Annotated in this window: 42 protein-coding genes; 32 read left to right on the forward strand and 10 right to left on the reverse strand. The window is 71.4% G+C overall.

Annotated elements, in window-relative coordinates; translation table 11 throughout:
* The 3 genes from IPZ69_RS31875 to IPZ69_RS31885 all read left to right on the forward strand — a co-directional run.
* A partial coding sequence (locus IPZ69_RS31875) for a site-2 protease family protein (RefSeq protein WP_235458122.1) occupies window positions 1–1,210 on the forward strand: 1,210 nt, incomplete at its 5' end.
* 66 nt (window positions 1,211–1,276) lie between these two features.
* Window positions 1,277–2,179 carry a tRNA (adenine-N1)-methyltransferase gene (locus IPZ69_RS31880; protein ID WP_235458123.1) on the forward strand — a complete coding sequence of 301 codons (903 nt, stop codon included), beginning with the start codon at window positions 1,277–1,279 and terminating at the stop codon, window positions 2,177–2,179.
* Between the two features lie 213 nt (window positions 2,180–2,392).
* Entirely contained in the window at window positions 2,393–2,974 is a 582-nt protein-coding gene (locus IPZ69_RS31885) for a hypothetical protein (protein WP_235458124.1), read from the forward strand.
* Window positions 2,975–3,039: 65 nt separating this feature from the next.
* Here the strand turns inward: IPZ69_RS31885 and IPZ69_RS31890 are convergent, their stop codons facing one another.
* On the reverse strand, window positions 3,040–3,345 hold the full coding sequence (locus tag IPZ69_RS31890) for a ferredoxin (protein WP_235458125.1): 306 nt from the start codon (window positions 3,343–3,345) through the stop codon (window positions 3,040–3,042).
* A 244-nt stretch (window positions 3,346–3,589) separates the two neighbouring features.
* On the opposite strand from IPZ69_RS31890, the gene arc reads away from it, so the two are divergent.
* The 6 genes from arc to prcA all read left to right on the forward strand — a co-directional run bounded on the left by arc (window position 3,590) and on the right by prcA (window position 9,763).
* Window positions 3,590–5,356 carry a proteasome ATPase gene (gene arc / locus IPZ69_RS31895; protein WP_235458126.1) on the forward strand — a complete coding sequence of 589 codons (1,767 nt, stop codon included), beginning with the start codon at window positions 3,590–3,592 and terminating at the stop codon, window positions 5,354–5,356.
* A 232-nt stretch (window positions 5,357–5,588) separates the two neighbouring features.
* Window positions 5,589–7,100, forward strand: coding sequence for a depupylase/deamidase Dop (dop, locus tag IPZ69_RS31900; protein ID WP_374294531.1), 1,512 nt, complete (start codon window positions 5,589–5,591; stop codon window positions 7,098–7,100).
* A gap of 189 nt (window positions 7,101–7,289) precedes the next feature.
* Window positions 7,290–7,508 (forward strand): ubiquitin-like protein Pup, encoded by a 219-nt coding sequence (locus IPZ69_RS31905; protein WP_235458127.1) that lies wholly within the window; start codon window positions 7,290–7,292, stop codon window positions 7,506–7,508.
* Window positions 7,509–7,552: 44 nt separating this feature from the next.
* Window positions 7,553–8,164 carry an endonuclease domain-containing protein gene (locus tag IPZ69_RS31910; RefSeq protein WP_235458128.1) on the forward strand — a complete coding sequence of 204 codons (612 nt, stop codon included), beginning with the start codon at window positions 7,553–7,555 and terminating at the stop codon, window positions 8,162–8,164.
* A complete protein-coding gene (gene prcB, locus IPZ69_RS31915; RefSeq protein WP_235458129.1) occupies window positions 8,116–8,961 on the forward strand; it encodes a proteasome subunit beta in 846 nt (281 codons plus the stop codon). Before IPZ69_RS31910 ends, prcB begins: the two co-directional genes overlap by 49 nt.
* A gap of 61 nt (window positions 8,962–9,022) precedes the next feature.
* Window positions 9,023–9,763, forward strand: coding sequence for a proteasome subunit alpha (gene prcA / locus IPZ69_RS31920; RefSeq protein WP_235458130.1), 741 nt, complete (start codon window positions 9,023–9,025; stop codon window positions 9,761–9,763).
* A 66-nt stretch (window positions 9,764–9,829) separates the two neighbouring features.
* Here the strand turns inward: prcA and IPZ69_RS31925 are convergent, their stop codons facing one another.
* Window positions 9,830–10,846 carry a LacI family DNA-binding transcriptional regulator gene (locus IPZ69_RS31925; RefSeq protein WP_235458131.1) on the reverse strand — a complete coding sequence of 339 codons (1,017 nt, stop codon included), beginning with the start codon at window positions 10,844–10,846 and terminating at the stop codon, window positions 9,830–9,832.
* A 120-nt stretch (window positions 10,847–10,966) separates the two neighbouring features.
* Here IPZ69_RS31925 and IPZ69_RS31930 point away from each other — a divergent pair, with 120 nt between their 5' ends.
* From IPZ69_RS31930 to IPZ69_RS32005, 16 genes are all read left to right on the forward strand, one after another.
* On the forward strand, window positions 10,967–12,226 hold the full coding sequence (locus IPZ69_RS31930; protein ID WP_235458132.1) for an MFS transporter: 1,260 nt from the start codon (window positions 10,967–10,969) through the stop codon (window positions 12,224–12,226).
* A 9-nt stretch (window positions 12,227–12,235) separates the two neighbouring features.
* Window positions 12,236–13,597 (forward strand): Pup--protein ligase, encoded by a 1,362-nt coding sequence (pafA, locus tag IPZ69_RS31935; protein ID WP_059125684.1) that lies wholly within the window; start codon window positions 12,236–12,238, stop codon window positions 13,595–13,597.
* Window positions 13,598–13,718: 121 nt separating this feature from the next.
* Window positions 13,719–14,717, forward strand: a complete 999-nt coding sequence (locus IPZ69_RS31940; RefSeq protein WP_235458133.1) for an FKBP-type peptidyl-prolyl cis-trans isomerase — start codon at window positions 13,719–13,721, stop codon at window positions 14,715–14,717.
* Between the two features lie 93 nt (window positions 14,718–14,810).
* Window positions 14,811–15,182 carry an FKBP-type peptidyl-prolyl cis-trans isomerase gene (locus IPZ69_RS31945; protein ID WP_235458134.1) on the forward strand — a complete coding sequence of 124 codons (372 nt, stop codon included), beginning with the start codon at window positions 14,811–14,813 and terminating at the stop codon, window positions 15,180–15,182.
* Between the two features lie 145 nt (window positions 15,183–15,327).
* Window positions 15,328–16,305, forward strand: coding sequence for a helix-turn-helix transcriptional regulator (locus IPZ69_RS31950; protein ID WP_235458135.1), 978 nt, complete (start codon window positions 15,328–15,330; stop codon window positions 16,303–16,305).
* A 19-nt stretch (window positions 16,306–16,324) separates the two neighbouring features.
* Window positions 16,325–17,368 carry a helix-turn-helix transcriptional regulator gene (locus IPZ69_RS31955; protein ID WP_235458136.1) on the forward strand — a complete coding sequence of 348 codons (1,044 nt, stop codon included), beginning with the start codon at window positions 16,325–16,327 and terminating at the stop codon, window positions 17,366–17,368.
* Between the two features lie 29 nt (window positions 17,369–17,397).
* A complete protein-coding gene (locus IPZ69_RS31960; RefSeq protein ID WP_365717519.1) occupies window positions 17,398–17,658 on the forward strand; it encodes a hypothetical protein in 261 nt (86 codons plus the stop codon).
* A 10-nt stretch (window positions 17,659–17,668) separates the two neighbouring features.
* Window positions 17,669–17,863: a hypothetical protein gene (locus IPZ69_RS31965; protein ID WP_235458138.1), complete on the forward strand. Its 195-nt coding sequence runs from the start codon at window positions 17,669–17,671 to the stop codon at window positions 17,861–17,863.
* 260 nt (window positions 17,864–18,123) lie between these two features.
* Window positions 18,124–18,402, forward strand: coding sequence for a Sec-independent protein translocase subunit TatA (gene tatA, locus IPZ69_RS31970; RefSeq protein WP_235458139.1), 279 nt, complete (start codon window positions 18,124–18,126; stop codon window positions 18,400–18,402).
* A gap of 49 nt (window positions 18,403–18,451) precedes the next feature.
* Complete coding sequence (gene tatC / locus IPZ69_RS31975) at window positions 18,452–19,402, forward strand: twin-arginine translocase subunit TatC (protein WP_235458140.1); 951 nt, start codon at window positions 18,452–18,454, stop codon at window positions 19,400–19,402.
* 87 nt (window positions 19,403–19,489) lie between these two features.
* Window positions 19,490–22,342: a DEAD/DEAH box helicase gene (locus IPZ69_RS31980; RefSeq protein ID WP_235458141.1), complete on the forward strand. Its 2,853-nt coding sequence runs from the start codon at window positions 19,490–19,492 to the stop codon at window positions 22,340–22,342.
* A 410-nt stretch (window positions 22,343–22,752) separates the two neighbouring features.
* Entirely contained in the window at window positions 22,753–24,396 is a 1,644-nt protein-coding gene (locus IPZ69_RS31985) for a sensor histidine kinase (protein WP_235458142.1), read from the forward strand.
* The gene (locus IPZ69_RS31990) at window positions 24,393–24,800 is read left to right on the forward strand and encodes a roadblock/LC7 domain-containing protein (protein WP_235458143.1); all 408 of its coding nucleotides are present in this window, start codon (window positions 24,393–24,395) and stop codon (window positions 24,798–24,800) included. The genes IPZ69_RS31985 and IPZ69_RS31990 overlap by 4 nt, the downstream gene beginning before the upstream one ends.
* On the forward strand, window positions 24,797–25,219 hold the full coding sequence (locus tag IPZ69_RS31995) for a DUF742 domain-containing protein (RefSeq protein WP_235458144.1): 423 nt from the start codon (window positions 24,797–24,799) through the stop codon (window positions 25,217–25,219). Before IPZ69_RS31990 ends, IPZ69_RS31995 begins: the two co-directional genes overlap by 4 nt.
* Complete coding sequence (locus IPZ69_RS32000; RefSeq protein ID WP_235458145.1) at window positions 25,200–25,820, forward strand: GTP-binding protein; 621 nt, start codon at window positions 25,200–25,202, stop codon at window positions 25,818–25,820. Before IPZ69_RS31995 ends, IPZ69_RS32000 begins: the two co-directional genes overlap by 20 nt.
* A gap of 57 nt (window positions 25,821–25,877) precedes the next feature.
* Window positions 25,878–27,413 carry a cytochrome P450 gene (locus IPZ69_RS32005; protein ID WP_235458146.1) on the forward strand — a complete coding sequence of 512 codons (1,536 nt, stop codon included), beginning with the start codon at window positions 25,878–25,880 and terminating at the stop codon, window positions 27,411–27,413.
* On the opposite strand, the gene IPZ69_RS32010 is transcribed toward IPZ69_RS32005, so the two are convergent.
* The 3 genes from IPZ69_RS32010 to IPZ69_RS32020 form a co-directional block, all read right to left on the reverse strand.
* Window positions 27,407–28,363: an RluA family pseudouridine synthase gene (locus IPZ69_RS32010; protein WP_235458147.1), complete on the reverse strand. Its 957-nt coding sequence runs from the start codon at window positions 28,361–28,363 to the stop codon at window positions 27,407–27,409. The two genes, IPZ69_RS32005 and IPZ69_RS32010, sit on opposite strands and share 7 nt — an antisense overlap.
* Before the next feature lie 100 nt (window positions 28,364–28,463).
* Window positions 28,464–29,312 carry a siderophore-interacting protein gene (locus IPZ69_RS32015; protein ID WP_235458148.1) on the reverse strand — a complete coding sequence of 283 codons (849 nt, stop codon included), beginning with the start codon at window positions 29,310–29,312 and terminating at the stop codon, window positions 28,464–28,466.
* Between the two features lie 73 nt (window positions 29,313–29,385).
* A complete protein-coding gene (locus IPZ69_RS32020) occupies window positions 29,386–30,306 on the reverse strand; it encodes a 5'-3' exonuclease (RefSeq protein WP_374294546.1) in 921 nt (306 codons plus the stop codon).
* Between the two features lie 453 nt (window positions 30,307–30,759).
* On the opposite strand from IPZ69_RS32020, the gene IPZ69_RS32025 reads away from it, so the two are divergent.
* Window positions 30,760–31,329 carry a helix-turn-helix domain-containing protein gene (locus IPZ69_RS32025; RefSeq protein ID WP_235458149.1) on the forward strand — a complete coding sequence of 190 codons (570 nt, stop codon included), beginning with the start codon at window positions 30,760–30,762 and terminating at the stop codon, window positions 31,327–31,329.
* Entirely contained in the window at window positions 31,329–32,048 is a 720-nt protein-coding gene (locus IPZ69_RS32030) for a helical backbone metal receptor (protein ID WP_235458150.1), read from the forward strand. Before IPZ69_RS32025 ends, IPZ69_RS32030 begins: the two co-directional genes overlap by 1 nt.
* Here the strand turns inward: IPZ69_RS32030 and IPZ69_RS32035 are convergent.
* Window positions 31,960–33,132, reverse strand: coding sequence for a TDT family transporter (locus tag IPZ69_RS32035; protein ID WP_235458151.1), 1,173 nt, complete (start codon window positions 33,130–33,132; stop codon window positions 31,960–31,962). The two genes, IPZ69_RS32030 and IPZ69_RS32035, sit on opposite strands and share 89 nt — an antisense overlap.
* A gap of 70 nt (window positions 33,133–33,202) precedes the next feature.
* Here IPZ69_RS32035 and IPZ69_RS32040 point away from each other — a divergent pair, with 70 nt between their 5' ends.
* Window positions 33,203–34,123, forward strand: a complete 921-nt coding sequence (locus IPZ69_RS32040; protein WP_235458152.1) for a LysR family transcriptional regulator — start codon at window positions 33,203–33,205, stop codon at window positions 34,121–34,123.
* Between the two features lie 597 nt (window positions 34,124–34,720).
* On the opposite strand, the gene IPZ69_RS32045 is transcribed toward IPZ69_RS32040, so the two are convergent.
* Together IPZ69_RS32045 and IPZ69_RS32050 are read right to left on the reverse strand one after the other, a co-directional pair.
* Window positions 34,721–35,404, reverse strand: coding sequence for a gamma-glutamyl-gamma-aminobutyrate hydrolase family protein (locus tag IPZ69_RS32045; protein ID WP_235458153.1), 684 nt, complete (start codon window positions 35,402–35,404; stop codon window positions 34,721–34,723).
* Window positions 35,405–35,456: 52 nt separating this feature from the next.
* Window positions 35,457–36,194 carry a FadR/GntR family transcriptional regulator gene (locus IPZ69_RS32050; RefSeq protein ID WP_235458154.1) on the reverse strand — a complete coding sequence of 246 codons (738 nt, stop codon included), beginning with the start codon at window positions 36,192–36,194 and terminating at the stop codon, window positions 35,457–35,459.
* A gap of 85 nt (window positions 36,195–36,279) precedes the next feature.
* On the opposite strand from IPZ69_RS32050, the gene IPZ69_RS32055 reads away from it, so the two are divergent.
* The 4 genes from IPZ69_RS32055 to IPZ69_RS32070 are packed head-to-tail and all read left to right on the forward strand — an operon-like array spanning window position 36,280 to window position 41,080.
* Window positions 36,280–37,638 (forward strand): glutamine synthetase family protein, encoded by a 1,359-nt coding sequence (locus tag IPZ69_RS32055; protein WP_235458155.1) that lies wholly within the window; start codon window positions 36,280–36,282, stop codon window positions 37,636–37,638.
* Window positions 37,639–37,649: 11 nt separating this feature from the next.
* Entirely contained in the window at window positions 37,650–39,023 is a 1,374-nt protein-coding gene (locus tag IPZ69_RS32060; RefSeq protein WP_235458156.1) for an aldehyde dehydrogenase family protein, read from the forward strand.
* Window positions 39,020–39,811: a 3-oxoacyl-ACP reductase gene (locus IPZ69_RS32065; RefSeq protein WP_235458157.1), complete on the forward strand. Its 792-nt coding sequence runs from the start codon at window positions 39,020–39,022 to the stop codon at window positions 39,809–39,811. Before IPZ69_RS32060 ends, IPZ69_RS32065 begins: the two co-directional genes overlap by 4 nt.
* 27 nt (window positions 39,812–39,838) lie before the next feature.
* Window positions 39,839–41,080, forward strand: coding sequence for a haloacid dehalogenase-like hydrolase (locus tag IPZ69_RS32070; protein WP_235458158.1), 1,242 nt, complete (start codon window positions 39,839–39,841; stop codon window positions 41,078–41,080).
* 49 nt (window positions 41,081–41,129) lie between these two features.
* On the opposite strand, the gene IPZ69_RS32075 is transcribed toward IPZ69_RS32070, so the two are convergent.
* Window positions 41,130–42,332 (reverse strand): amino acid deaminase/aldolase, encoded by a 1,203-nt coding sequence (locus IPZ69_RS32075; RefSeq protein WP_235458159.1) that lies wholly within the window; start codon window positions 42,330–42,332, stop codon window positions 41,130–41,132.
* A 472-nt stretch (window positions 42,333–42,804) separates the two neighbouring features.
* Entirely contained in the window at window positions 42,805–42,996 is a 192-nt protein-coding gene (locus tag IPZ69_RS32080; RefSeq protein ID WP_235458160.1) for a hypothetical protein, read from the reverse strand.
* Window positions 42,997–43,822 lie beyond the last annotated feature (826 nt).

Consider the following 43,822-nt stretch of genomic DNA (forward strand, 5'->3'; position numbering starts at 1 on the left):
GGACCGCTCGCACGCCGACTCCGGCATCGCCAAGGGGCGGCCGCCGCAGCGACCGAGGGAACCCGGGGGCGGCCTGCTGATGGGCCGGCCCTTCGGCGTGCCCGTGTACGTGGCGCCGAGCTGGTTCCTCGTCGCCGCCCTGATCACCTGGGTGTTCGGCGGCCAGTTGGACCGGGTGCTGCCCGAGCTCGGCGCCGCCCGCTACCTGGTCTCCCTCTTCTTCGCCGTCGCCTTCTACGCCTCCGTGCTGGTCCACGAACTCGCCCACACGGTCGCCGCGATCCGCTACAAGCTCCCGGTCCGCCGCATCCAGCTCCAGTTCTTCGGCGGCGTCTCGGAGATCGAGAAGGAAGCGGAGACACCGGGACGCGAGTTCGTGCTGGCCTTCGTCGGCCCGCTGCTCTCCCTGGTCCTCGCCGGGCTCTTCTACCTCGCCATGCAGCCCGTCCGGCCCGGCACGGTCCCCGGCGTCCTGCTGGCCGGCCTGATGATCTCCAACCTCATCGTGGCCGCCTTCAACCTCCTGCCCGGCCTCCCCCTCGACGGCGGCCGCATGCTCCGCGCCGTCGTCTGGAAGATCACCGGCAAGCCCATGAGCGGCACCGTGGCCGCCGCCTGGGTCGGCCGCGCCCTCGCCATCTCCGTCCTGATCGGCCTCCCGCTGCTCAACCAGTCCGGCACCTTCGGCTCCGGCCACGAGGAAATCAGCGGCATGGACACCGTCACGGACGCCCTACTCGCCGCCATCCTCGCCGCGATCATCTGGACCGGAGCCGGCAACAGCCTGCGCATGGCACGCCTGCGCGAACACCTGCCGGAACTGCGCGCCCGCAACCTCACCCGCCGGGCCGTCCCGGTCGAGACCGACACCCCGCTCTCCGAGGCCCTGCGCCGCGCCAACGCCGCCGGGGCCCGCGCCCTGGTCGTCGTCGACGCCGACGGCAACCCCCTGTCCCTGGTCCGCGAGGCCGCCATCGTCGGCGTACCCGAACACCGCCGTCCCTGGGTCGCCGTCAGCGGCCTGGCCCAGGACCTCACCGACGGCATGCGCGTCTCGGCGGAACTCGCGGGGGAGGACCTCCTCGACGCCCTGCGGGCCACCCCGGCCACGGAGTACCTCGTCGTCGAGGAGACCGGGGAGATCTACGGCGTCCTGTCCGCCGCCGACGTCGAGCGCGCCTTCGTCAAGGCGATGGCCAGGCCCGCGTAACGAGCCCCCCAAGGGCGGGGAAACGGCGTGGTCCGAGGGGCCCGCGGGGACCGGTAGGCTGTTCACATGTCCGAACCGACCGGTGCCGCCCGCAGGCGCGGGCCCTTCAAGGTCGGGGACCAGGTTCAGCTGACCGACCCCAAGGGCCGCCACTACACGTTCACGCTCGAAGCCGGGAAGAACTTCCACACCCACAAGGGATCCTTCCCCCACGACGAGCTGATCGGCGCTCCCGAGGGCAGCGTTGTCCGCACCACCGGAAACGTCGCCTACCTCGCGCTGCGCCCCCTGCTCCCCGACTACGTCCTGTCCATGCCCCGCGGGGCGGCCGTCGTCTACCCCAAGGACGCCGGACAGATCCTCGCCTTCGCCGACATCTTCCCCGGCGCCCGCGTCGTGGAGGCGGGCGTCGGCTCCGGCTCGCTCAGCAGCTTCCTGCTGCGCGCCATCGGGGACCAGGGCATGCTGCACTCCTACGAGCGCCGCGCGGACTTCGCCGAGATCGCCCAGCAGAACGTCGAGCGCTACTTCGGCGGTACGCACCCGGCGTGGCAGCTCACCGTCGGCGACCTCCAGGACAACCTCAGCGACACCGACGTCGACCGCGTCATCCTCGACATGCTGGCCCCCTGGGAGTGCCTGGAGGCCGTCTCCAAGGCGCTCGTGCCCGGCGGCATCCTGTGCTGCTACGTGGCGACCACCACCCAGCTCGCCCGGACCGTCGAGTCCATCCGCGAGATCGGCTGCTTCAACGAGCCGACCTCCTGGGAGACGATGATCCGCAACTGGCACATCGAGGGCCTGGCCGTCCGCCCGGACCACCGGATGATCGGCCACACCGGCTTCCTGCTCACCGCCCGCCGCCTCGCGGACGGCGTCGAGCCGCCCATGCGCCGCCGCCGCCCCGCCAAGGGCGCCTACGGCGAGGACTACGCCGGCCCCAACGCCGACGGCGGCGCCGGCCGCTGAGCCGAGCCCCGCACCGCGACCAACGCAAGGGCGCCGTGCCCCAGTTCCCCGGACGGTTCGGGAACTGGGGCACGGCGCCCACGCGTTGACCGGACACCGGGATCCGCACGGCACGAGCCGCAGGAACCTCGGACCCCACCGTTCCCCGCCACTGTGACGTGTGGCACCATGCTGGCCACCCCACCGGCACAGCCACCGCAGGAGACACTCCTAGTGCAGCACTCCGCCGTCCCGGAACTCGCGCACACCGACGCCCGCGCCCTTCACTGGGTCGCCACGGCGACCGCTGTCGCCAGCGTCGTGGCCCTCTCCTCCGTCGTGCAGCCGGGCTCGGCCAAGGCCGCCCCGCCCGCCGCCGGCACCAGGACGCAGTCCGCCCCCTCGGCCGTCGCCCCGCCCGCCACCACCGGGGTCGACTTCCCCTTGGAATGCGGTCCGGTGAAGGTCGTGGTGAAGAAGAAGGCCGCCGGAGACCTCGACGGCGACGGCCGGCCGGAAACAGTCGTCGTGGCGCACTGCGACGCCCCCATGGGCACCCCGCCGGACGCTGTCTATGTCCTCACGCAGGCCGCCGAGGCGACCAGCCCCCGGGTCGTCGCCACGCTCGTCGACCCCAAGGACCGGCTCACGGTCACCGACTTCACCGTCCGCGCCGGAGCCGTCACGGCGACCCTGCTCGGCTATTCCACGTCCGACGTGCCGAGTTGCTGCCCCGACGTGCGGACCGGGGCCAAGTGGCAGTGGAACGGGAGCGCGTTCATCCGCTCCACGCCCGCGGCGGCCCACAGCGTGTGAAACTCCCGGGCGCGGGCCCGGGGGTGTGAGAAATCAGACATTGCTCACGGCGCGTGCCTCAAGGGTCACTCCGCGTCCGGCCCGTAGACCTCAACCTTGTCCAGAACCCGACGTACATGGATACAGTCGCCCGGGCATTCCCTGGCCGAGTCCACCACGTCCGCGAGAAGCGGCAACGGCACCGCCGTCACTGCCCCCTTGGCCTGCAGCAGCTCGTCGTCAGGACCCTTCACGTAGGCCAGTCCGTCGATGTCCAGCTCGAACACCTCGGGCGCGTACTGGGCGCAGATCCCGTCGCCCGTACACAGGTCCTGGTCGATCCAGACCTCCAGCGCCTCGCCGCCGCTTCGGGTCTCCTGCTGCACGCTCATATCTCCTGCCATTTCTGCGCCGAGCTGCACGGGAATCCGGCCAGCTCTGACGGGTGTTGAACGGTTCGAGCCTACCTCTGGCGGCTTCCCAATCATGTTCGGTGGGTATTCCCCTGGCGTGAGGGAGAGCGCAAGGGTGAAGATCGGACACTCCTTGACAGTCTTTGTGATCTAGGGGTTTCAATCGACACCCACCCAGGTAGGGTCTGGAAGCGTCCAGCTCCCCTTGGAGGAGGTGAGGACCGTGGCAGCCCACGACGACGACATGAACCGCGGCATCCGCCCGGGACGAGGGTCCGAGGACCCGGCCGGGCAGATCGCCTACCTTGAGCAGGAGATCGCCGTCCTGCGACGCAAGCTCGCCGACTCTCCGCGACACACGAGGATTCTCGAAGAGCGGATCGTCGAGCTGCAGACCAATCTGGCCGGCGTGTCCGCCCAGAACGAGCGGCTCGCCAACACGCTCCGCGAGGCCCGCGACCAGATCGTGGCACTCAAGGAAGAGGTCGACCGGCTCGCACAGCCGCCCGCCGGCTTCGGTGTCTTCCTGCAGGCGAACGAGGACGGCACGGCCGACATCTTCACCGGCGGCCGCAAGCTGCGGGTGAACGTCAGCCCCAGCGTCGACCTCGACGACCTCAGGCGCGGCCAGGAGGTCATGCTCAACGAGGCGCTCAACGTGGTCGAGGCCATGGAGTACGAGCGCGTCGGGGACATCGTCACCCTCAAGGAGATCCTTGAGGACGGCGAGCGCGCCCTGGTGCTCGGGCACACCGACGAGGAACGGGTGGTGCGGCTCGCCGAGCCGCTGCTGGACGTCACCATCCGCCCCGGCGACGCCCTGCTGCTCGAACCCCGCTCCGGGTACGTCTACGAGGTCGTCCCCAAGAGCGAGGTCGAGGAACTCGTCCTCGAAGAGGTCCCCGACATCGGCTACGAGCAGATCGGCGGCCTCGGCAACCAGATCGAGGCCATCCGCGACGCGGTCGAGCTCCCGTACCTCTACCCGGACCTGTTCAAGGAGCACGAACTGCGTCCGCCCAAGGGAGTCCTGCTCTACGGACCTCCCGGATGCGGCAAGACGCTCATCGCCAAGGCCGTCGCCAACTCGCTCGCCAAGAAGGTGGCCGAGGTCACCGGGCAGGCCGCCGGCAAGAGCTTCTTCCTCAACATCAAGGGCCCCGAGCTCCTGAACAAGTACGTCGGCGAGACCGAGCGGCAGATCCGCCTCGTCTTCCAGCGCGCACGGGAGAAGGCCAGCGAGGGCACCCCCGTGATCGTCTTCTTCGACGAGATGGAGTCCCTCTTCCGCACCCGCGGCTCCGGCGTCAGCTCGGACGTGGAGAACACCATCGTCCCCCAGCTGCTCGCCGAGATCGACGGTGTCGAGGGCCTGCAGAACGTGGTCGTGATCGGCGCCTCCAACCGTGAGGACATGATCGACCCCGCCATCCTGCGCCCCGGCCGACTCGACGTGAAGATCAAGATCGAGCGTCCGGACGCCGAAGCGGCCAAGGACATCTTCGGCAAGTACCTCACCGAGCGCCTCCCGCTGCACGCCGACGACCTCGGCGAACACGGCGGCAGCAAGGAAACCACCGTCCAGAGCATGATCCAGACGGCGGTCGAGCACATGTACGCCGAATCCGAGGAAAACCGCTTCCTGGAAGTCACCTACGCCAATGGCGACAAGGAAGTCCTCTACTTCAAGGACTTCAACTCCGGCGCCATGATCGAAAACATTGTCGGACGCGCCAAGAAAATGGCGATCAAGGAATTCCTCGAACACAACCAGAAGGGTCTCCGCGTCTCCCACCTGCTCCAGGCCTGCGTGGACGAGTTCAAGGAGAACGAGGACCTGCCCAACACCACCAACCCGGACGACTGGGCCCGAATCTCCGGAAAGAAGGGCGAGCGGATCGTGTACATCCGTACCCTCATCACCGGAAAGCAGGGTGCGGACACCGGACGCTCCATCGACACGGTGGCGAACACCGGCCAGTACCTGTAAGAGCAGGGCGGCTGCGGGTGCCCTCGGCGGGTACCCGCAGCCGACTGTTTTTCGGCCCACGGCTGGAGCAGGCAATGACGCAAATGATCTCCCCACCAGCGCAGAGGCGTTCTAGGCTCTTTCCTACCGCCGAGTCGCGCAGTGCGGGGACGGGCACCGCACACGCACCGGAGCGCCAGCGGTACGTGAGCGGCGCCCACGACCGAGGGTGCCGCCGGGCAAGGAGGGCCGCATGACCGTACGGCGAGTAATGGGCATCGAGACGGAGTACGGGATCTCCGTCCCCGGCCACCCCAACGCCAATGCCATGCTCACCTCGTCCCAGATCGTCAACGCCTACGCGGCGGCGATGCACCGGGCCCGACGGGCCCGCTGGGACTTCGAGGAGGAGAACCCGCTGCGGGACGCGCGAGGCTTCGACCTGGCCCGCGAGGCCGCCGACGCCAGCCAGCTCACCGACGAGGACATCGGCCTGGCCAACGTGATCCTCACCAACGGCGCGCGTCTCTACGTCGACCACGCCCACCCCGAATACAGCGCCCCCGAGGTCACCAACCCCCGCGACGCCGTCCTGTGGGACAAGGCCGGCGAGCGGATCATGGCCGAGGCCGCGGAGCGCGCCGCCCAGCTGCCCGGCGCCCAGCCGATCCACCTCTACAAGAACAACACCGACAACAAGGGCGCCTCCTACGGCACCCACGAGAACTACCTGATGAAGCGGGAGACCGCTTTCTCGGACATCGTCCGCCACCTCACGCCCTTCTTCGTCTCCCGCCAGGTCTTCGCCGGAGCGGGCCGTGTCGGCATCGGTCAGGACGGCCACGAACACGGCTTCCAGCTCAGCCAGCGCGCGGACTACTTCGAGGTCGAGGTCGGCCTGGAGACGACCCTCAAGCGTCCGATCATCAACACCCGCGACGAGCCGCACGCGGACGCCGAGAAGTACCGTCGGCTGCACGTGATCATCGGCGACGCGAACCTGTCGGAGATCTCGACCTACCTGAAGCTCGGCACGACCGCCCTGGTCCTGTCCATGATCGAGGACGGCTTCATCGCGGTCGACCTGGCGGTGGACCAGCCCGTACGCACCCTCCACCAGGTCTCCCACGACCCCGGCCTCAAGCGCCTGGTCACCCTCCGCAGCGGCCGCACGCTCACCGCGGTCCAGCTGCAGATGGAGTACTACGAGCTGTCGCGCAAGTACGTGGAGGAGCGCTTCGGCGCCGACGCGGACGAGCAGACCAAGGACGTCCTCTCCCGCTGGGAGGACACCCTGAACCGCCTGGAGAACGACCCCATGAGCCTCGCGGGGGAGCTGGACTGGGTGGCCAAGCGGGAGCTCATGGAGGGCTACCGCCGCCGCGACGGCCTGGACTGGGATGCCGCCCGGCTGCACCTGGTCGACCTCCAGTACGCCGACGTGCGGGCCGAGAAGGGCCTGTACAACCGTCTCGTGGCCCGCGGACGCATGAAGCGGCTCCTGGACGAGGCGGAGGTCGAGCGGGCCCGTACGAAGCCGCCGGAGGACACCCGGGCCTACTTCCGGGGCCGCTGCCTGGAGCAGTACGCCGACGACGTGGCCGCGGCGTCCTGGGACTCGGTCATTTTCGATCTCCCCGGGCGCGACAGCCTCCAGCGCGTCCCAACCCTGGAACCGCTACGCGGAACGCGTAATCACGTCAAGGAACTGCTGGACCGCTGCCGTACCGCGGAAGACCTGGTCAGGGTCCTGTCCGGCGGATGAGCCGGCGCGGTGGGCGCACCGGGCGCACGGGGTGGAAATCCCGGCGCCCGGGAATCATCGAGGTGGCCCCCGTACGTTGGAGAAACTGCGGGGCCGATGTCGGACCCGGCTTGTAGGGTCTGATCATCACCGATCGGCAGGAATGCCGACCTGTCGACCATGTCGGGCGAACTGAGCGGGGTGAGGGTTATGGCGACCAAGGACACCGGCGGCGGCCAGCAGAAGGCGACGCGCTCCACCGAGGAGGTCGAGGAGCAGACGCAGGATGCGCAGGACTCCGGGGACCTCAAGGAGCGGCACGAGAAGCTGAGCGACGACGTGGACTCGGTCCTGGACGAGATCGACGACGTACTCGAGGAAAATGCCGAGGATTTCGTTCGAAGCTTCGTGCAAAAGGGTGGCGAGTAGAGGTCGTTGAGCCGCTTCCTCCTTCAGTTCGAAGGTTGTGGGGGATGAGGGTGGCTGGCGAACCGAACGCGAAGCACTGCTCCGGTTGTCGGCGCGACTTGCCACTTGAGGCATTCGCGAGGGACAAGAACCGGCGCGACGGCCTCCAAGTGCGGTGTCGGCAGTGCGTGGCGGAATACAGTGCCGCGCACTACCGGCGCCGTCGGGAAGCCGTGGGCAAGCCCGTGCGGGAGAGCGTCGACGTTCCCGCCGGGCACAAGCTGTGTCGAACGTGCGGCGAGGTCAAGCCGCACAGCGCATGGCACCGCAATGCCACGGCGTCCGATGGTCTTTCGACGCGCTGCAAGGCGTGTCGGGCAGTCCAAGGGCGTCAGGGGCATCTGAAGCGCCAGTACGGCATCACCGAGACCGAGCGCGATGACTTGATCGCCGCTCAAGGCGGCGTCTGCTGCATATGTTTGGCGGCTGCGCCCGTACATGTGGATCACTGCCATGAGACGGGTAGGGTCCGTGGCGTACTGTGCTTCAGCTGCAACGCGGCGCTGGGGCAGTTCAAGGATCGGCCCGACGTCATAAGGCGGGCTGCCGCATACGTGGAAGGAATCGCGTGGAAGCCAACACTCGTAGCACCGGGCGTCTACCAGCTGCCTTCCTGACGCCAGGGTCCTCTTCGTTCATGGACTTTCTCTCTGATCACCAGCCCCAGCTGCTGCCCGGCAACCGGCAGCTGCCGCCCACCCAGGGTGTGATCGAGGCGCCCCACGGCACCACGATCGTCGCCGTGACCTTCCCGGGCGGTGTCGTGCTCGCCGGTGACCGCCGGGCCACCATGGGCAACGTCATCGCCCAGCGGGATATCGAGAAGGTCTTCCCGGCCGACGAGTACTCGGCCGTGGGCATCGCCGGCACCGCCGGTCTGGCCGTCGAGATGGTCAAGCTCTTCCAGCTGGAGCTGGAGCACTTCGAGAAGGTCGAGGGCGCCCAGCTGTCGCTGGAGGGCAAGGCCAACCGCCTGTCGACCATGATCCGCTCCAACCTCGGCATGGCCATGCAGGGCCTGGCGGTCGTGCCGCTGTTCGCCGGGTTCGACGTGGACCGGGCCAAGGGCCGGATCTTCTCCTACGACGTCACGGGCGGCCGCTCCGAGGAGCACGGCTACGCGGCGACGGGCTCCGGCTCGATCTTCGCCCGGGGCGCCATGAAGAAGCTGTTCCGTGACGACCTGACCGAGGACCAGGCCACGACGCTCGTGGTCCAGGCCCTGTACGACGCGGCAGACGACGACTCGGCGACCGGCGGTCCCGATGTCGCCCGCCGGATCTACCCCATCGTCACCGTGATCACCGAGGACGGCTTCCGCCGCCTCACCGAGGACGAGGCCTCCGAGATCGCTCGCGCGGTGCTGGAGCGACGGCTGGAGCAGCCCGACGGCCCGCGGGCCGCGCTGCTGTAGCCGACGGCCGGTTGTTATCCAGGTGATCGCAGTGACTTCGACAGAAAGGGACGGATAACCGGTGTCGACGCCGTTCTATGTCTCCCCCCAGCAGGCCATGGCCGACCGGGCGGAGTACGCCCGCAAGGGCATCGCCCGTGGCCGCAGCCTGGTCGTGCTGCAGTACGCCGACGGCATCGTGTTCGTCGGTGAGAACCCGTCCCGCGCGCTGCACAAGTTCAGCGAGATCTACGACCGGATCGGCTTCGCGGCCGCCGGCAAGTACAACGAGTACGAGAACCTCCGCATCGGCGGCGTCCGCTACGCCGACCTGCGCGGGTACACCTACGACCGGGACGACGTGACCGCCCGCGGTCTCGCCAACGTCTACGCCCAGACGCTGGGCACGATCTTCTCCAGCGCGGCCGAGAAGCCGTACGAGGTGGAGCTGGTCGTGGCCGAGGTCGGCGAGACCCCCGAGGGCGACCAGATCTACCGGCTGCCGCACGACGGCTCGATCGTGGACGAGCACGGCTCGGTCGCGGTCGGCGGCAACGCGGAGCAGATCAGCAGCTTCCTCGATCAGCGTCACCAGGACGGCATGAGCCTCGCGGAGGCGCTCAAGCTGGCCGTGCAGGCCCTGTCGCGGGACACGAACGGCAGCGAGCGGGAGATCCCCGCCGAGCGCCTGGAGGTCGCGGTCCTGGACCGCACCCGCCCCCAGCAGCGCAAGTTCAAGCGCATCGTCGGCCGCCAGCTCTCCCGTCTCCTGGAGGCGGACGGCGCGGCCACGGAGGCGGAAAGCGCCGAGGAGGAGGACTAGTTCCCCTCACCCACCTCATCCCGACGCGCCCAGGCCGACCACCATCGGCCAGGGCGCGTCTGTGCGTCAGGAGGCCCGTGGCGGGGCCGTCGAGCCGCGGACGACGAGTTGTACGGGGATGTCGCCGTTCTCGGGCTCCTCGCCCTCCAGGACGGCCAGGAGGGCTCGCATGCCGTGTTCGCCGAAGAGTTCGGCGTCGAGGCGGACCGTGGTGAGTTCGGGGTCGATGGCGGTGGCCAGGGCCAGGTCGTCGAGGCCGGTCACCGAGATGTCGTCCGGGACGCGCAGGCCCAGTCGGCGCAGGGCCTTGTAGGCGCCCGCCGCGAGTTTGTCGTCGTCGCAGACCAGTGCGGTGGGGCGGGGGCCGGGGGCGGCGAGGGCGGCCTCGGTGGCGGCGAGGGCGCCCTCGATCGAGATGGGTGCCCGGACCGTGCGTACGTCCGTCCCGGCGACGGTTCCCACCCGCGCGGCGAGCTCCCGCGCGCGTACCTCGAAGGTCCAGGACGCGATGTCGGCGGCCAGGTGCAGGAAGCGCCGGTGGCCCAGGTCCAGCAGGTGCTCGGCGACCTGGCGGACCCCGTCGGCGATGTCGAGGTTCACGGTGGCGGCGCCGAGGCTGCCCTCCGGGTCGCTGTCGAGCATCACCAGGGGCAGCTGGTCGCCGCGGATCGCGGTGAGCGCGTCGGCGGCCATGGAGGACGCGATGACCCCGTCGAGGGCGGCCTGGGCGGAGGCGAAGGGGTTGCGGGCCGGGCCGATGCCCTCGGGGGAGGGGTAGAGCACGACGCCGAAGCCGTGCTGCGCGGCGACCCTGGCCGCGCCGGTGTAGACGCCGGCGAAGAACTCGGTCGTCAGCGCGGGTACGACGAGGAGCACGGTGCGGGTGTGACCCAGGCGCAGATTGCGGGCGGCCAGATTGGGCCGGTAGCCGAGCTCGCGCGCGGCCTGCCGTACCCGTTCGGCGGTGGTCTCGGAGACCCGTCCGCGCCATTTGTCGCCCAGCACGAGCGAGACGGCCGCCTGGGAGACACCGGCCGCCTGGGCGACGTCACGGCTCGTCGGGCGCGTACTGCTGCGTGCCACGGGGGGTGCGCTCCTTCGTATGGACGTGTGAACAGCGCACATGGTACGTATGAGCGGAGACGTTATACGTAACACCTGTGGGGCCGGAAGCCCTACGGGCGAGCCGGTGGAGGAAGACGGATGGCCGCGGGATACCTGGAGATCCTCAGGGCGAGGCACGCGGCCCGGCTGCTGGTCGGCACGCTGGTGGGCCGGCTGCCCAACGCCACCGCCGCCATCGCCCTGGTGCTGTTCGTCCGCGCGCAGGGCGGCACCTACAGCCTCGCCGGGGCGCTGGCGGCCGTCTACGGCGTCGCCAACGCCGTGGGGCAGCCGGTGCTGGGCCGGCTGGTGGACCTGCGCGGACAGCCGCGGGTACAGCTGCCCGCCGCAGTCCTGTCGGCCCTCGCGATGACGGTGTTCGCCTTCACCGGCACCGACCCGCTGCCCCTCGCCTACGCCGCCGTCGCGGCCGCCGGCCTGTTCGCCCCGCCCCTGGAGGGCGGCCTGCGCGCCCTGTGGCCGAGCGTCCTGCGCCGGGAGGAGCAGGTGCACACCGCGTACGCCATGGACGCCGTGGCGCAGGAAGTCATGTTCACCGTCGGCCCGTTGCTGGTGACCCTGTGCGCGTCGCTGTGGTCGGAGCGGGCGGCGCTGCTCGTGCTCAACGCCCTGGGCGTGCTCGGCGCACTCTCCGTGGTCGTGTCGGCGCCCGCGCGCGCGTGGCGTTCGGCGCCCCGTGAGGCCCACTGGCTGGGCGCGCTCAGGTCGCCCGGACTGCTGGCGCTGCTGGCCTCGTTCTTCTTCGTGGGCACCGCGCTGGGCTCCATCACAGTGGCCTCGGTGCCGTACGCCGACGAGCACGGCGGCGACGCGGTGTACGGCTGGCTGATGGCGGCCCTGGGGCTCGGCGCGCTGGTGGGCGGGACCGTGTACGGGGCGCGGCGGTGGAGTGGTGTGCCGGAGCGGCGACTGAGGGTGCTGGTGGGCCTTCTGGCGGTGTGTTACCTGCCGCTGATGCTGATGCCGGGCGCGGTGGCCATGGTGCTGCTCACGGCGCTCGCCGGGGTGTTCCTGGCGCCCGCCATCGCCTGCGCCTTCGTCATCGTCGACCGGCACGCGCCGAGCGGGACGGTCACCGAGGCGTTCTCCTGGCTTGTGACGACGTTCACCGTGGGTGCGTCCGTGGGAACGGGCCTGGCGGGCCCCGTGGTCCAGGAGGGTGGCGCGCTGTGGGGCTTCGCCGTGCCCGGTGTGGCGGGCGCCGTGTCGTTGCTGGTTCTCATGGCCACGGGACGGGTCCTCGCAGCTCCCGCGGGGAGCGGGGTTGTTGCGGCTTCATCGGAAACTGATCCAAATCGTGCTGCCGAACCCCGTTTCAGCTCAGGGGATCGGGCGTAATGTTCAGTCATGGACCGCCGCATTTTCGGGCTGGAGAACGAGTACGGCGTCACGTGCACGTTCAGGGGACAGCGCCGCCTGTCGCCTGACGAGGTGGCGCGGTACCTCTTCCGCCGTGTCGTGTCATGGGGTCGTAGCAGCAATGTCTTTCTGCGGAACGGCGCCCGGCTCTATCTCGACGTGGGCTCACATCCGGAATACGCGACACCCGAATGTGACAATGTGATCGAACTGGTCACCCACGACAAGGCCGGAGAGCGCATTCTCGAAGGGCTTCTGGTGGACGCGGAACGACGCCTGCACGAGGAGGGAATCGCGGGCGACGTCTACCTCTTCAAGAACAACACCGACTCGGCGGGCAACTCCTACGGTTGCCACGAGAACTATCTGGTGGCACGGCACGGGGAGTTCTCCCGGCTCGCCGACATCCTCATTCCGTTCCTGGTGACCCGGCAGCTGCTGTGCGGCGCGGGCAAGGTGCTGCAGACACCGCGTGGTGCCGTGTACTGCGTCAGCCAGCGCGCGGAGCACATCTGGGAGGGCGTCTCCTCGGCGACGACCCGCTCCCGGCCCATCATCAACACGCGCGACGAGCCGCACGCGGACGCGGAGCGCTACCGCCGCCTCCACGTCATCGTCGGCGACTCGAACATGTCCGAGACGACGATGCTGCTCAAGGTCGGCGCCACCGACCTGGTGCTGCGCATGATCGAGGCGGGCACGGTGATGCGGGACCTGACCCTGGAGAACCCGATCCGGGCCATCCGCGAGGTCAGCCACGACATCACGGGCCGGCGCAAGGTGCGCCTGGCCAGCGGCCGGGAGGCCTCCGCCCTCGAGGTGCAGCGCGAGTACTACGAGAAGGCCGTGGACTTCTGCGAGCGGCGCGGCATCCGCACCGGCACGGTCGAGCAGGTCCTGGAGCTGTGGGGCCGCACGCTGGACGCGATCGAGTCCGAGGACCTCGACCGCATCGGCACCGAGATCGACTGGGTGATGAAGTACAAGCTCATCGAGCGGTACCGGGCCAAGCACAACATGACGATGTCGCATCCGCGGGTCGCGCAGATAGACCTCGCCTACCACGACATCCACCGCCGTCGTGGCCTGTACTACCTGCTGGAGAAGAAGGGCCAAGCCACCAGGATCTGCAACGACTTGAAGATCTTCGAGGGCAAGTCGGTTCCGCCGCAGACCACTCGGGCCCGGCTGCGCGGCGACTTCATCCGGCGGGCACAGGAACAGCGCCGTGACTTCACGGTCGACTGGGTGCACCTGAAGCTCAACGACCAGGCACAGCGCACCGTGTTGTGCAAGGACCCGTTCCGTTCCGTGGACGACCGGGTGGAAAAGCTGATCGCCGGAATGTGATCCCGCCGTTCCGCCCAGGAACGCCACACGGGCGCCGTACGTTTCCCGTACGGCGCCCTTCTCACGCCGTAGAGTTGCGCGCACGCCATTCACAAGATCGATTGATTACGAGGCCCCCACCGTGCGCCGACGCTCACTCCTTCTAGCCGCCGTGCCCGCAGGACTCGCCACGATCGCCGGATGCGGCGACGACGACAAGTCCGCCTCCAGCAAGGCGAGCGCGTCGCCGTCGGTGTCCGCCGCGCCACCGCCGAAGATCGTGGAGGGCCCGCTGCCGGCCATCACGGCGGGCACGAAGTTCAACGAGAAGCCGACGGTCGCCAAGGGGACCGGGCAGCCGGCCGAGAACCTCGCGGTGAAGACGGTGATCGCGGGCAGCGGTCGCACGGTGGCCGAGAACGACTTCATCCAGGCGAACTACCTGGGCCAGATCTGGGCCACGGGGAAGGTCTTCGACCAGTCCTACGACCGCAGCCCGCTGGTCCTGCAGCTCGCCAAGGGCAGCGTCATCGACGGCTGGCGCTACGCCCTGGCGGGCAAGAAGGTCGGCAGCCGCGTCGAGATGGCGGTGCCGCCGACCTTGGGTTACGGCAAGGAGGGCAACGCGCAGGCGGGCATCAAGGGCACGGACACGCTCGTCTTCGTCGTCGACCTGCTGAACGCCTTCAATTCGAAGAGCTCGGCCACGGGCAAGCCCGTCCCGCAGACCGACACCGCGCTGCCGAAGGTGGGCACCAACACCGACGGCAAGGCCCCGTCCATCGACGTCCCCAAGGCCGACCCGCCCAAGAAGCTGGTGTCGAACTACGTCCTTGAGGGCGACGGCGCCGCCCTCAAGGCGGACCAGGCGATCCTGTGCCAGTTCAAGGGCGTGGTCTGGGAGAGCGGCAAGCCGTTCGAGCAGACGTACACCACCGGGCGGCTGAGCCAGTTCTCGCTGGAGCAGATGCAGCAGATCGTCAAGGGACTGTCCCAGGGACTCGTCGGCAAGAAGGTGGGCAGCCGGGTCATGATCGTCGTACCCCCGGACCTCGGGTACGGGGACACCCCGCCGAGCGGCGGCGTCATCAAGAAGGGCTCCACGCTGGTCTTCTCCGTGGACATCCTGGCGGCGATGTAGCCGCGCCGCGCTGGCCGCCCGCGGCCTGCGAGAGTGCGGTGGGGATGAAAGACTGTCCGCGTTCCGTGTCGTACACAAGCAGGAGCTAGAGACGTGAGCATCGACAAGCCCGAGATCGACTTCCCGGGCGGCGAGCCCCCGGCGGACCTTGAGATCAAGGACATCTGGGAGGGCGACGGCCCGGTGGCGAAGGCGGGCGACACCGTCTCCGTGCACTACGTGGGCGTGGCCTTCTCCACGGGCGAGGAGTTCGACGCGTCCTGGAACCGCGGCACGCCGCTGCAGTTCCAGCTGGGTGTCGGCCAGGTCATCGCCGGCTGGGACCAGGGCGTACAGGGCATGAAGGTCGGCGGCCGTCGTCAACTGACCATCCCGGCGCGCCTGGCCTACGGCGACCGTGGCGCCGGCGGCCGTATCAAGCCCGGTGAGACGCTGATCTTCGTCTGCGACCTGGTCGCCGTCTGATCGTCGGTCCCACCACCGACGGCTGATCGGATCCGATCATCCGGGGCCCATGCCTGTTCGGGCATGGGCCCTCGGCTTTTGCCGTGGTGCGGGGGAGCGGTACGGTCATCGATCGTAAGCACCATAAGGAAGGCGAAGGGCGTCGATGGCCATTGCCAAGGCCGAGCGGCTGATGAACCTGGCGCTGTGCCTGCTGGGGACACGGCGGCCGCTCAGCAAGCGCGAGCTGCGCGAGTCCATTGAGGCTTACGTCGAGGCCTTCGGCCCGGACCGGGGCGCGGCCGGTTCCGACGACTCCTTCAACCGGATGTTCGAGCGGGACAAGGACGACCTGCGCGAGCTGGGCCTGGTCATCGAGACCGTCGAGAACCTCGACGGCGAGGTCGGCTACCTGGCCCGCCGCGACAGCAACCGTCTCCCGCCGATCACCCTGGACGCCGAGGAGGCCGCGGCCCTGGGCCTGGCCGCCAAGGTGTGGCAGCAGGCCCGCCTCGCGGGTGCGGCCAGCGGCGCCCTGCAGAAGCTGCGCGCCGCCGGGCTGCCCGAGGACGTCGACCCGTACGAGGCGCACGGCGCCCTGGAGCCGCGCATCCCGGTGCACGAGGCCGCGTTCGAGCCGCTGATGCTGGCCTGCCGCGACCGCCGCCCGGTCCTCTTCGACTACCGCAAGGCCTCCGCCGCCCGCCCCGAGCCCCGGCACGTGGAGCCGTGGGCGCTGGAGTGCTGGCGCGGTCACTGGTACCTCGCGGGCTGGGACCGCGACCGGGGCGCCGAGCGCGTCTTCAGGCTGTCCCGGATCACCGGCAAGGTCCGCTCGCGGGGCAGCGGCTTCACCGCCCCGGTGCCCGACGTCGTCACCGTGCGCGAGACCGTCGCGAGCTGGGCCGGCGAGATCGCCGACCGTACGGCGCTGATCCGGCTGCGCACCGGCTCGGGGTACCCCCTTCGGGCGAAGGCCACCTCGGTGCGGGAACTCGGCGAGGGCTGGGACGAGTTGGAGATTCCGTACGGGCACGGCCTGGACGCGTGGCTGGTGGAGTTCGGGCCGGACGTGGTGGTCCTGGAGCCGGCCGAGCTGCGGTCGGACGTGGTGGACCGGCTGCGTGCCGTGGCCAAGGGCTGAGGGGGAGCGGAGCAAGACAGTGGCAGGCAAACCGGTCAGGCCCGTGAACGCCATCGACCAGACCAGGCGGATGCTCTCCCTGGTGACGTATCTGCGCGAGCGCCCCGGCGCCCGGATCGCGGACGTCGCGCGCGCCTTCGGCATCACCGAGGACGAGCTGGTCTCCGACCTCGACGTGCTGCCCATGTGCGGCACCAGCTTCCGCGGCGGCGATCTGCTCGACATCGACACCGACGGCGAGCGCATCTGGTGGCACAACCCCGACGACGTGGCCGCGCCGCTCAGGCTGGCCGCCGACGAGGCGACCGCGCTGCTGGTGGCCGCGCGGGCCGTGTTGACCCTGCCGGGCCTGCGCGAGGGCGACCGGCAGGCGCTGCTGCGGGCCACCGCCAAGGTCGAGGCCGCGGCCGGTGAGACGGCGGGGGCCAGTTCCCGGCTGTCGGTGACCTTCGAGTCCGAGGGCGGCGTTTTCGCCGACGTCGACCGGGCCATCTCCGAGCGCCGCCGCCTGTGGATCCGCTACTACTCGCCCGCCCGTGACGAGGTCACCGAGCGCGAGATCGACCCGATCCGCCTGGTCAGCGTCGGCCACACCTATGTGGAGGCCTGGTGCCGCCGCTCCGAGGCGCGCCGCACCTTCCGGCTCGACCGGGTCGCCGAGATCAGGATCCTCGACGAGCCGTCCGCGCCGCCGGAGATCGAGCTGCGGGACCTGTCCGAGGCGCTGGTGCAGCCGGCCGCCGAGGATCCGCAGGTGGTCGTCGAGGTCGGCCCGGGCGGCCGCTGGGTCGCCGAGTACTACCCGCACGACAGCGCGGATGAGCTTCCCGACGGCGGGCTGCGTATTACCCTGCGCACCCCCGATCCGGCGTCGCTGCGGCGCCTGGCGCTGCGGCTCGGCCGCGACGGGCGGATCGTCTCGCCGCCCGAGCTCGCCGACAGCGCCCGGCAGGCGGCCCGCGAGGCGCTGGCGGCCTACGACGGCGTCGCGCGGACGCCGGACGCACCGCAGGGTGCCGATGAGGTGCACGGCGTTCACGACAGGCAGGAGCGAGGGCTTTGAGCGAGTCCGCGGGGTCCGGTGCGAGGGAAATGACGGTGGCGGCCGCTTTCGCGGGGATGAAGAGAGTGGTCCCCGTGGTGTTCAAGGCCGGCTGTCCGGACTGCCGGGGCCGTTTCGAGCTCGCCGCGAGCGCCCTGCGGCTCGCCATCGGTGCCACGAGCCGGACGACGTTCTACTCCTTCACCTGCCCCGAGTGCGGCGCCGCCGTCCGCAAGCCCGCGGGTGAACGCATCGTCGAGCTGCTGACCGGGGGCGGGGTCAGGACCTTGAGGCTGCACTCCACCGTCTAGGCTCGGCGGCATGTTCTGGGCGATGTTCGCGGTGGCGGTGGGTTTTCTGGGGCTTGTCGTCCTGGGTGTGCTGGGTGTCCGGGTCTTCGTGGAGGCGCAGCGGCTGGGCCGCCAGGTCTCGGATTCCGCGCGGCGGATCAACAGGGCGGCCGAGGATCTGGAGCGCGCCTCGGTGAGCGCGGCGAGGGCCGCGGACTCCCTGTGAGGCTTGCTGTGGGTGCCCGCTGATAAGGGCTTCTCAAGCGTTTTGCGTCACTTCGCCCTGTCACCTTGACCGTCCCGGCAGGTACGCTGCTGGTCACGGTGCGAAGAACGAGGCGCGTATCGATGACCGGGAGTACGTACGGGGATTGCCTCTCGTTTACCCCTGAGCGTTACGATCGCTGTCAGCACGATCGGTGGGACATATGTCCGACTGATCCGACGGCACCCCAACCAATAGCCTCGGTGAGAAGGTAAAGACTTATGTTCGGAAGGCTCGGCGCCCCCGAGATCATTCTCATCCTCGTCGTCATCATCCTGCTGTTCGGCGCGAAGAAGCTTCCGGACATGGCCCGCTCGCTCGGTAAGTCCGCGCGCATCCTCAAGAGCGAGGCCAAGGCGATGAAGGAAGAGAGCAACGCCCCCGCCCCGGCGCCCTCCTCCAACGAGCAGCCCCCGGCGCAGCGCACCATCCAGGCGTCCCCCGGCGACGTGACCAGCTCGCGCCCGGTCAACGAGCCGACGGACACCACCCAGCGCTGACGCAAGGCCGGACTGACTCCCGGCCTGCCGCACGAGATGAGGACGTGGGTTGCTTAAGTCTGCCCGCAAGCAGGAGAGGGATCCCGAGGGGCGCATGCCTCTCGCGGATCACCTTCGTGAGCTCCGCAACCGGCTCGCGAAGGCGATGTTGGCCATCGTCGTCGTGACGTGTGTGGCCGCCTTCTTCTACAACGACATCGTCAACTTCATCACCAAGCCGGTGCTGGACTCGGTCGGCTGCGCCCAGACCTTCGAACAGCTGGCGAAGTCGCACGACAAGACCCAGCAGTGCGCGCAGATCACGATCAACGGTCTGCTCACGCCGTTCACGCTGGCGCTGAAGGTGTCGCTGATGGCCGGTGTCGTGCTGGCCTCCCCGGTGTGGTTGTACCAGCTGTGGGCCTTCGTGGCCCCCGGCCTGCACCGCCACGAGAAGAAGTACGCGTACGGCTTCGTCGGGACGGGCGTCCCGCTCTTCCTCGGTGGCGCCTACTTCGCCTACAAGGTGCTGCCCACCACGGCGAAGGTCCTGATCGGGTTCACGCCGCACGGTGTGAACAACCTGCTCCCGCTCGACGACCTGCTGGATCTGGTCACCCGCATGGTGATCGTCTTCGGTCTGTCCTTCGAGCTGCCGCTGCTGCTGATCATGCTGAACCTGACCGGTGCCCTCACCGGCCGGCGCATGCTCGGCTGGTGGCGGGCCATGATCCTCGGCATCACCGTGTTCGCGGCCGTCGCGACCCCGAGCACGGACCCGCTGACGATGCTGGCGCTCGCCGGACCGATCTGGGTGCTGTACTTCGGAGCGGTGCTCTTCTCGATCCTCAACGACCGGCGCAAGCGCCGCCGCGATCTGGCCGGCCCCGCCGACGACGAGGCCTCCGACCTGGACCTCACCCCCGAGGACGTCGGGGCGGTCGAGACGGTCTCCGCCAGCCGGTCGCTGCCCGAGCAGTCGAGCACGGACCGGGTCAACGGCTACGACGACGTGACCTGACCCGCCTTCCCGCCGTGAGAGGTGCCCGCGCCCCCAGGGGACGCGGGCACCTTTCGTTTCGTCGAGGGGCATCCCATCTTCCGGTTAATGATCGTCCTGTTGTCAGTGCGGCCCGGTACGCTCGAAAGCACGATGACAGAGGACCTCTCACCGGCCGAGCGGTATGCGGCAGCCCGCAGGCGGGCAGCCGAGCAGGCCACCGCGCTCGCCTCCTTCCGCGAGATGTACGACTTCGGCCTCGACCCCTTCCAGATCGAGGCCTGCCAGGCGCTCGAAGCGGGGAAGGGCGTGCTGGTGGCCGCCCCCACCGGCTCCGGCAAGACGATCGTGGGCGAGTTCGCCGTCCACCTCGCCCTCCAGCAGGGCAGGAAGTGCTTCTACACGACGCCCATCAAGGCGCTGTCGAACCAGAAGTACGCCGACCTGTGCCGCCGCTACGGCAACGGCATGGTCGGCCTCCTCACCGGCGACAACAGCGTCAACTCCGATGCCCCCGTGGTCGTGATGACCACCGAGGTGCTGCGGAACATGCTCTACGCCGGCTCCCAGACCCTGCTGGGCCTCGGGTACGTGGTCATGGACGAGGTGCACTACCTCTCCGACCGCTTCCGCGGCGCCGTCTGGGAGGAAGTGATCATCCACCTCCCCGAGTCGGTGACCCTGGTGTCACTGTCCGCGACCGTGTCCAACGCCGAGGAGTTCGGCGACTGGCTCGACACGGTCCGCGGCGACACCGAGGTGATCGTCTCCGAGCACCGGCCCGTGCCGCTGTTCCAGCACGTGCTCGCCGGGCGCCGGATGTACGACCTGTTCGAGGAGGGCGAGGGCCACAAGAGGGCCGTCAATCCGGATCTGACCCGGCTGGCCCGTATGGAGGCCAGCCGGCCGTCCTTCCAGGACCGCAGACGCGGCCGCAGCATGCGCGAGGCCGACCGTGAGCGCGAGCGCAGACAGCGCGCCCGCGTGTGGACGCCGGGCCGCCCCGAGGTCATCGAGCGGCTCGACTCCGAGGGCCTGCTGCCCTCCATCACGTTCATCTTCAGCCGCGCCGCCTGCGAGGCCGCCGTCCAGCAGTGCCTGCACGCGGGGCTGCGCCTCAACGACGAGGAAGCGCGGGAGAAGGTGCGCGCGCTCGTCGAGGAGCGCACCGCCTCCATCCCCACCGAGGACCTGCACGTCCTCGGCTACTACGAGTGGCTGGAGGGCCTGGAGCGCGGCATCGCCGCCCACCACGCGGGCATGCTCCCGACCTTCAAGGAGGTCGTCGAGGAACTGTTCGTCCGCGGCCTGGTGAAGGCCGTCTTCGCCACCGAGACGCTCGCGCTGGGCATCAACATGCCCGCGCGCTCGGTGGTGCTGGAGAAGCTCGTCAAGTGGAACGGCGAGCAGCACGCCGACATCACCCCCGGCGAGTACACCCAGCTGACCGGACGCGCCGGGCGCCGTGGCATCGACGTCGAGGGCCACGCGGTCGTGCTCTGGCAGCGCGGCATGAGCCCCGATCACCTGGCCGGACTCGCGGGCACCCGCACGTACCCGCTGCGCTCCAGCTTCAAGCCGTCGTACAACATGGCGGTCAACCTGGTCGAGCAGTTCGGCCGGCACCGCTCGCGCGAGCTGCTGGAGACGTCGTTCGCGCAGTTCCAGGCCGACAAGTCGGTCGTCGGGATCTCCCGGCAGGTGCAGCGCAACGAGGAGGGCCTGTCGGGCTACAAGGAGTCCATGACCTGCCACCTCGGTGACTTCGAGGAGTACGCGCGGCTGCGCCGGGAGCTCAAGGACCGCGAGACCGAACTGGCCAGGCAGGGCGCCTCCGAGCGCCGTGCGGAGGCCGCCGTCGCCCTGGAGAAGCTGAAGCCGGGCGATGTCATCCACGTGCCGACCGGGAAGTACGCAGGGCTGGCCCTGGTGCTGGATCCGGGGCTGCCTGCGGGGCGTTCCAACGGCCACCGCGGCTTCGAGCACCACGACGGGCCGCGCCCGCTCGTGCTGACCGCCGAACGGCAGGTCAAGCGGCTGGCGTCGATGGACTTCCCGGTGCCGGTGGAGCCGTTGGAGCGGATGCGGATCCCGAAGTCCTTCAACCCCCGCTCCCCGCAGTCCCGTCGGGACCTCGCCTCCGCGCTGCGTTCCAAGGCCGGGCACATCCCGCCGGAGCGGGCCCGCAAGAAGCGGTCCCAGGCCGCCGACGACCGGGAGATCGCCCGGCTGCGCACCGAGCTCCGCGCCCACCCCTGCCACGGGTGCAACGAACGTGAGGACCACGCCCGTTGGGCCGAGCGCTACCACCGGCTGCTGCGCGACACCTCGCAGCTGGAGCGCCGCATCGAGGGCCGTACGAACACGATCGCGCGCACCTTTGACCGGATCGTGGCCCTGCTGACCGAACTCGACTATCTGCGCGGCAACGACGTCACCGAGCACGGCAAGCGGCTCGCCCGGTTGTACGGCGAACTCGACCTGCTCGCCAGCGAATGCCTGCGGGAAGGCGTCTGGGAGGGACTTGCACCGGCCGAACTCGCCGCGTGCGTCTCCGCCTTGGTGTACGAGGCCCGGGTCGGTGACGACGCGCTCGCGCCGAAGCTGCCCTCGGGCAAGGCCAAGGCCGCGCTTGGCGAGATGGTGCGGATCTGGGGACGACTGGACGCCCTGGAGGAGGAGTTCCGCATCACGCAGACCGAGGGCGTCGGGCAGCGCGAGCCCGACCTCGGCTTCGCCTGGGCCGCGTACATGTGGGCCAGCGGCAAGGGCCTCGACGAGGTGTTGCGCGAGGCCGAGATGCCGGCGGGCGACTTCGTGCGCTGGTGCAAGCAGGTGATCGACGTGCTGGGGCAGATCTCGGCGGCGTCTCCTGTGGAGGGCTCGACCGTGACGAAGGCCGCGCGCAAGGCCGTTGACCAGTTGCTGCGAGGCGTTGTCGCCTACTCGTCGGTGGGCTGACCGTTTCGTGTGCGGGTGCGGGTGGGCTGCGGTCGGTCGCGCGGCTCCCCGCGCCCCTTCAGGGCGCTGCCCTCTTCCGCTCGCTTCCTGAGCTCCGCGCCGCCCCCGGCGCCCGAACTCACCCGTCACGGTGAGTGGTTTTCGCATGCCCTTTCGCCGTCACCCACCGTGTTCGAATGTGGGCTGAGCGTATAAATGGGGCCGAGCGTACTCCTGTCACACAGGTGATTTCAGGTGCTTGCTGAATATGACACGGCGATGATCCGCTCGGACTAAGCTCGCCCGCGGCGCACCGAGTTGAGGTGAATTCGTGCGCTTGTTCCCAAAGGTTACGAAGATCCTGACTGCTCCATGACTCTTCCCCCCACAAACTCCCCCGACACCCAGCCGATACTTCTCAGAGGGCATCCATGGTGAGTGTTCAATCGCCTCCCGGTGGCCGTGAACTTCCCTATGCGCGGGCGCTGTTGCTGCCCGCCATACTGATGGCCGCGGCGACCGGAGCCGCCGTCGCCCTGGTGGCGGCACCGGCCCGGACCGCCGTCGGCTGGTGCGGAGCCGTCGCCACGGTGCTGGTGTCCGCGACAGCCGCCGAAGCGGTACGACGCGGCCGCCATCTGCGGGCACTGCGGACCGAGCACGCCCGTCACACCGCGTATCTGGAAGGGCGCCTCGCCGCCCACGACGAGGAGCTCATCCGGTTCGCGACGGAGATCGTGCCGACCGCGCTGTACCGGCTGCGCCACGGTGAATCCCCCCGAGAGGTGATTCACGCGGTCCTCGACTCCGACCCCGAACTGCGGCACATCCCCGAAGCGCAGCGCGACGTGCTGCGCACCGTGCTCAAGATCGTCGACGACGAGGAGGCCATGCGCGACTCGGCGCAGCGCTCCTTCGTCAACATCGCCCAGCGCGTCCAGGCGATCGTCCACCAGCAGGCCTCGGAACTCCGGGAGATGGAGGAGGACCACGGCCGCAACCCCGAGGTCTTCGACGACCTGCTGCGCATCGACCACGGCACCGCGCTGATCGGCCGCCTGGCCGACTCCATCTCCGTCATCGGCGGCGGCCGCCCCGGCCGCCAGTGGCCCAACCCCGTCGCCCTGTACAGCGTGTTGCGCGGCGCGATGTCGCGCATCCTGGAGTACCGCCGCATCGACCTGTCCTCCATCGCCAAGGTCAACATCAAGGGCACCTGCGTCGAACCGGTCATCCACGCCGCAGCCGAACTCCTCGACAACGCCACCCGCTACTCGCCGCCTCACACCAAGGTGCACGTCACCGCCACCGAGGTGCAGACCGGCGTGTGCATCGAGATCGAGGACGGCGGCGTCAGCCTCAGCGAGGAGTCCCGCGCCCGCGTCGAGAACATGCTGGAGCGCGCCAAGGCCGGCGTCGACCTCCAGGACCTCGGCGAGAGCCCCCGCCTCGGCCTCGCCGTCGTGGGCCGGCTCTGCTCGGCGTACAACATGCAGGTCTCGCTGCGGGCCTCGGCCTACGGCGGCGTCCGCGCCGTCCTCATCGTGCCCAGCAACATGATGACCGGCGAGCCCTCACCCGGACTCGCCCACGGCATCGGCGCCACCGCGGTGCCGAAGGCCGAACTCGGCGCCCTGGAGGGCCCCAAGCGCCCGCCGAAGAAGCGCCGCCCCACCAGCCCGCGCATCCCCGCCGGGGTCTCCATGGAGGACGACGTCCCCGAGGTCACCGAGTGGACGGCGGGCGGGCTGCCGCAGCGCCGCAGCAAGGTCAAGACCTCGCTGACCCAGCGGATCGTCGAACAGGCCGCCATCGAGCGCGCCGAACGCGAGGGCAGGCCGACCATCTGGTCGCAGCACAAGCCCGAGCCCGAGCCGGAGCCCGAAGAGGACCCCGAGCGCAAGAAGCTGAACGAGCGCGAGCCGGGCATGTGGGTCGAGGCCTTCTGGGACGGCCTCAAGGAGGGCAACCCGGGTGTCCACCCCACCGACTTCACGCGCAACCCCACCGCATACATGCACCTGATCGAGCAGCCGGCCCGCAGCGAGGCCGACGACGAGGGGGACCTCAAGTGATCCAGCAGCGAGCGAACTTCGATTGGATGCTCAAGGATCTCGCCGACGGCGTGCCGGGCATCGAGATGATCGTGGTGCTCTCCGCCGACGGACTGCGCATCGCCCGCTACGGCGGCGACCCCGACTCCGCCGACCGCCTGGCCGCGGCCTGCGCGGGCGTGCAGAGCCTGGCGGGCGCCGTCGCCCAGGAACTCCCGGGCAGCAACGGAGACATGAAGCTGGTCGTCATCGAGATCAACGGCGGCTACTTCTACCTGATGGCCGCCGGCGCCAACGCCTACCTGGCCGTGCTCGCCGACGTGGTCTGCGAACCCGGCCGGATGAGCAACCGCATGCGCGACCTCGTCGTCAGAATCGGCGCCCATCTGACCAGTCCGCCCCGCCGCAACGGGCAGGCCGTATGACTCCTCCGCAACGCAAACGGCGACACCCCAAGGAGTACCCCCCTCCACCGCCGCCCCCGCCCCCCGTGGCGGTGGAGGGCAAGGGCGAGGGCGAGAAGAAGAACCCCGAGCGGCTGTACGTCATCACGGGCGCCGACGGCTCGCGCGCCGAGCTGGACCTGGTGACGCTGATCGTGGCGCGCGCCGATTCACCGCCGTCCGTACCACCGGAGCAGGCGGCGCTGCTCCGGCTCTGTATCGCCCCCCTGTCCGTGGCCGAGCTCTCGGCCTACCTCAATCTTCCGTTCAGCGCGATGACCGTGCTGATCACCGAGCTGATCTCGGCCGGACTGGTGCAGGCGCGCGCCCCGATCGTCCGCCAGGCGCTCCCCGACCGTTCACTCCTCGAAGCGGTGATGCATGGACTTCAAAGGCTCTGACACCATCCCCGGCCCACGTACCGAGGATCATCTGCCCCAGACGGCCCAGGCGGCGGTCAAGATCGTGATCGTGGGCGGCTTCGGTGTCGGCAAGACCACCATGGTCGGCTCGGTCAGCGAGATCAGACCGCTGACCACCGAGGAGACGATGACCCAGGCGGGCATCGGCGTGGACGACAACTACGGCTCCGAGACGAAGACGGCCACCACCGTGGCCATGGACTTCGGCCGCATCAGCATCACCGAGAAGCTGGTCCTCTACCTGTTCGGCACCCCCGGCCAGGAGCGCTTCTGGTTCCTGTGGAACGGGCTGTTCGAGGGAGCCCTCGGCGCGGTCGTCCTGGTCGACACCCGGCGCCTGGAAGTCAGCTTCGACGTCATAGGGCGCCTGGAGGAGCGCGGCGTGCCCTTCGTCGTCGCCGTCAACTCCTTCCCGGACGCGCCCCGTTACCCCATCGAGGAACTGCGTACGGCGCTCGATCTCGTCCCGGAGATCCCCATCATCGAGTGCGACGCGCGCCGCCGCGCCTCCAGCCGCGACGTCCTGATGACCCTGATGCGCTTCCTGCACTCGCTCGCCATGTCCGGCGCGCTCACCTGACCCCTGCCCGACCGACCCCCGTTACCTCGGACTGACCTCAGTTTCGGAGCGACCACTGTGACGCCTGAACCCCACTCCCTCACCGGTACGGACGACTCCACCCTCGACCCGCCGCCCGGCTGCCCGGCGCACGGCCTCGGACCCGGGGGGCCGGCCCGGCTGTACGGCCCCGGCGCGGACGACCTGGAGGGCCTGTACGAGAAACTGCGGGAAGAGCACGGCCCCGTGGCGCCCGTCCTGCTCCACGACGACGTGCCGATGTGGGTGGTCCTCGGGCACGCCGAGAACCTGCACATGGTGCGCACCCCCTCGCAGTACACCCGGGACAGCCGCATCTGGACCCCGCTGCTCGAAGGCGTGGTCAAGCCCGACCACCCGCTCATGCCGCACATCGCCTGGCAGCCCATCTGCTCCCACGCCGAGGGCGACGAGCACCTGCGGCTGCGGGGAGCGGTCACCGGCGCCATGTCGACCATCGACCACCGCGGCATCCGCCGCCACATCGGCCGCCACACACAGCGCCTGGTCAACGCGTTCTGCGAGAAGGGCCGGGCCGATCTGGTCTCCCAGTTCGCGGAGCATCTGCCGATGGCGGTGATGTGCGAGATCCTCGGCATGCCCGAGGAGTACGGCGACCGGATCGTGCAGGCCGCCCGCGACATGCTCAAGGGCACCGAGACCGCCATCGCCAGCAACGAGTACATCATGGGCTGCCTGATGCGGCTCACCGCGCGGCGCCGGGCCCAGCCCGAGGAGGACTTCACCAGCCACCTCGTCAACCACCCGGCGCGCCTGACCGACGACGAGATCGGCCAGCACCTCAGAGTCGTGCTCATCGCCGCCTACGAGGCCACCGCCAACCTCCTCGCCAACGCGCTGCGCATGGTCCTCACCGAGCCCGGCTTCCGCGCCCAGCTCAACGGCGGCCAGATGACGGTGCCGGAGGCGGTCGAGCAGTCCCTGTGGGACGAGCCGCCGTTCAGCGCCGTTCTCGGCTACTTCGCCAAGCAGGACACGGAGCTCGGCGGCCACCGCATCCGCAAGGGCGACGGCCTGCTGTTCGCCCCCGCCCCGGGCAACATCGACCCGCGGGTGCGTCCCGACCTGTCCGCCAACATGCAGGGCAACCGCTCGCACCTCGCCTTCGGCGGCGGCCCGCACGAGTGCCCGGGCCAGGACATCGGCCGCGCCATCGCCGACGTCGGCGTCGACGCCCTGCTGTCCCGGCTGCCCGACGTGCAGCTCGACTGCGACGAGGACGACCTGCGCTGGCGGGAGTCGATCTCCTCACGGCACCTGGTGGAACTCCCGGTACGGTTCGGCCCGAAGCCGCAGCAGGACGTGCGGTCCAAGCCCAGCCATGCCCCCATCCCGCCGCAGCGCGCCACCTGGCAGGTCGGCACGACCGGACCGGCACCCGATGCCCCGACCGTGCCCGCTCAGGCCACCGCTCCCGGGCACCTCGGCACCCCCGGGCCCGCCGCGCCCGAGCCGCGACCGGCGGCGCCCAGGCCCGCCGAGCCGGCACCGCAGCCCGCGAGCCGTCCCCGGGACGTGTGGCAGCGCCTGCGCCGCTGGTGGCGCGGTCACTGACCCGCCGCCCACCGGGCGTACGAGGACCAGGCCTCCAGCGTCCGCCCACTGCGGAACCTGTGCTCCGTCCCCGTGACCGGATCGGTGAACTCCAGCTCCCGCGCCAGCAGTTGCAGCGGGCGCCGGAAGTCAGCGGCCGGCACGGGGTCGGCCACCTCCGGGTACAGCGGGTCGCCGAGGATCGGCACGCCCAGGGCGTTCATGTGCACCCGCAGCTGATGGGTCTGCCCGGTACCCGGGGTGAGCCGGTAGCGCCCCAGCCCGTCCGCCTCCCGGCGCTCGGCCAGTTCGACGAGGGTGACCGCGTTGGGCTCGCCCTCGACCTCCCGCGCCGCCAGCACCCCGCGCTCCTTCACGATCCGGCTGCGCACGGTCCGGGGCAGGGCGAGCGAGGCCTCGTACGGGGCGACGGCCTCGTACTCCTTGCGCACCCGCCGGTCGCGGAACAGCATCTGGTACGCGCCGCGCTCCTCGGGTCGCACCGTGAACAGCACCAGTCCGGCGGTGAGCCGGTCCAGACGGTGCGCGGCGGAGAGCGCCGGGAGGTCCAGCTCCCGGCGCAGCCTCGCCAGCGCGGTCTCGGTGACGTGGCTGCCGCGCGGGGTGGTGGCGAGGAAGTGCGGTTTGTCGGCGACGACGAGGTGCGCGTCGCGGTACACGACCTCCAGCGGGAACGGCACCGGGACCTCCTCGGGCAGCTCCCGGTGGAACCACACGAACATCCCCGGCACGTACGGGGCGTCCGGCGCCACCGCCCGTCCGTCGGCCCCGACGATCCGCCCCGCGTCGAGCATCGCCCGGACCACCCCGGGGCCGGCCCCGGACAGCCGCTCCACCAGATACTCGCCGACGGTGGCCCAGGGCCCCTCGGCGGGCAGCCGCACCCGCACCGGGTCCACCCCGTGGCGCTGGGGGAGCGGGGAGGGCGGCGTGCGGGTCCTGCGTCTCATCGGCCCAGCGTAGGGCGGCTGTGGCGACCGCGGCGAGCGAGGCGGACGCGGCAGCGGCGGTCCCCTGACATCTGTTCAGGGGACCGCCGCTGCAGGTGTCTCACGCCGCCGCGGCCGTGCCGCCCTCCTGCTCCGCCTCGATGCGCGCGTTCCAGTCCCGCTTGGACTCCTGCCAGCCGTCCTCGTTGTGACCCAGGCGCCAGTAGCCGGAGATCGACAGGTCCTCGCGCGGAATCTGCCGCTCCACCCGCAGCAGCCGGCGCAGCTCCTTCACGAAGGCCGCCTCGCCGTGCACGAACGCGTGCAGCCGGCCCGCCGGGAACTCCAGCGCGCGGACGGCCTCGACCAGGGCCTCGCCGACCGGCCGGTCCCCGCGGTGCAGCCAGACGACCTCCACGTCGGAGTCGATCTTCTGCTCCTCCTCGGGGCCGGAAACCTCCACGAAGGCAAAGGCCTTGGCGCCGGCGGGCAGCGCCTCCAGGGAACAGGCGATGGCGGGCAGCGCGCTCTCGTCACCGGCGAGCAGATGCCAGTCGGCGCTCGGGTCCGGCGCGTACGCCCCGCCCGGCCCCATGAAGCGGACGGTCTCGCCCGGCCGCACCCGCAGCGCCCAGGGACCCGCCAGGCCCTCGTCGCCGTGGACCACGAAGTCCAGGGTCAGCTCACGGCGTTCGGGATCCCAGGACCGTACGGTGTACGTCCGGGTCACCGGCCACTGCTCGCGCGGGAACTGAGCGCGGACGCGGTCGATGTCGAAGGGCTCCGGGTAGGTCACGCCCTCGGGGCCGAAGAGCAGCTTCACATAGTGGTCGGTGCAGGTGTCCGCCGAGAAGTCGGCCAGGCCGTCACCGCCGAGCACCACACGCTGCATGTGCGGGGTCAGCCGTTCGGTGCGGACGACCTGCGCGGAATGGGGCTTCCGCGGCTTCCGTGCCGGACGTTCTGCCATGACGGCCTCCCAGGATCCAAGCTTAGGTTTACCTAAGTTAGCACCTCTCCCTTTGCGTTTCACAAGAACGGGGTCACGCGCCGAGTGTCGTCAGCAGCCGGTGCAGGGAACCGCCCAGTCCCCAGCGCACCGCCAGCCCGTCCAGGCCCGCCGAGTCGCGCGGAGTGTGCGGCAGCCTCGTGTCGACCTCGGGCAGCGGTACGTCGGCGGCGACCCGTACGACCTTCGGCGCGACGGCGACGTACGGGCGTGCCTCGTCCAGGCGCTTGCGCTGCGACGGCGTGAGCTTGGCCTTCGGGTCGTCCACCGCCGCCATGATCCCGGCCAGGTCGCCGAACTCGGCGAGCAGCTTGGCGGCGGTCTTCTCGCCGATCCCGGGCACGCCCGGCAGCCCGTCGCTCGGGTCGCCGCGCAGCAGCGCGAGGTCCGCGTACCCGCTCCCGTCGACGCCGTACTTCTCGCGCAGCAGCGCCCCGTCGGTGAGCTGCAGCGTGCCGACGCCCTTGAGCGGGTACAGCACCCGCACCCCGCGTGCGTCGTCCACGAGTTGGTACAGGTCGCGGTCGCCGGTGACGATGTCGACCGGGCCGTCGGCGCGCGCGGTGAACGTGCCGATCACGTCGTCGGCCTCGTACCCCTCGATCCCGACCCGGGCGATGCCGATCGCGTCCAGGACCTCCTCGATGACCGGCACCTGCGGGGAGAGCGTGTCCGGTACCTGCTCCTCGTCCGGCCCGATCTCGTGCTCCTCGGCGACGCGGTGCGCCTTGTAGGAGGGGATCAGGTCGACCCGCCACTGCGGGCGCCAGTCGGCGTCCATGCAGGCCACCAGCCGGTCCGGCCGGTGGTCCTTGACCAGCCGGTCGATGAAGTCGAGCAGTCCGCGCACGGCGTTCACCGGCGTGCCGTCCGGCGCCTTCACGGAGTCCGGGACGCCGAAGTAGGCGCGGAAGTACAGGGAGGCGGTGTCGAGGAGCATGAGTCGTCCGGTCACGCTCGCATCATGCCGCACGCCACTGACAGCAGCGGCGTCGCGAACCACCGGCGCCGCCGCGACGCGCTCCTCGCGCACCGCGAGACTCCCTGCGGAGGGTCCGCCCCACGGGGTGTGCACAGTCAGGATCCGGCCAACCACATAGAGCTACGCCTTCACCCAAGCCTTGCCGCACCGCTGGTCGATGCGACCGGCCGCCAGTTCGATCAGTACCGACTCTCCGTGGCCTCGGCCCCTTCGTCCCGAAGGAGAGGCCCGCGCCCGCCGCGTCCGGAGCCCCCCTCCACTGGCGCGATCTGTGGGGGTCGACCTCGCGTGATGCGCCAGGGATGCGCCGGCGGCATGAAACGGTTTGCCGAACATGCGTAGGGTGCAGAGAACTCCTCAGGAGCGGCGTGCCCCACGACGGGCACCCGGATCATACGGCGACGAGCGAAGGAGGGAGCCGGAGCGATGGGCGACCACAAAGAACAACAGCCCGTCCGGGTGGGCGCGGCCGTCCGGCGGCGACGCCGCGCGCTGGAGCTCACCCTCGCCGTCGTGGCCGAGCGCAGCGGACTGTCCGTCCCCTTCCTGAGCCAGATCGAGAACGACCGGGCCCGCCCCAGCACCAGCTCCCTGGAGAAGGTGGCCGACGCCCTGCGCACCACGGCCGTCGAGCTCCTCGCCGCCGCCGACCCCGCGTGCAGCGTCGACCTCGTACGCTCCGAGACCACCGAGCAGGACTTCACCCCCCGGGTGCGGACCCTCGTGCGCGGTCACCACCAGTTGCACGCCTCCGAGTTCACCGGCGACCACGACGCCGGCCGCGAATTCCAGCACCGCAACGACGAGTTGATGTACGTCGCCGACGGCGCCGTGGAGATCGAGGCGGAGGGCCGCGCCTACCGCCTCGGCCGCGGCGACACCCTCTACCTGACCGGCGGGGTCCGCCACCGCTGGCGCGCCACCGTGCCCGACACCCGGGTGGTCATCGTCGCCGTCGCCGAACACATCGAGGCCGTCCAGGACCGTCCCCGCTGATGCGGGTCGTCTCCCTGGTGCCGTCGCTCACCGAGGCGGTGGCCGTGTCCGTACCGGGCGCTCTGGTCGGTGCCACGGACTGGTGCGGCCATCCGGTGGGTCTGGACGTGACCCGGGTGGGCGGCACCAAGAACCCCGGGCTCGACCGGATCGCCGCCCTCGCCCCCGACCTGGTGATCGCCAACGAGGAGGAGAACCGCGCCCCCGACCTCGACGCCCTGCGCGCGGCGGGCCTGAACGTCCTGGTCACCGAGGTGCGCACGGTGCCGGGGGCCTTCCGGGAACTGACCCGGGTGCTGGCCGCGTGCGGCGCGGCGCGGCCCCCGCGCTGGCTGGCGGAGGCGGAGCGTACCTGGTCGTCGCTGCCTGAGCCCGGGCGCCGCCGGTCGGCCGTCGTACCGATCTGGCGCCGCCCCTGGATGGTCCTCGGCCGGGACACCTTCGCCGGCGACGTCCTGACCCGGCTGGGGGTGGACCACCTGTACGCGTCCCATCCGGACCGCTACCCCCGCATCCCCCTCGACGAACTGCGGGCGGCCGGCCCTGACCTGGTGGTGCTCCCGGACGAGCCGTACCGCTTCACCCCCGACGACGGCCCCGAGGCCTTCCCCGGACTGCCCTGCGCCCTCGTCAGCGGACGGCATCTGACCTGGTACGGGCCGTCCCTGACCGAGGCGCCACGGGTGCTGTCCGAGGCCCTGCGAGCAGCTCACCCCTGACCAGTGCGCGCACCGTGCCCGCGGCGGCCGCGAGCCAGGCGGCGACGAGCACGCCGCACAGCGCGACCGAGAGGCCGTCATAGACGGCGAGGCCCGTGTGCCGGGCGAGCGCCGCGGAACCGGTGACACAGGTGCCCACCGGGAACGTGAACGCCCACCACGTCATCGCGAACCCCATCCCGCGCCGCCGGGCCCGTGCCACCAGGGCGCCGGCGAGCCCGAGCCACAGCAGCGCGAAGCCCATCACCGGCACCCCGTACAGCACGGCGAGCATGCCGAAGCCCTGCGCGTAGGGCGCGGGCACGACCCCGGGCGCGGTGTCCGCGAACGCGCCGACGGCGGTGGTGGACTGCCCGAGCGGCCCCAGCACCAGGAACAGCGTCGGGGTGAGCGCGAGGGGCAGCGGACCGGAGGTGGTCAGCCGGGCGAAGACGAGCGGCAGCATCAGCAGCGTCGCGAGCAGGCTCAGCCCGAACAGCGCGAAGCAGGCGAGCAGCAGCGTCTCCCGGGCCTGCCCGGCCGGCAGGTGCGGCACCAGGGCCGGCCCGAGGGCGGCGGACACCATCGGCGCGACCAGCGGCAGCAGCCACACGGGCGTGGCCTGCCCCGGCTCGATCCGATGCCGTACGGCCATGAGGTACGGGACGGCGACGGCGGCCGCCAGCCCGACGACCGTCCCGGCGACGAACAGCACGGAGTCGAGGGCGACCGCGGCCGTCGTGCCGATCCAGTCGCGGCCCACGGTCGGCGCGCCGCCGCCCACGGCCAGCAGAGCCATGGACAGGCAGCCGTAGAACGGGGCCATGCCCGGGTCGAGGAGATCGGCGCGGGCCTGGTCGCGGTGGTGGGTCCAGTGCAGGGCGCGGGCGGTCAGCAGGGTCACGAGCAGCAGCAGCGACAGCGCCCACAGGCCGGTGCCGACCATGCGCACACCTTCCGGGTGCCCGGGGAGCACGGCGCCGGTGGACCCCAGGGCGGCGGTGCCCATGACGGAGGCGTACCAGTTCGGGCCGAGGTGGCGGACGGCGGCGGCGCGCCGGCGCGGCGCGGTGGGGAGGGACAGGGGCTGGGCTGCGGTGACCATGACCCCACCGTCGCCCGGGACGGTGGCCGCGACCAGGGAGTACGCGTCTATGGGGACATAAACTGGGCTTATGAGCGAGCCACAGCAGCGACAGGGGCCCGGATCGCTGGCCCACCGGGTGCCCGACCTCGGGGCGCTGGAACTGCTGCTGGCGGTGGCGCGACTGGGCAGTCTCGGGGCGGCGGCCAGGGAGGTCGGCATCACGCAGCCGGCCGCCAGCAGCCGGATCCGTTCCATGGAACGCCAGCTCGGCGTGGCCCTGGTGGACCGCTCGCCGCGCGGCTCCCGGCTCACGGACGCGGGGGCGTTGGTGACGGACTGGGCGCGGCGGGTCGTGGAGGCGGCGGAGGCGTTCGACGTGGGGGCGCAGGCGCTCCGGGACCGCCGCGACTCGCGGCTGCGGGTCGCCGCCAGCATGACGATCGCCGAGTACCTGCTCCCCGGCTGGCTCCTGGCCCTGCGCGCCGAGCGCCCCGACACGGCGGTGTCGCTGCTGGCCGGCAACTCGGCGGCGGTGGCGGAGCGGCTGCTCGCCGACGAGGCGGACCTGGGCTTCGTGGAGGGCCTGACGGTGCCGCCCGGCCTGGACTCCGCGGTGATCGCCCACGACCGGCTGATCGTGGTCACGGCCCCCGCGCACCCCTGGGCCCGCCGTAGGCGCCCCCTCGCGTCCGCCGAACTGGCGGCCACGCCGCTGATTCTGCGTGAACGCGGTTCCGGCACCCGCCAGGTCCTGGACGCGGCCCTGGGGGGCCTGGCGCGGCCGCTCATCGAGCTCTCCTCCACCACGGCGGTGAAGGCCTCGGCGGTCAGCGGCGCGGGCCCGGCGGTCCTCAGCGAGCTGGCGGTCCGCGAGGAACTCTCCCTGCGCCGCCTGGTCAGCATCCCGGTCGACGGCGTGTCCCTGGCCCGGGCCCTGCGCGCCGTCTGGCCGACGGGCCACCGACCGACCGGACCTGCCCGGGAACTGCTGTCACTGACGCGGGGGTGAGCGGGCTGCGGCCCGGGGGGCTCCGGCGCGCGGGCTGTGGCGAGCGGGCCCCGACGAGCTGGCTGCGGCACGCGGGCCGTGGCGAGTGGGCCCCACGCGCGGGCTGGGGCGGGCTGCGGCGTGTAGGTCCCGACGAGTGGGCTCCGACGAGTGGGCTGCTGCGCGCGGGCCGTGGCGAGTGGGTCCCTCGAGCGGGCTGCGGCGGGCTCCGGCGCGTGAGTCCCGGCGAGTGGGCTGCGGCGCGCGGGCCGTGGCGAGAGGCCCCCTCGAGCGGGCTGCGGCGGCCGCGGCGCGTGGGCTCCTACGAGCGGGCCCGTCGCGCGGGCTCTTACGAGCGAGCCCGTCACGCGGTCCCGGCGAGCGGGTCCCGACGAGCGATCCCCTCGAGCGGGCTGTGGCGGGCCCCTACGCGCGGGCTCCGGCGCGTGGGCCCCGACGAGTGGGTTCCGGCGCGGGGGCCGTGGCGAGAGGCCTCCTCGAGCGGGCTGCGGCGGGCCCTATGTGTGGGCCCCTACGGGTGGGCTGCGACGAGCGGGCTGCGACGAGCGGGCTGCGACGAGCGGGCCCGGCGCGCGGGCTCCCGCGAGCGGGCCCCGATCAGGACGCCGCGCGCACCAGCTCGCGCATTACGCGTGCGTCCTCGCCCATCTCGGGATGCCACTGGACCCCGACGACCCACCCGTCGCTCTCCGGCAGCTCGATCGCCTCCACCGTGCCGTCCTCGGCGTAGGCGGACGCGGCGAGCCCCTTGCCGAGCCGGTCCACCGCCTGGTGGTGGTAGGTCGGCACGGACGTCTCCTCGGGGACGGCCGCCGCGTACAGCGTCCCCGGTACCGGCTTGACGCTGTGCCGACCGAAGATCCCCACCCCGTCCGCGTGCCCGTCGATGTGCTGCACGAGCGTGCCGCCGAGGGCGACGTTCAGCAGCTGCATGCCCCGGCACACGCCGAGCAGCGGCACCCGCGCCGCCAGCGCCGCCTCGATCAGGGCGAGCTCCCAGGTGTCCCGCTCCGGCGCCGGCGGACCCGTGAGCGGCGAGCGCTCCGCGTCGTACCGGGACGGATCCACGTCCGGGCCGCCCGCGACCACCAGCCCGTCGATCCGCGCCACGGCCGCCGCCGCCCGCTCCGGCGCGTCCGGGGGCAGCATGACGGCCAGGCCGCCCGCCCGCTGGACCAGCCGCGGGTATCCGGCCGGCAGCAGCACCGCCTCCATGTCCCACACGCTCCACTGCGCCCCGGCCAGGTACGTACTCATGCCGATCAGCGGCTGTCCGGCCACACGGTCCTCCCAGGCATTCAAAGGTGCTCGCTCATACCTTTACAGAATGCGCTCATGCCAGGAAGCCCCGCAACAGTGCCGCCGTGCCCGCGCAGTGCTCCCGCATCATCTCCCGCGCCCCGTCGGCGTCCCCGTCCAGCACCGCCTCGATCAGCGCGATGTGCTGGCGCTGCGAGTGCTCCAGATTGCGGACGAGCAGCGGGATGCAGTCGAGCAGGTCGTTCACCGTCGCCCGGACCGCCGCGTACTGCGCGGTCAGTGACGGCGAGCCGCACAGCTCGGCCAGGGTGAGGTGGAGCAGGGTGTCCAGCCGGCGGTACTCGCTCAGCGGCGCGTCGTGCGTGCGGGCGAGCGCGTCCCGCAGCTGCCCCGCCTGCTCGTCGGTCAGCCCATGAGCGGCGCACAGTCCCGCCGCCCCGACCTCCAGGACCTCCCGGAAGCGCAGCATGTCCTCGATGTCGACCTCGGCGATCCGCCGGCGCAGCTCGTCCTCGCCGCCCGCGTCCGCGCGCGGCAGTACGAACGTTCCGCCGTACCGCCCGCGCCGCGACTCGACCAGCCCCTGGTCCTGCAGCACCCTGAGCACCTCGCGCAGCGTCACCCGGCTGACGCCGAGCCGCTCCGCCAGCTCCCGCTCGGCGGGCAGCCGCTCGCCGCCGGGCACCAGGCCCAGCCGTACGACCTGCAGGATCTGCTCCAACGCCTCCTCGAAGCCGTTGCCCGCCCGCACCGGCCGGAGCACCGGCGTGAGCCGGTCCTCCAGCCTTTCGGGTCCCGTGTCCCGCGACATCCGGCCGCACCCCCTTCCCAAGCAATGGTTCTCCGCAATACCTTATGGCTCCCGGCTGACCGAAGAAGCCGAAGGAGGCTCTCCCGTGGCAGACCGCACACCCCCACTCAGTGTCGAGGAGCTGCACGCCCTCGTCACGAGCGGTGAGATCGACACTGTTGTCCTGGCGTTCCCCGACATGCAAGGGCGTCTGCAGGGCAAGCGGTTCGCCGCACGCTTTTTCCTCGACGAAGTCCTGCACCACGGCACCGAGGGCTGCAACTACCTCCTCGCCGTCGACGCCGAGATGAACACCGTCGACGGCTACGCCATGTCCTCCTGGGACCGCGGATACGGCGACTTCGCCATGCACCCCGACCTGGCCACCCTGCGCCGGGTCCCCTGGAACGCGGGCACGGCCATGCTCGTCGCCGACCTCGCCTGGAGCGACGGCTCCCCGGTCGTCGCCGCCCCCCGCCAGATACTGCGCCGCCAGCTGGAGCGCCTCGCGGAGCTCGGCTACACCGCCCAGGTCGGCACCGAACTCGAATTCATCGTCTTCAGGGACACCTACGAGCAGGCCTGGGACGCCCACTACCGCGGCCTGACCCCGGCCAACCAGTACAACATCGACTACTCGGTCCTCGGCACCGGCCGCATCGAGCCGCTGCTGCGCCGCATCCGCAACGAGATGGCGGGCGCCGGCCTCACCGTCGAGTCCGCCAAGGGCGAGTGCAACCCCGGCCAGCACGAGATCGCCTTCCGCTACGACGAGGCCCTGCGCACCTGCGACCAGCACGCGATCTACAAGACCGGCGCCAAGGAGATCGCCGCCCAGGAGGGCATGTCCCTGACCTTCATGGCCAAGTACAACGAGCGCGAGGGCAACTCCTGCCACATCCACCTCTCGCTCACCGACGCCGACGGCACCAACGTCATGGCCGGACCCGAGGGCATGACCGAGGTCATGCGGCACTTCCTCGCCGGACAGCTGGCCGCCCTGCGCGACTTCTCCCTCCTGTACGCCCCCCACATCAACTCCTACAAGCGGTTCCAGCCGGGCTCCTTCGCCCCGACCGCCGTCGCCTGGGGCCACGACAACCGCACCTGCGCCCTCCGCGTCGTCGGCCACGGCAAGTCCCTGCGCTTCGAGAACCGGCTGCCCGGCGGCGACGTCAACCCGCACCTCGCCGTCGCCGGCCTGGTCGCGGCGGGCCTGTACGGCATCGAGCAGAAGCTGGAACTGCCCGAGCCCTGCCCGGGCAACGCCTACGCCGCCGACTTCGCGCACGTCCCCACCACCCTGCGCGAGGCCGCCGAGCTCTGGGAGAACAGCCCGATCGCCAGGGCCGCCTTCGGCGACGAGGTCGTCGCGCACTACCGCAACATGGCGCGCGTCGAACTGGAGGCCTTCGACGCCGCGGTCACCGACTGGGAGCTGCGCCGCTCCTTCGAACGCATGTGAGGGGCCCTTCCTTGTCGAACGAGCTGGAACTCCAGGTACTCAACCCGGCCACCGAGGAGATCGTCGCCACCGTCCCCGCCGCGACAGCCGTCGACGTGGACGCCGCCGTCGCACGGGCCGCGCGGGCGCAGACGGCCTGGGCCGCGGTCGCGCCCGCCGACCGGGCCCGGCTGCTGCGCCGCTTCGCCGACACCGTCGACGCCCACGTCGAGGAACTCGCGCAGCTGGAGGTCCGCGAGGCCGGCCACCTCCTCGGCAACGCCCGCTGGGAGGCCGGCAACGCCCGCGACCTCCTGCTGTACGCGGCCGGCGGCGCCGAACGGCTCCTCGGCAAGCAGATCCCCGTGCCCGGCGGCTGGGACGTCACCTTCCAGGAACCCCTCGGGGTGGTCGGCGTGATCGCCCCCTGGAACTTCCCGATGCCCATCGCCGCCTGGGGCTCCTTCCCGGCGCTCGCCGCGGGCAACGCCGTCGTCCTCAAGCCGGCCGAGACCACCCCGCTCACCGCGCTGCGCCTCGCCGAACTCGCCCTGGAGGCGGGCCTGCCCGAGGGGCTGTTCCAAGTCCTCCCCGGGTACGGCCACATCGCCGGCCGCGCCCTGGTCGACCACCCCGACGTGGCGAAGATCGTGTTCACCGGCTCCAGCCGCACCGGCCGCGAGGTCATGGAACGCTGCGCCCGGCAGGTCAAGCCCGTCACCCTCGAACTCGGCGGCAAGAGCCCGAACATCGTCTTCGCCGACGCCGACCTGAAGGCCGCGGTCGACCCCTTCTCCTTCCTGGACAACTCCGGCCAGGACTGCTGCGCCCGCACCCGCATCCTCGTCCAGGAGTCCGTGTACGACGAGGTCCACGCGTTCCTCGCCGACGCCCTGTCGGCCGTGGTGGTGGGCGACCCCGCCGACGAGAAGACCCAGATGGGCCCGCTGATCTCCCGTCAGCAGCTCGACCGCGTACGGTCCTTCGTGCCGGACGACGCCCGGGCACTGCGCGGCAGCGCGCCCGACGGACCCGGCTTCTGGTTCGCGCCCACCGTGCTCACGGGGGAGCGGCCCGACTCCGAGGCGGCCCGCGAGGAGATCTTCGGCCCGGTCGCCGTCCTGCTGCCCTTCACCGACGAACAGGACGCGGTCCGCCTCGCCAACGACACCCCGTACGGGCTGGCGGGCTCCCTGTGGACCCGCGACCTTAGCCGCGCCCTGCGCGTCTCCCGGGCCGTCCGCGCGGGCAACCTGTCCGTCAACTCCCACTCCAGCGTCCGCTACTGGACCCCGTTCGGCGGCTTCAAGCAGTCCGGCCTGGGCCGCGAGCTGGGCCCGGACGCCCTGACCGCCTTCACCGAAACCAAGAACGTCTTCATCAGCACGGAGGGCCCCGCACTGTGACCTCTCAGACCTCTGCCCCCATCTGCCGCCGCCTGGTCGGCCGCACCGCCGTCATCACCGGAGCCGGCAGCGGCATCGGCCTCGCCACCGCGCGCCGGCTCGCCTCCGAGGGCGCCCACATCGTCTGCGGCGACGTCGACGAGGCCCGCGGCAAGGCCGCCGCCGACGAGGTCGGCGGGATCTTCGTGAGGGTCGACGTCACCGACCCCGAGCAGGTCGAGGCCCTGTTCAAGACGGCCTACGACACCTACGGCAGCGTCGACATCGCCTTCAACAACGCCGGTATCTCCCCGCCCGACGACGACTCCATCCTGGAGACCGGCCTGGAGGCCTGGAAGCGCGTCCAGGAGGTCAACCTCACCTCCGTCTACCTGTGCTGCAAGGCCGCCATCCCCTACATGCGCCGCCAGGGCCGGGGCTCCATCATCAACACGGCCTCCTTCGTGGCCCGGATGGGCGCGGCGACCTCGCAGATCTCCTACACGGCCTCCAAGGGCGGCGTGCTCGCCATGTCCCGCGAGCTCGGCGTGCAGTTCGCCCGCGAGGGCATCCGGGTCAACGCCCTGTGCCCGGGCCCGGTCAACACCCCCCTCCTTCAGGAGCTGTTCGCCAAGGACCCCGAGCGCGCCGCGCGCCGCCTCGTGCACATCCCGCTCGGCCGGTTCGCCGAGGCCGAGGAGATCGCCTCCGCCGTCGCCTTCCTGGCCAGCGACGACTCGTCCTTCGTGAACGCCACCGACTTCCTGGTCGACGGCGGAATCTCGGGCGCGTACGTCACGCCCCTGTAGAAGGGCGAACGGTACGGTTCGGGTCGTATGCGACTTCCTCTCGCGTGGACCCTGGTCGCGGCCGCCGCCCTGGCGGCCGCACCCACCGCACCGGCCACCGGCGCACCCGCCCGCTGCCCCCGGCTGACCGGCGCCTGGCAGAGCGACAACCGCGCCCACCTCCAGCAGGTCATCGACGACCACGGCACCTGCGCCGGACCCGACCGCCGGCCCCGCCCGGTCGCGGCCTTCGACTGGGACAACACCGTCACCAAGAACGACGTCACCGACGCCACCCTGTCCTGGGCCCTGCGGCACGACGCACTTCTGCGTCCCGCCCGCTGGAAGGACACCAGCGCGTGGCTCACCGACGCGGCCGACCGGGCCCTCACCGAGGCCTGCGGCACCGGCGTCCGCGCGCCCCTGCCCACCTCCGCCCGGCCCCGCTGCACGGACGAGATCCTCGAAATCCGCGAGCACGCCACCACCACGAGCGGTGCCCCGGCCTTCGCCGGCACCTGGAACCACCGGCGCACCGTCCCGCAGTACGCCTGGATCCCGCAGCTCTTCGCGGGCCGCACCCCCGCCGAACTCTCCGCCTACGCCCGAGCCGCCCGCCGCGAGGCCCTGGCCGCCCCCGTCGGCGCGACCCGCGTCCTCGGCACCCACACCGTTCCCGCCTACGTCCGCTACTACGACCAGATGCGCGACCTGATCCGCACGCTGCGGCGGGCCGGATTCACGGTCTACATCGTCTCCGCCGGCGCCGAACCGATCACCGAGGTCTGGTCCCGGGGCGTCGGCATCGACGCGGCGCACACCGTCGCCATCCGCTCGGTCCTCGACCGCCACGGCCGCCTCACCACCCGCACCGAGGGCTGCGGCGGCCTGCCGGCGACCCGCGGCGAGGCGATCCCGTACATCGACGGCAAGCGCTGCTGGATCAACCAGGAGGTGTACGGCATCCACGGCGCCGCGGCCTGGCAGCGCCGGCCACCGACGCACCGGCCGGTCCTCGCCGCCGGCGACGCCGACACCGACGTCACCTTCGTCGGCGACGCCACCGGCGCGCACCTGGTCGTCAACCGGAACAAGCCCGAGCTGATGTGCCGGGCCTACGACGACGCAGACGGACACTGGCTGGTCAACCCGATGTTCATCGACCCGCTGCCCCGCAGGACCGACCCCTACCCGTGCTCCACCTCGGCCTACACGGCCCCGGACGGCAGCCACGGCCCCCTCCGGCGTCCGGACGGCTCGGTGCTGCCGGACCTCTTCGACGCCGGGTAGGCCCGGACGGGCCGGGCGGGGCGGGCGGCCGCGCTCGGGCTCATTGGGCTCAGAGGAAGGTCTGCCCCTCACCCCGGTAGGTGGGCACGGTCGCCGTCACCGCGTCCCCCTCGATCAGGTGCAGTGTGTCGAAGCGCTCGCACAGCTCACCGGCCTTGGCGTGCCGGAACCACACCTTGTCGCCGATGAGCAGGTCGTCGGCGGGCGAACCGAGCAGCGGCGTCTGCACCTCGCCCGGGCCCTCCTGCGGGTCGTACCGCAGCCCCTCCGGGAGGTACGGCACCGGCAGCCGGTCGGGACCGGCCGCGCCGGAGGCGGGGTAGCCGCCGCCGAGCACGGTCACGACGCCCACCCCCGGCCGCCGCACGACGGGCTGGGCGAACAGCGCGGCGGGCCGCCCCGTGAAGGACGTGTAGTTGTCGAAGAGCCGGGGCACGTAGAGCCCGGAACCGGCCGCGATCTCGGTGACGGCGTCCTCGGCCGCGGTGTGCTGCACACTGCCCGTGCCGCCGCCGTTGACGAACTCCAGGTCCGGCGCCACGGCCCGGACCGCCCGCACCACGGCGGCACGGCGCTCGGCCAGCTCACGCCGGGCGGTCGCCTGCATCAGCCGTATCGCCCGCGACCGCAGCGGCCGGCCCGCCAGGCTGTCCCCGACACCGGCGACGTGCCCCTCGTACGCCATGATCCCGACCAGCCTGAACCCGGGCCGCCGCGCCACGGTCCGCGCCAGGTCGGCGACCTGGGCGGGGGAGTACAGGGGCGAACGAAGCGCTCCCACGCGCACGCGCCCGCCGAACAGCTTCAGCGAGGTGTCCAACTCCAGGCAGACGCGGACGACTTCACGGCCGCCGGAGCGGGAGGCGTCGATGAGGTCGAGCTGGGCGGGGTCGTCGATCATGACGGTGACCGCGGCGGCCGGCTTGGGGTCGGCGGCCAGTTCGCCGAAGCCGGACCGGTCGGCGGACGGGTAGGCGAGCAGCACGTCCTCGAATCCCGAGCGCGCGAGCCACAGGGACTCCGCGAGCGTGAAGGACATGATCCCCGCGAAGCCCTCCTTGGCCAGGACCCGTTCGAGCAGGGCCCGGCAGCGGACGGACTTGCTCGCGACCCGGACCGGCTTGCCGCCGGCCCGGCGGACGAGATCGTCCGCGTTGGCGTCGAAGGCGTCCAGGTCCACGATCGCGAGAGGAGCGTCGAGATGGGCGGTGGCCCGGTCGTAACGGGCCCGGGCGGCGGCTCGCGCAGTCATGAACGCAGCCTGCCAGACAGGATTACCGCAGGGTAGGGGGACGTTCCGGGCAGATGCCCCCGGCGTCGCGGACTGGTTCCCGTTCGCCGGGCGACAACCCGTAGAGTGACGCGCACGCACGACGGAACGACTCCGGCCGCCTGCCCTGCGCCGGGATGCGGTTCCGCGTGTGCGGGTATGGCTGCCACACCGGCTCCGGCCGACGACCAGGACGACCACGACGACCCGCGTACGAGGAAACGGCCCGGGCACGAGGAAACGGGGGGTGCATGAGCACGGAATCCCGCCACGCCCCCGGCCCTGAGCAGGGCCCGACGAATCCCGAGTTCGACTCCCCGACGGCTGAGGAAGCCGGGCCCGGGGGGCGTGCGGCCGGGGTGGATTCTTCGGCGGGGCGGCATTTGGCGGGGCGGGATGTTCCGGCCAGTCGGCGTGCGGCCGGGCCTGATGTCGATGTTTTCGGGGGGATCCGTCAGGGTCGGTTGGACGCCCCGCTGAGCAGCCGTGCCGTCGGTGTGGACAGGGACGCTTCCTCGGGGGTGCGGGTGTCGGACGGGTCGGTGCGGGCGGATTCCGGCAGGTCCGTGGCACCGCGCGGCGGGAGCGGCGGCGAGGCCGACGGGGCCCGTGCCGTGCCCGGTGCCCGGGACTCCCGTCCTCGCATTCCCAACCTCCGCCCGTCCCGCGTGCCGCAGGGCACCGCGCCCACGTCTCCGCCACCGCCGCCGGCCTCGGCCCGCTTCCCGGACGCGCCGCCCGCCTCGGGCGCGCGTGGCGAGAACGCCGACCGGGTCACTCCCGGTGCCACCCCGCCCAGGCCGGACCAGGCCCCCCGGGTGCCGTTCCTGCGTCCCTACGCCCCGGCCGAGCCCCGCCCGGAAACGACCGCCGGCCTGAGCCCGACGCCCCCCACGACGAACCCCGAGCCGCCGACCCGCCGCGCCTCCACACCGACGGCCCCTGCCACGCGCCGGGGCTCCGCCGGCATACCCCCCAGACCGACTACGCCGCCGACGGCACCCACCGCGCGCCCCACGCGCACGGATTTCGGCCGCCGCGCCGACGCCGAGCAGCTCAGGGATTTCGGTCGGCGTACGGATGCCGACTGGCGCGGGGACGTCGACGGGCGCACGGATGCCGGCCGGCGCACGGATTTCGACGGTCGCGCGGCTGCCGAGCAGCTCACGGATTTCGGCCAGCGCCCCGATGCCGAGCGAGTCACGGACTTCAGCCGACGCGCGGATACTGACGGGCGACCTGATGCGGACCGGCGTACCGACTCCGGCCGGAGCACCGATTCCGCCGCCCCGCCGCAGTCCGGCCCCGCCGGAACCGTGTCCGAGGCGCGGACCGTGCCGGCTCCCGCCGCACCTCGTCGTCCTGCGTCCAGCACGACGACCGGCGAGCCGCGCCAGGCCGCCGCTCCGTCGGCGCCGCCCTCGGCACCGCGCCCGGCGAACCCCGTGCCCTCGCGCCCGGCCGTTCCTCCG

The sequence above is a fragment of the Streptomyces olivochromogenes genome (genome assembly GCF_021538895.1).
Lineage (GTDB): Bacteria > Actinomycetota > Actinomycetes > Streptomycetales > Streptomycetaceae > Streptomyces > Streptomyces olivochromogenes_A.

Coding starts and splice junctions, on each gene's coding strand:
- IPZ69_RS31880 (WP_235458123.1), top strand. CDS start 1,277: ATGTCCGAACCGACCGGTGCCGCCCGCAGGCGCGGGCCCTTCAAGGTC.
- IPZ69_RS31890 (WP_235458125.1), bottom strand. CDS start 3,345: ATGAGCGTGCAGCAGGAGACCCGAAGCGGCGGCGAGGCGCTGGAGGTC.
- dop (WP_374294531.1), top strand. CDS start 5,589: ATGACCGTACGGCGAGTAATGGGCATCGAGACGGAGTACGGGATCTCC.
- IPZ69_RS31905 (WP_235458127.1), top strand. CDS start 7,290: ATGGCGACCAAGGACACCGGCGGCGGCCAGCAGAAGGCGACGCGCTCC.
- IPZ69_RS31910 (WP_235458128.1), top strand. CDS start 7,553: ATGAGGGTGGCTGGCGAACCGAACGCGAAGCACTGCTCCGGTTGTCGG.
- IPZ69_RS31930 (WP_235458132.1), top strand. CDS start 10,967: ATGGCCGCGGGATACCTGGAGATCCTCAGGGCGAGGCACGCGGCCCGG.
- pafA (WP_059125684.1), top strand. CDS start 12,236: ATGGACCGCCGCATTTTCGGGCTGGAGAACGAGTACGGCGTCACGTGC.
- IPZ69_RS31950 (WP_235458135.1), top strand. CDS start 15,328: ATGGCCATTGCCAAGGCCGAGCGGCTGATGAACCTGGCGCTGTGCCTG.
- IPZ69_RS31960 (WP_365717519.1), top strand. CDS start 17,398: ATGACGGTGGCGGCCGCTTTCGCGGGGATGAAGAGAGTGGTCCCCGTG.
- IPZ69_RS31965 (WP_235458138.1), top strand. CDS start 17,669: ATGTTCTGGGCGATGTTCGCGGTGGCGGTGGGTTTTCTGGGGCTTGTC.
- tatA (WP_235458139.1), top strand. CDS start 18,124: ATGTTCGGAAGGCTCGGCGCCCCCGAGATCATTCTCATCCTCGTCGTC.
- IPZ69_RS31980 (WP_235458141.1), top strand. CDS start 19,490: ATGATCGTCCTGTTGTCAGTGCGGCCCGGTACGCTCGAAAGCACGATG.
- IPZ69_RS31985 (WP_235458142.1), top strand. CDS start 22,753: ATGGTGAGTGTTCAATCGCCTCCCGGTGGCCGTGAACTTCCCTATGCG.
- IPZ69_RS31995 (WP_235458144.1), top strand. CDS start 24,797: ATGACTCCTCCGCAACGCAAACGGCGACACCCCAAGGAGTACCCCCCT.
- IPZ69_RS32000 (WP_235458145.1), top strand. CDS start 25,200: ATGGACTTCAAAGGCTCTGACACCATCCCCGGCCCACGTACCGAGGAT.
- IPZ69_RS32010 (WP_235458147.1), bottom strand. CDS start 28,363: ATGAGACGCAGGACCCGCACGCCGCCCTCCCCGCTCCCCCAGCGCCAC.
- IPZ69_RS32015 (WP_235458148.1), bottom strand. CDS start 29,312: ATGGCAGAACGTCCGGCACGGAAGCCGCGGAAGCCCCATTCCGCGCAG.
- IPZ69_RS32025 (WP_235458149.1), top strand. CDS start 30,760: ATGGGCGACCACAAAGAACAACAGCCCGTCCGGGTGGGCGCGGCCGTC.
- IPZ69_RS32030 (WP_235458150.1), top strand. CDS start 31,329: ATGCGGGTCGTCTCCCTGGTGCCGTCGCTCACCGAGGCGGTGGCCGTG.
- IPZ69_RS32035 (WP_235458151.1), bottom strand. CDS start 33,132: ATGGTCACCGCAGCCCAGCCCCTGTCCCTCCCCACCGCGCCGCGCCGG.
- IPZ69_RS32040 (WP_235458152.1), top strand. CDS start 33,203: ATGAGCGAGCCACAGCAGCGACAGGGGCCCGGATCGCTGGCCCACCGG.
- IPZ69_RS32050 (WP_235458154.1), bottom strand. CDS start 36,194: ATGTCGCGGGACACGGGACCCGAAAGGCTGGAGGACCGGCTCACGCCG.
- IPZ69_RS32070 (WP_235458158.1), top strand. CDS start 39,839: ATGCGACTTCCTCTCGCGTGGACCCTGGTCGCGGCCGCCGCCCTGGCG.
- IPZ69_RS32075 (WP_235458159.1), bottom strand. CDS start 42,332: ATGACTGCGCGAGCCGCCGCCCGGGCCCGTTACGACCGGGCCACCGCC.
- IPZ69_RS32080 (WP_235458160.1), bottom strand. CDS start 42,996: ATGCGAGGACGGGAGTCCCGGGCACCGGGCACGGCACGGGCCCCGTCG.